Genomic DNA, 49,817 nt, shown 5'->3' with positions numbered 1-49,817 from the left:
CGCGCGATAGTCGACTGACAGTCGACTCTACCCGCCTGGGTCCTACCCGGCCCATGTCCGGCCTGTTTCCGCGCTCGGTGCCGGCAGTCAGTTGCATGCTCCGGGTTGGTAGAGTCGACTGTTAGTCGACTGCTCTTCCAGCCGTCTGCAAAACCCCGCGCTGCGCGCGATAGTCGACTGACAGTCGACTCTACCCGACCTGGGTCCTACCCGGCTCATGTCCGGCCTGTTTCCGCGCTCGGTGCCGGCAGCCAGCGTGCCGCCTTCAGGGCAATGCGAACCCCGCCTGGCGCAGCAGCCCGCACAGCGCGATCAGCGGCAGGCCGATCAGCGCGGTCGGGTCGCGGTTGTCGATCGCTTCGAACAGGCTGATGCCCAGGCCCTCGCACTTGAAGCTGCCGGCGCAGTCCAGCGGCTGTTCGGCGGCCACGTAGCGGGCGATCTCCTCCTGGCCCAGCGTGCGGAAACGGACTTCGGTCAGATCCACGGCGCTGAGTGATTCTCCGTCTCGCGTGAGACTGATTGCGGTATGGAAGCGTACCGTCTGCCCGGACATCGCCGCCAGCTGCGTGCGGGCCGCCTCGACGGTGCCCGGCTTGCCCAGCGGCCGCCCGTTCAGGTCCGCCACCTGGTCCGAGCCGATCACCCAGGCGCCGGGGTAGCGGGCGGCGACCTCGGCCGCCTTGGCCGTGGCCAGGCGCGTCGCCAGGACCAGGGGTGTCTCACCGTTCAACGGGGTTTCATCCACCTCCGGGCGCGCGCAGTCGAAGGGCAGGCCCAGCCGCTGCAGCAGCTCGCGGCGGTAGCGGGAGGTGGAGGCCAGGACCAGTGACATGCGACAATTCCGGGGCAGGGCGCGGCAGTCTGGCCCGTGTGCAGCGCCAGCAGCAAGTCCTGTATGGCGGGCATTTGACAGCAGCCCCCCCGATCCTTAGTATTCAGCGGCTTATGTCCGCGAACGTGCCCGAATCGCTGGATGCTTGGCGGATGGTCGTAGCGCGCAGGCGCTTCGACGGCCAGGTCTCCCTGGCTGAATTGACCCGCCTGCAGGGGCTGGTCGCAGATACCGACGGTGAGTGTTCCTACTCGCTTGAATTCGGTCGCGACGAAGTCCTGCGGGTATCCTATGTGGAACTGACCATCGACACCGCGTTGCCGCTGACCTGTCAGCGCAGCATGCAGCGATTCCTGTTGCCGGTGAAGGTGACCCAGAGGCTTGGCCTGATCCGCGACGAGGACGAGGAATCGTCCCTGCCGGAGGAGTACGAGGCGTTGCTGGTGCCGGAAGACGGCCAGCTGCGTCCGCTGGACCTGGTCGAAGACGAGTTGGTGCTGGCGGTGCCGGTGGTACCGCTGTCGCCCGACGGTGAAGCAGTCGACAAGGACTGGGCACCGAGCGAAGAAGAAACGAAGAAGGCCAACCCGTTCGCGGCGTTGGCGGCATTGAAGAAACAATAGCAGCCGGATTGTCGTCGGCGGCTGCGGCGAAAGCGAAAGTGTGCTGGGCGCTGGCGTCCTGCGCGACGATACGACGAAGCAAAACGAACCGAGTTTGGAGCAATCCCATGGCTGTGCAGAAATCCCGTGTTACCCCGTCCCGCCGCGGCCAGCGCCGTTCGCATGACGCCCTGAGCGCCAAGCAGCTGTCGACCGACCCGACCACCGGCGAAGTGCATCTGCGTCACCACATCACTGCCGACGGTTTCTACCGCGGCAAGAAGGTCATCCAGACCAAGACCTCGGCCGTCGAAGAAGATTGATGTGCCGGGAAGGCCGCTGCCCGAGGGCAGCGGCCTTTGCCTTCTTTCCCGGGCGTGCCGGTGATCGGCGGCCCGCGCAACAGGAAACATGATGAGCAAGCGGATCTATTCGAGGATCGCGGGCACCGGTAGCTATTTGCCGGAAAAAGTCCTGACCAACGCCGACCTGGAAAAGATGGTCGAAACCTCGGATGAGTGGATCCAGTCGCGCACCGGAATTCGTGAACGGCACATCGCGGCCGAAGGCGAAACCACCAGCGACCTCGGCTACCAGGCCGCGTTGCGCGCACTTGAAGCGGCCGGCATCGACGCTTCGCAGCTCGACATGATCGTGGTTGGTACGACCACGCCTGACCTCATTTTCCCCTCCACCGCGTGCCTGATCCAGGCCAAGCTCGGTGTTGCGGGGTGCCCTGCCTTTGACGTCAACGCCGCCTGTTCGGGCTTCGTGTTCGCGTTGGGCGTGGCCGACAAATTCATCCGTTCCGGTGACTGCAGGCACGTGCTGGTGATCGGCACCGAAACGCTGACCCGCATGGTCGACTGGAACGATCGCACCACCTGCGTGCTGTTCGGCGATGGCGCCGGCGCCGTTGTGCTCAAGGCCGACGAAGAGACCGGCATCCTCAGCACCCATCTGCATGCCGATGGTAGCAAGAAGGAACTGCTGTGGAACCCGGTGGGCGTCTCGACCGGCTTCAAGGACGGCGCCAACGGTGGCGGCACCATCAACATGAAGGGCAACGACGTGTTCAAGTACGCCGTCAAGGCGCTGGACTCGGTCGTGGACGAAACCCTGGCCGCCAATGGCCTGGACAAGTCCGACCTGGATTGGCTGATTCCGCACCAGGCCAACCTGCGCATCATCGAAGCCACCGCCAAGCGCTTGGACATGTCGATGGACCAGGTGGTGGTGACTGTCGACAAGCATGGCAACACCTCGTCCGGTTCGGTGCCGCTGGCGCTGGACGCCGCGGTGCGTTCGGGCCGCGTAGAGCGTGGCCAGCTGCTGCTGCTGGAAGCCTTCGGCGGCGGCTTCACGTGGGGTTCGGCCCTGCTGCGTTATTGATAGCGCAAGTTACGACAATGTGAAGCTTGTCGTTACGGCCCCTCTGGGGCCGTAACGCGTTTATAGGAGTACCCGTCATGGTTGAGCCCATCGTCATCGAAGGGCAGCGCGCCTGGCTGAAGCAGTACGGCAAGGGAAGCCGCGCACTGGCCCTGGGCCTGCTCAATTTCGTTGCCCGCCGTTTCCATCTGGACGCCCTGCGCCCACCGCCGCACCGTGGTGGTGATGCCGCGCGCGAAACCGAAGCCCGTCGCCTGGGAGAATTGCAGGCGCAGGGCGTGAACGTGCCCGACGTGCTGGGCAGCGGCCACGCCGCGCTGGTGATCGGCGACAACGGCAGCTCGTTCAATACCTGCCTGCGCCAGGCCGACGAGGCCGGCCGCGACCGGCTGGTGATGGCCGCCATGCAGGCCATCGCCGAAGCGCATGCGCGCGGCGCCTATTTCGGCCAGCCGCTGCCGCGCAACCTCACCTGGGACGGGCAGAAGGTGGGCTTCATCGATTTCGAGGAAGATCCGCTGGAAGTGATGGATCTGTCCGAAGCACAGGCCCGTGACTGGCTGATGTTCGGCTACGGCGTGGCCAAGTACTATGCCGACCGCCCCGAGCAGCTGCAGGCGATGATGGCCGAGGCGATGGGCGATGCCCAGGCGCCGGTGCGCGAGCATGTGCATGCGGTCAGCGGCCGCCTGCGCAGCCTGGCCCGGGTGTGCATGAAACTGGGCCGTTCAGCGCGCGCGCTGGCCCATTCGATCTTCATCGCCCATGGCGCCAGCACGGCGGGCGTGCTGATGCTGGTGGGCCTGTGCGTGGATTTCCTCGCCGACGGCGACCTGGACGTGCTGCAGCTGTTCTGCTGATGGCTGGTTCGCGCTGCGGTAGAGTCGACTGTTGGTCGACTTCCGCGCGCAGCGCGGGTTTTCAGGGGCTGATCGAGGGGCAGTCGACTAACAGTCGACTCTACCTGGGCGGGGACACCGCACCGGATGCCGGGTTGTCCCGCGGCCGCGCTCCATACGCCTGCATACGCGCACGTACAGACGACACAGCGGATTCGCCCTTATCATGGCCCGCTTCGATTGCAACAAGCGGATGACCGCGTGACCGTATCCACCCTCGCTTTTGTCTTCCCCGGCCAGGGCTCGCAGTCTGTGGGCATGGTGGCCGAGCTGGCCGAACTGCACCCGCAGGTGCGTGAAGCCTTCACCGAGGCATCCGATGGTGCCGGCGTCGACCTGTGGGCGCTGTCCCAGGGTGGCCCGGAGGAAATGCTCAACCGTACCGAATACACCCAGCCGGCCCTGCTGGCCGCAAGCATCGGCGTGTGGCGCGCCTGGAACGCCGTCGGCGGTCCGCGCCCGTCGGTGCTGGCCGGTCACAGCCTGGGCGAGTACACCGCCCTGGTTGCCGCTGGCGCGCTGAGCCTGCATGACGGTGCGCACCTGGTGCGCCTGCGCGGCCAGCTGATGCAGGAAGCCGCACCGGCCGGTGTCGGCGCCATGGCCGCCGTGCTCGGCGCCGAAGACCAGCTGGTGCTGGACGTCTGCGCCGAAGCCGCAGGCAGCCAGGTGGTGGTGCCGGCCAACTTCAATTCGCCGGGCCAGATCGTGATCGGTGGCGACGCCGACGCGGTCGACCGCGCACTGGCGCTGCTGGCCGAGAAGGGCGTGCGCAAGGCGGTCAAGCTGGCCGTGAGCGTGCCCTCGCACACCCCGCTGATGCGCGAAGCCGCCAACCGCCTGGCCGAAGTGATGGCCGGCCTGTCCTGGCAGGCGCCGCAGCTGCCGGTGGTGCAGAACGTCGATGCCAAGGTGCACGAGGGTGTGGACGCGATCCGGACCGCGCTGGTGCAGCAGCTGTACCAGCCGGTGCAGTGGACCGGTTGCGTGCAGGCTCTGGCCGGCCGTGGCATCACCCAGATCGCCGAGTGCGGCCCGGGCAAGGTGCTGACCGGCCTGGTCAAGCGCATCGACAAGGCCATCGACGGCCGTTCGCTGGCCACCCCGGGCGACTTCGAAGTCGCCCGCGAGGCATGGTCGGCCTGACTCCCCCTGTTCCTGCCGACCGTACCGGTGGCCGCTGCACGCGGCACGGGTGCGGCGGCCGCCCCAGCCTGAGGAAAACATCATGAGCAAGCCCCTGCAGGGTGAAATCGCACTGGTCACCGGTGCCAGCCGTGGCATTGGTGCCGCCATCGCCGATCTGCTGGCCGCCCAGGGCGCCACCGTCATCGGCACCGCCACCACCGAATCCGGTGCCGCAGCCATCGGCGAGCGCCTGGCCGCCCACGGCGGCCACGGCCGTGCACTGAACGTGACCGACGCTGCCGCGCTGGACAGCGTGCTGGACGGCATCGCCAAGGAGTTCGGCCCGATCTCGATCCTGGTCAACAATGCCGGCATCACCCGCGACAACCTGCTGATGCGCATGAAGGACGAGGACTGGGCGTCGATCATCGACACCAACCTGACCAGCGTGTTCCGCACCAGCAAGGCGGTCATGCGCGGCATGATGAAGGCGCGCAAGGGCCGCATCATCAACATCGCATCGGTGGTGGGCGTGACCGGCAATGCCGGCCAGGCCAACTACGCGGCCGCCAAGGCCGGCATCATCGGCTTCAGCAAGTCGCTGGCCAAGGAAATCGGTTCGCGCGGTGTCACCGTCAATGTGGTCGCTCCCGGCTTCATCGACACCGACATGACCAAGGCGTTGCCTGAAGAAGCGCGTACCGCGCTGATCAACGACATCGCCCTCGAACGCCTGGGTTCGCCGGAGGACATCGCCCATGCGGTGGCCTTCCTGGCCAGCCCGGCTGCCGGTTACATCACCGGCGAAACCCTCCATGTGAACGGTGGCATGTACATGCCGTAAGCAAGGGGCGCAGGGATTGCGCCGCAAGTGGTTGATCTGCTGAGGTTTTTGCTGCGATGCAAGGCCGCGCCGGTTTCCACTACACTATCCCACGGCCATCGCCTTTGATGGCGACCACTTTTGAACCACAACTCCATCTGGAGCGAGATCCCATGAGCACCATCGAAGAACGCGTCAAGAAAATCGTCGTCGAACAGCTTGGCGTCAAGGAAGAAGAAGTCACCAACAGCGCATCGTTCGTCGATGACCTGGGCGCTGACTCGCTGGACACCGTCGAGCTGGTGATGGCCCTGGAAGAAGAATTCGAGTGCGAGATCCCGGACGAAGAAGCCGAGAAGATCAGCACCGTGCAGGCCGCCATCGACTACGTCAAGGCCCACGTCAAGGCCTGATGTCAGACGGCAGTGCGCGCGCGGGTCATCCTCGCCGCGCACCGCACCCCATGGGGCCGCTGTTGCGGCCCCGTGTGTTTGAGCATCACATCGAAGCAAACCGAGTTGCCCGTAGAAACCATCCGGGTCAGGAGAAACAGCAATGAAGCGTCGCGTCGTCGTAACCGGCCTGGGTATCGTCTCGCCGTTGGGCAATGATCTGGCCAGCAGCTGGGAAGGCATCACCCACGGTCGTTCGGGCATCGGTCCGCTGACCAACGTTGCTGATGCCTACGTGGATCGGTTCACCACCAAGATTGCAGGTGAGGTCAAGGGATTTGACATCACCGCCGACAACGAACTGTTCGGCAAGTATCGGGTCAGCGGCAAGGATGCCAAGAAGATGGACCCGTTCATCCATTACGGCCTCGGTGCCTCGTTCATGGCCCTGCACGATTCGGGCCTGGAGATCACCGACGCCAATGCCGATCGCATGGGCGCCATCGTCGGCGCCGGCATCGGCGGCCTGCTCGGCATCGAAGAGCAGACCATCGAGTTCCACGAGGGCAAGAAGATCTCGCCCTTCTACGTGCCCAAGACCATCATCAACATGCTGCCGGGCCAGCTGAGCATCATCACCGGCCTGAAGGGCCCGTCGTTCTCGGCGGTGTCGGCGTGCGCGACCTCGAACCATTCGATCGGTACCGCGATGCGCATGATCCAGTACGGCGATGCCGACGTGATGGTGGTCGGTGGTGCCGAGCGTGGCTCGTCGCCGACCGCGCTGGGCGGCTTCTGCGCGATGAAGGCCATGAGCACCCGCAACGACGCCCCGGAACAGGCCTCGCGCCCCTGGGACAAGGACCGTGACGGCTTCGTGCTGGGCGACGGCGCCGGCATCCTGATCCTGGAAGAGTACGAGCACGCCAAGGCACGTGGCGCGAAGATCTACTGCGAACTGGCCGGCTTCGGCGCCAGCTCCGACGCGTACCACATGACCGCACCGAGCGAGAACGGCGAAGGCGCCGCGCGCTGCATGGTCATGGCCATGAAGGACGCCGGCGTGACCCCGGAACAGGTGGGTTACCTCAACGCGCACGGCACCTCCACGCCGCTGGGCGACCTGGGCGAGACCATGGCGATGAAGACCGCCTTCGGCGACCACGCCTACAAGATGATGGTCAGCTCCACCAAGTCGATGACCGGCCACCTGCTGGGTGCCGCCGGCGGCGTGGAAGCGATCTTCTCGGTGATGGCGCTGCAGGACAACGTCATTCCGCCGACCATCAACCTGCAGCAGCCGGGCGAAGGTTGCGACCTGGACTACGTGCCCAACGAAGCACGCCAGGCCAAGGTGGATGTGGTGATGTCCAATGGCTTCGGCTTCGGCGGCACCAACGGCACGCTGATCTTCAAGCGCGTCTGACCGGTGTTGCGACGTCGCGCCATGCTCGACGTCGCATTGGTAGAGTCGACTGTTAGTCGACTGCCTTTCGATCCGCCGCGGTGATCGTTGATGGGAAAGCAGTCGACTGACAGTCGACTCTACCCATCGGCAATCCGACAAACGGATCAACGCCGTGCACCACGGAGCCGCCGCAAGGCGGCTTCCGTGCATCTGAACCCCGAACTGGCTGCCATGACCCACGCACCGCTGATCCACCCGCTGCCGCATCCCATCGATCTGCTGGCCCTGCAGCAGCACGACCCGGCGCGCTTCCCGCTGCTGATGGAATCCACCGCCTCGGGCACCGCCCAGGGCCGCTGGAGCCTGCTGCTGGCCGCGCAGGGCGAGGGCCTGCGGCTGGACGCCGACGGCCAGGTGCGTGACCTGCACGACGCCGTGCAGCCCGGCACGTTCCTGCAGGCGCTGGATCGCGCGTGGCAGGCCGAACGCCTGCCACATGACGGCAGCCACAGCCTGCCGTTCCGCGGCGGCTGGGCGCTGATGCTGGATTACGAAGTGGCCAGCCAGATCGAACCGGTGCTGCCGGCGCGTGCACGCGAGGATGGCCGTCCGACCGCGCTGGCGCTGCGTTGCCCCGCAGCGGTGCTGCACGACCATCACAACGATGCCAGCTTCGTGATCGCCGAAGCCGGCGAGCAGGCACTGCTGGATGCGCTGGTGGCACTGGCCTCGGCGGCGTTGCCCGACGCCGGGCAGGGCTGGCAGCCGCCGCAGTCGGTGGGCGAGGATGCGCCGCAGCGCTTCACCGACGGCGTGCGCCGGGTGATCGAGTACCTGCGTGCCGGCGACGTGTTCCAGGTGAACCTGTCGCGGCGCTGGAGCGCGCAGTTCGCTGCGCCGGTCAGCCCGCAGGCACTGTATGCACAGCTGCGTCGTGCCAACCCGGCGCCGTTTGCCGGCCTGTTCAGCGCGCACGGTCGCCACGTGGTCAGTTCCTCGCCGGAGCGGCTGGTGTCGGTGCATGCCGGCCATGCGCAGACCCGGCCGATCGCCGGTACGCGGCCGCGCTTCGAGGGCGACGATGACGCCGCGCGCATCCAGGAACTGGTCGGCCACCCCAAGGAGCGTGCCGAGCACGTGATGCTGATCGACCTGGAGCGCAACGACCTGGGCCGCATCTGCCTGCCCGGCACCGTGGTGGTGGATGAACTGATGACCGTGGAGAGCTACGCCCATGTGCACCACATCGTCAGCAATGTCAGCGGCCACCTGCGACCGGAGGTCACGCCGGGCGAGGTGATCGCCGCCACCTTCCCGGGCGGCACCATCACCGGCTGCCCGAAGGTGCGCTGCATGCAGATCATCAGCGAGCTGGAGCAGGTGCCGCGCGGTGCCTATACCGGCGCCTTCGGCTGGCTGAACCGCGATGGCGACCTGGACCTGAACATCCTGATCCGCACCGCTGAAGTGGACGGCCACGAGGTGAGCTTCCGCACCGGCGCCGGCATCGTGGTGGACTCGGACCCGGACAAGGAACTGGACGAGACCCGCGCCAAGGCCCGCGGCCTGCTGCGCGCGCTCGGCCAGCAGGGTTGATTGACCGCCCCCGCCGGGCATGGCCCGGCGCTACCGATTCCGGTTTTGGTGGGTGCCGACCTTGGTCGGCACGGATGCGGGTGTCTGCCACCCCGGTCATGACCCCACATCACCGGCACGGTATCCTGCACGACGGAATCGAGTTCAGAGGTAGTCCATGGCGGGAGCCAAGCGCGGGTGTCTGTTCGTGGTAACGCTGGTGGTGGTGCTGGCCGCCGTCGTGGCCGGCGTGGGCGCGTGGTTCTTCTATCAGCAGACCCGCTTCGCCGATGCCCCGATCACCCCCACCGCCGAAAGCGTGGTCATCGCCAGTGGCGATGGCATGAACAGCGTGCTGCGCAAGCTGCGCGACGCGGGCGTGGATGAAGGCCAGGACACTCAGTGGCAGCTGCTGGCGCGCCAGCTCGATGCCGCAGGCAAGCTGAAGGTGGGCGAGTACGCGCTCAGTGGCGACCTGACCCCGCGCGAGCTGCTGCTGCGCATGCGCGCCGGCAAGGTGCTGCAGCACCGCGTCACCATCGTGGAGGGTTGGAACATCCGCCAGCTGCGTGCCGCGCTCAAGCGCGCCGAACCGCTGCTGCATACCACCGACAATCTTGATGACGCCGCGCTGATGCAGCGCCTCGGCTTCGGTGGCCAGCATCCGGAAGGCCGCTTCCTGCCGGAGACCTACGTCTACCAGCGCGGCGACAGCGACCTGGACGTGCTCAAGCGTGCACATGGCGCGATGGAAAAAGCGCTGGACGAGGCCTGGGAAAGCCGTGCGCCGGACCTGCCGATCAACACGCCCTACGAACTGCTGACGATGGCCTCGATCATCGAGAAGGAAACCGCGCTGGCCAGCGAGCGCCCGCAGATTGCAGGCGTGTTCATGCGCCGCCTGAAGATCGGCATGCGCCTGCAGACCGACCCGACCGTGATCTACGGCATCGGTGCCGCGTATGACGGCAACATCCGCCGCCGCGACCTGACCACCGATACGCCCTACAACACCTATACACGTGCGGGCCTGACCCCGACCCCGATCGCCATGCCCAGCCGCGATGCGCTGATGGCGGCCGCGCAGCCGGCGCCGGGCGACGCGCTGTATTTCGTCGCCGTGGGCGATGGCAGTGGCGCACACGTGTTCTCGCCCAGCCTGGACCAGCACAACGCCGCAGTCGCCCGCTACCTGCAGCAGCTGCGCCAGCAACGTACCAAGGAGACCCCGGCGCAATGAGTCCCGCGCTGCTTCGCCACCCGCGTTTCGTCAGCCTGGAAGGCGGCGAGGGCGCGGGCAAGACCACCGCCATCAACGCCATCCGCGAGTGCCTGCGCAGCCACGGTCATGAAGTGGTGCTGACCCGCGAGCCGGGCGGCACGCCGCTTGCCGAGCGCATCCGCGGCCTGGTGCTGAAGCCCGATGCCGAGATCGCCGCCGAACCGCTCAGTGCCGAAGCCGAACTGCTGCTGGTGTTCGCCGCGCGCGCACAGCATGTGCGCCAGGTGATCCAGCCGGCACTGCAGCGCGGTGCCTATGTGCTGAGTGATCGCTTCACCGATTCCAGCTACGCCTACCAGGGCGGTGGCCGCGGGCTCGATCCGCAGTGGATTGCCGATCTGGAGCGCCGCGCGGTCGGCCTGTTGCCGGGCCTGACCCTGCTGCTGGATGTGGACGTGGCGGTGGGCCGCGCGCGCGCCAACGGCCGTGACCTCTGGCCGGACCGCATCGAAAGCGAGCAGGACGATTTCTTCCAGCGCGTGCGCGAAGTGTTCCGCAGCCGTGCGCAGCAGGACCCGCAGCGCTTTGCGTTGATTGATGCGGGCCAGGAGCAGGCGCGCGTGGCCGCTGATGTGGTCGCATGTGTCGAGCGCTGGCTGCAGGACGGGGAGGGCGCATGAGTACGTTCTCGCCATGGCAGCAGCGCGCGTTCGACCAGACCGTGGCCGCGCTCGATGCCGGTCGCCTCGGCCATGGCCTGCTGATCTGCGGGCCGGCCGGGCTGGGCAAGCGTGAGGTGGCGCTGGCATTGGCCGACCACGTGCTGGCCCGCGGTGATGCCGCGCATGCCACGCGCACGCGCCAGCTGATCGCTGCGGGTACCCATCCGGACCTGCAGCTGGTCAGCTTCATTCCGAACAAGAGCGGCGACAAGCTGCGCACCGAGATCGTCATCGAGCAGGTGCGCGAGATCACCGACAAGCTGGCGCTGACCCCGCAGTACGGCGTGGCACAGGTGGTGATCGTCGACCCGGCCGATGCGATCAACCGTTCGGCCGCCAACGCGCTGCTGAAAACCCTGGAAGAGCCGCAGCCGGGCCGTTACCTGTGGCTGATCAGCAGCGACCCGGCGCGCCTGCCGCAGACCATCCGCAGCCGCTGTCAGCGCCTGGAGTTCAAGCTGCCGCCGCAGCACGAGGCGCTGGCCTGGCTGCAGCAGCAGGGCCATAGCGAGGCGTCGGCGCGCGAAGCGCTGGAGGCTGCACGCGGGCATCCCGGCCAGGCCGACAACTGGCTGCGCGAGGATGGCCTGAGCCTGCGCCGTGAAGTAGGTCGCGAGCTGGAGCAGCTGGCGGCCGGCAAGACCGGTGCAGTGGAACTGGCGCAGAAGTGGTGCGGCGATGACAACGCAGCGCTGCGCCTGCGCTTTGCCGCCGACCTGGCGCTGGCCCAGGCCAGCACCGATGCCTTGACCACGCCGGAGCGATTGCACAAGCTTGCAGCCTGGTTCGATGCGGCCAACCGCACCCGCGACCTGCTGCGCACCACGGTGCGTGCAGACCTTGCGGTGGTTCAGTTGCTGCTGGCCTGGAACAAGGTGAACGAGCGGCCTGCCGCAAGGGGAAATCGATGAGTGCCAGCAACGCCCGCCAGGGCATCCTGTCCCTGGCTGTGAAGGACAAGGCCGCGCTGTACAGCGCGTACATGCCGTTCGTGAAGAACGGCGGCATCTTCGTGCCCACGCCCAAGCGCTACTTCCTGGGCGACGAAGTGTTCCTGCTGCTGACCCTGCCCGATTCCAGCGAGCGCCTGCCGGTGGCCGGCAAGGTGATCTGGGTGACCCCGGCCGGCGCGCAGGGCAACCGCACCGCCGGCATCGGCGTGCAGCTGGCCGATGGCGCCGAAGGCGAGGGCGTACGCCACAAGATCGAGACCCTGCTGGCCGGCCTGACCAGCTCGGACAAGCCGACCCATACGATGTGATTCCGGTAGCGCCGGGCCATGCCCGGCGACGACCTCGAAACACCCGTGAACACGAATGTGAAAAACTGTTGACGGCCTCTGAAAAGCCCCTATAATGAGCGGCTCAGCAACACACCGGGCGGTTAGCTCAGCGGTAGAGCATTGCCTTCACACGGCAAGGGTCACAGGTTCGATCCCTGTACCGCCCACCATGTTGCAGAACGAAAGAAGCCTCCAGAAATGGGGGCTTTTTTGTTGCCTGACCATCAGCGCGACTCTCCGGCTCCCGCAACCGCGCGAAGCGCTCGGGGACGCACTTCGCCGATGCGGGCAGAGGATTCCATCCATGTGCTGTTGCGTGGTTCCCGGCCGGCGTACTCTCGAGGCACTGCCGTGCCCCATTCCCCGGAGTGCCACCATGCCGCTCGCCCGCATCGATCTTCGCAAAGGTAAATCCGCCGACTACCTGCAACGTGTCGGCGAAACCATCTACCAGGCCATGCGCGCGGTGGGCGTGCCGGAGAACGACCGCTTCCAGATCTTCCAGCAGCACGACGCCGGCACGCTCGTTTACGACCCCGGCTACCTGGGCGTGGACCGCACCGACGATTTCATCTGCATCCAGATCACCTGGAACGAAGGGCGCACGCTGGAGCAGAAGAAGGCGCTGTATGCGGGCATCGCCGAGGGATTGCACGCGGCGGTGGGCATCCGCCGCGAGGATGTGTTCATCAACCTGGTGGAAGTGAAGAAGGAGAACTGGTCGTTTGGCAACGGGGTTGCGCAGTACGTGACTTGATGCGGGAAGCGCATCCACGCATGGCGTGGATCTACCGAGCCTGGTCGAGGCCGCCGATGTAGATTCACGCCCGCGTGGATCTACACCTCGCTGCCGACCTGCTCGCCTTCGGTGGCGGCGGCACTGCGGGCCGCCTTCACTGCGTCGGCGCTGTTGGGTTGTTCGCATTCGATGCTGGTCACGTAGCCGTCGTGGCTGATGTTGTGCTCGGCACGCTTGACCAGCCACTGCCCGTCCACGCCATCGCGGAAGCCCTGCATCACCACCGTGGCTTCGGCCATCAGCGTCTCACGGCCGGGCAACGTGTAGCTCAGCGTACGCGTCTGCCGGGCCTGTTCCTGGTGCTTGGCACGCGCTGCAGCTTCGGCGGCTTCGCGGTCGGCGTAGGCCATGCGCAGGCGCACGATCGGTTCACCGCTGCCCAGCTTCACTTCCTGGCGCGTGGCACCGCGTACATCGCGATAGTAGGCGATGGTGGTGCCGGTCTTCTCGCGCGAGACGATGCTCACCTTGTAGCCACTGCCATCGGCCGGGGTAAGGGTGACGTCGGGAATGCGCTCACCGCTGGCACTGGTGGATTCACCTCGTTTGACGAACATCAGGCGGCCGCCGCCCGGCTTGGCGATGGCGTCATGCTGCTTGGCCAGGCGCAGCAGCAGGTTCATGTCCGACTCCTGCGACTGCACCGTCAACGGCAGCGCGATCGATGCAAGCGACCCGCTCACGGCAGCCTCCATTCCGTGTTCGCCGGCCATGCGTTGCACCATGCCGCCGATGGTCGTGCCCTTCTTCCAGGTGCGCGTCTTCTGCGTCTGCAGATCGTTCTTGCCGCCCTTGCTGGCCTCGAACGGCGCCGCGCGGGCACGCAGGGTCATGCTGCCCGGGTAGCCGGAAATCTCCACCTCGTCGCAGATGTACAGGCCCATGCGCCGCACGTCACCGTCGTAGCCGATGAAGGCTTCCAGCTCCGCGCCTGCCGGCGGCAGCTGGATCGGATCGGAAGGATCATGGTCGGCCAGCTGCAGTTCCAGCATGTCCGAGTTGTTGTCGGTCTCGTCGGTGATCCGCAGCGACTTGAAGCGCGACCTGATGGTGTCGGTGATGTCCTGGTTGTTGGCCACCACGCGGAATGCCGGTGTGATGTTCAGTCCCACAGGGCCACTCCCTTGCGCTCGTTTGCCGGGCGCTGCACATCCGGCAGGGTGATCGCCATGCCCGCGGGCAGTACCGCGCCGCGTGCGGCAAGGCCCGGGTTGGCGTCGAATACCGCGCGCAGGATGGCCGGCGATTGTTCGCCATAGTGCGTGTACGCGATGCGGTCGACGACGTCGCCGTCGCGGGTGTTATACGTTCGTGCCATCGCTGTGCTTCCGCAGGGAGAGGGTGAATTCGTGCCGTTGGATTCCGGCATCGGCAGTGAAACCGGAGGCGGTGGCGTCGATCTTGTCGATGACCCACAGCCCCAGGTTCCCGCCCTTGCCGGTCAGCAACCGCTGTGGCTTGCCCTGCGCGGCCAGCTTGCGCAGCTGCGAGAGCTCATTGCCGGCACCGCGGAACGCATAGTGGATGACGCCAGGCAGCGTCATGCTGGCCTTGCCGGGCCCGGTGTACTGCAGCGCAGCCATTTGGCCGATGCGTTCCTGCGCTGCCCAGCCATACTCGTTGCTCTGCTGGATGTCCTGGAACACGGCAGTGTTGAGGCTGAACTTGAAGCCGCCCAGCATCAGCAGCACCGGAGCGTTGCCGGAATCGTTGGCTTTGAACTGCGACAGCAGCTTGTCCACTGTGCCGGTTACGAACTCGCGCTTCATGCTCAATTCCTGTCTGCAAGGCCACCACGGGCGGCAACGGCGTTGCGACGCTGCAGTTCGTCGGCGGTGCGACGTGCTACGGATTCGCTGGATTCACCTGGTTGCTGGTGGATGGTGATGTTGTTGGTCTGTTGTTGCTGCACGGTGGTGGGTGCACGTGTGGTGGGCGAGGGCATGGCCGGTGCAGCGCGTCCCTGCGCACCGCTCAGCTCAGCCATGCGCCGGTTCAAGCCATCGTTGCTGTCGGTGCCGACGGCATATGCGACCCGTGCCATGTCACCAATGCCACCACCACCGCGCGCCTTCATGCTGCTGTAGATGTTGGCGGCGCCCACTGCGGTCTGCAGCCCGTCCTCGGCAACGCCCAGTGCCTTGTCCTTGGCCGCGCCCACGCCGCCACCGAGCTTGTCCATGAACCAGCCAACGCCTTCAATGACCGGCTTGAGCTTCTCCAGGACGCGGTCGAACGCAGCCGTTGCCTTCTCGCTGATCGACTCCCAGATGCTGCCGAGCGTCTCGCTGATGAAACCGGCGACGGTGCCGAGCATCTCGCCCAGCCACACCACTGCGCCCACCACGCCGCCGATGACCTGGATGACCAGCCGGAAGTTGGTCAGCAGCGCCTCGCCTACCAGTGAGCCGATCTGGCCGACGCGTGACAGTTCGTTGCCGGTGTACTGCGCCGGTTCCAGCATCTTCGACAGCCAATCCCAGGCCTGCCCGATCAGCCCGCTCATGACTTCCCAGGCGGGGCGCAGCGGTTCGACCGCGCGCATCAGTTCCCCCATCGCCGCGGTGCCTGCACCGCTGAGACCTTCCCAGACGCCGCCCAGGAACGCCTTGATCGGCTCCCAGTACTTGCGCACCAGCAGGGCGCCGGCGGTGATGGCGGCGACCGCAAGAGCGATGGGGCCACCACCGATGGCACCGACGGCGGTAGCGACGATGCGGAAGCCCGACGCCAGACGCATGGCCATCGGCCCGAAGCGTCCCATCTGCGCCAGCAGGCTGCCGCCCCGGAACAGCTCGAAGGCCTTCTGCGCAGCCAGGATCGGGCCCTGCAGGAAGGTCCAGGCGTAGCGGGCGCCGAGCACCGCGGTGCGCATGCCCAGCATGCCGACCACGATCTGCGTGGTGTTGGCGATCAGCTTCGGGTTTTCCTGCACGAACGAGGTGACCCCGTTCAGCAGTTCGGTGAGCTTGACCGCGGCCTCGCCCACCGCCGGCAGCAGCGCGGCACCGAAGGCCTTGGACAGGTTGTCCACGGCGATCTTGGCGCCCTCGATCTTCTGCGGGTCGGTCTGCATCGCATCGGCATAGGCTGCATCGGTGGTGCCCGCCGATCCATTCAGCGCCTTGTCGCGGACACGCACGTAGGTGTCCCAGTTCTCGATCATCGGCTGGACGAAGTTCTTCGCCTGGGCATCGCCGAACAGTGCGCCGATCTTTTTCTGGTCGCCCGCGGTGGCCTGGATGATTCCCTGCATGGCAGCGTCGAAGGGATTGCCGCCGTCGGTCTGCGCGTCACCGATGATCTTGCGCAGATCCAGATTGAGGCTCTTCTTTGCCTTGTTCTGCAGCTCCGGCGACAGGACGGACGACATGAAGGTCTTCATGTTGCTGGCGGCCTTGTCGGCGCCGCCGGCCGAGTCCAGCGTGGCCTGCAGGGCGGCGCCGAGGGTCGCGGCCGCCGAGGTGCCCCGCAGCTTCATCGCTTCGAACGACGAGCCCAGGGCAGGCAGCACTTCAGCCATGTCCTTCAGGCCCAGGCCGCCCTGCCGGCTGTTGACGACCAGCACATCCAGCGCGTTCTGCATGCGCGACGGATCGATATCGAACGACTGCTGCAGGGCGGCTGCGGCCTGGGCCACATCGTCGATGCTGGCGCCGGTGACGGTGGTGGTCCGCCCGACCGCGCCCAGGCTGGCCTGGGCCGATTGCGCATCCATGCCGGCGTCGATCATCAGCCTGATCGAGCGCTGCAGTGCGTCGGCGCCCTGGTTGGTCGCACGCGACTGTTCCAGGATGGCCTGACCCAAGGCGCTCACCTGGGCCCGGCTGAGGTTGGCCGCCACGCCGATCTGCTGGTTCTGGCGGGCAAAGCCGGAGGCGTTCTCCACCGGCTTGGCCAGCGCGGTAACGGCCGTGCCAAGCGCACCACGTGCCTCGCCGAATGCCGAGCCGAGCTTCTCGCGCTTCTCCAGATTGGCGGTGCGCTTTGCCTCGATGCTCTCCAGTGCCTCCTGAGAGGCACGCAATGCGTCGACCTGGGCACGCATGCGAGCGTATTCCTTGCTCGTCGTGTTCAGACGGGCAAGCCTGCGGTCCAGCAGTGTCATCTCGGTGCCGATGCGCTTGATGCCATCATTGGCGAAGGACAATGCGTCCTTCAGCGATTTGGACACCGAGCCGCCGATCGTGATCGTTGTCGTTTGAACGTTATTGGCCATGTACCGGCAACCCCTGAATCCACCAGATGAACTTCGACACCCGCAGCGTCATGATCTCGCGCAGGCCCCAGCCGGTATGTCCGGCCAGGGCAAGCACTCCCTGCCTGATCTGCGGCAGGGTCAGGTGGTAAAAAGCGCCACGCCTGCCTGCAGCCGGGCGTAGTCGCGCAGCGGCATCTTGCGCACGTCGTCCGGCGAGATCTCGCACAGGTTGGCGATCATCCGCACCTCACGCTGGGCGTCGCTGCCCTTGTCGTCCTGGTAGCGCTCCATGTCTTCCACGGTCGGTTCACGCATGCGCAGCACGGCGGTCTCCATGCCGTTGACCTGGCGCGGGCGGGTGAGGGTGATCTCGGCAAAGCCATCGCGCTCGATGACGGTGTCGGTGGGGGTCTTGGTCTTGCTGGACATGGTTCTGTTCCTGGGAGTTCAAAGCGTGCAGGGAATGCGGGGGCGCGATGCGCCCCCGGGTACGTCGGTGTGGCGTGGGCTCAGATGCCCAGCGCGCCGCGGATGCCGGCCAGGACGTCGACGCCACCCTGGCGGGCGATCATGTTGACCACGTCGATCTCCTGCACGACCTGGGCGCCATGGGTCAGCTTGTAGTAGCTCAGCGCCAGGCTGACCTTGATCGTGCCTTTCTCGCCGACCTTGGTTTCACCACGGTCCAGCAGCTTCACCTTGCCGCGCATGTTGTGCACGACCTGGGTCACTTCGCCGTCGTCGCCTTCCAGCGCTTCGCGGGCGGTGAAGCCATACTCCTTGCTCTCGATGACGTGGAACTTGGTCATGATCTCCGCGTCGTCCGAGGCGAACTCGACCTCGGCGGTGAGCTTTTCATGGCCGAGCACGATCTCGGTCGGGGCCAGCATGCCTCCGGCCTGGAAGTCCTCGGTCTTCAGCGACAGCTTGGGGGCGGTGAAGGACATCACGCTGCCGGCATAACCCTTGCCGTCGACGTAGAAGTTGAAGTTTTTGCGGATCTTGCGCGCCATGCTTAGAAGATCTCCGAGACGTAGTTGTTGTTCATGTGCATGCGGAAGGTCAGCTGCTCACCCGGGTAGGTCGGGGTGAAGTCGAAGTCCCAGTAGAAGCGGCCCTGGGCCACGCTGTCCGCTGCGTTCAGTTCAGGGTCGATCCAGCAGTTGCCACCGAGGATCGCGCCCTGGGTCTTCAGCCCGCGCAGGAAGGCATTGACACCCTCGCGCACGTCATCGACGTAGGTCTTGCTGATGCCGCGGTCGACGGCCCACAGGTGGGCGGCTTCCAGGCTGTCGGCGATGATGTCGGCGGTGCGCACCACGCACAGGAACTGCCACTTCGGATCAATGCTGGTGGTGCGGTTGCCCCACAGGCGGAAGCCCCCTTCGCGGATGACCGTGGCCACGTTGGCCTGGTTCAGCAGGTTGGCGCGGCTGGTGGCATCGGACAGGCCGAAGTCGATTGCACGCGCGGTACCGACCACGCCGTTGAGTTCCAGGTTCGACGGCGACGCCCACCAGCCGCGCTCGTTGTCGCTGCGGGCGATGGCGCCGGCCACGGCACCGGAGGCATAGCGGGTGACGATGGCATCACCGGACTGCACCAGCAGCGCCGGGTCGACCACGTAGACACGCTTGGAGCCGGTCAGGGCGGCGGTGGACTTGGCAGCGTCGTCGTTGCTGTTCGGGCCATCCTTGATGATCACTGCGCGCAGCTTGTCGGCAATGCCGAGCAGTTCCGCGACGACCGGGTTGGCCAGCACGGCCTCCGGCTTGGCCGGGTCGGCCGGGTGCACATGGGTGAAGCCGGGTGCGACCAGGATGCGCGGCTTGACGCCGACGATGGACTTGGCGGCCAGCAGTGCATGCACGCCTTCGTAGGCGCCGGTCTGGGCGTTCACGCCGCCCAGCACGTTGGCCAGGGTTGCGCTTTCATTGGCGCCCTTCTCGACGCGGATGACGACGACCACGGCACTGGACTGGTCGAAGATCGCGTCGAGCGCACCGGGCAGGGTGCCGGCATCGGTGCCGGTGGTGGCCGACAGCTTGGCGGCCTGCGATGGCGAGGTCACCAGGACGGGCGTGTTGATGGGAAACGCGTCGGTGTCGGCCAGCGGCGCGGTGCCGACGATGCCGATCACGCTGCTGGAGGCGATGGCAATCGATCGGGCACCGGTATCGATGTTGACGACCTGTACGCCATGGAGAAATTCGGTCATTCGGGGTTCTTCCTCGGTGTGGGTGTGTGCCGGCTTGTGCAGGCGACGGGGTAATGTTCGGAGAATGTGGTTGTCGGGTTAATTGCAGCGGTGGCCTGGTGATCGATCAGACCCAGCCGGAGGCGCTGACGCTTGCGCTGAAGGTGGAAACCTGGGCGATACCTCCGGCACGGCGCAGCGCGACGGAAATGCTGACGCTGTCCGATTCGTAGCTGGCGGACCTGGCGGGGACGCTGATCGACACGCCTGCCGACGGTGCCGTCGATGCCGGTACGAACGAGGGAGCACTGGTGCTGAAAGAGGCTTTAGCGGGCGAGGAGCCGGTGATCTGCACTTCGTACTCGGAAACGCTTGCACCTGCCGGAAGCCACTGGCCCGACGCTGCTACTGAGCTGCCTCCATTGCCGCCACCGGCGACGCCTGTGCGGATGGCATAGGTGCCGTCGGCATACATCAGGATCGAGACGGTTGCCGACACGGAGCCGGTGGAGTTGGTCTTGGCGCCATTGCTTGCCGAGTAGCCCTTGCCATGGAACGGCAGCCTGTAGGTGGCGCTGCCGCGGGCCGCCCACAGGTTGGACACGTCCATGCCGTTGATGCGATGGCCTACGTCGGCACGTTTGCTGCCGTACTGGATGTGCGCGTAGCGGCGGGTCAGGTCGGTGCCGCCGATACGGCGGCCCGAATCCTGTGCCAGTGGACCTTCGACGTACGGATCGAACAGGTCGTCAAAGTCGACACCGGAAGAGCGATATCCGCTGGGCATGTCAGCGCTCCGCTTTCAGTGCGCGCACTTCGGCGGCCAGCTCCTGGATGGCCTTGGCCATCACCGGCAGCAACTGGTCGAGCTTGACCGATGCCACGCGCTCGCCCTGGAACTCGACACCTTCCAGGTCGACCGCTTCCGGTACCAGTTCGGCCAGCTGCTCGGCGACGAAGAACAGGCGGCGGCGACCGTCGTCGTTGTATTCGGGCTTGTAGTGGCCGGCGGCCAGTTCCATCTTTTCTACAACAGCCAAGCCGTAGGGAAGTTCGCCATCGATGTTCTTCAGCTTTCGCGAAGAGCCGAAGTCGTAACCTCCGCTGGTTGTCAGTGCGCCAGCACTGGTCAAGGACAGACGGTCGACGCCCTGGGCGGTGGAAGACCAGATCCGGAACACGTTGTCCGTGTTGTAGATGTGGAACTCTCTGCTCGCGTTTCCACGGTCCTTGATGACAAAGGCTGCGCTTGCGCCAGTGGAATTGACGCCACCGACGAAGGTGTTCTCCCGGTACTGGACGTTGCTGAAGTTCGCGCGCTGCGTCGGCGACCCTCCATTGAAGTCGTAGGAGTAAAGCGAAAGTGTGGCGTCGCTCTCCATCGCGGTGGCCCATCGGGTCACGTTGTTGCCCCAGCCGAACCGCTGATGTACGACCTGGGTGCTGCCCTGGCCCACGTACATGTTCAGCGTGCCGCTCATGATGTCGCCGGCTTTGCTTACCTTGCTTGCTGGATCGAAATTACCGCTGGTCCAGACGGTGCCGCCTGAGTTGATCGTCGCGGTGTATCCACCCGCAGCATTTGCGAAAGTGAAGTTCGTCCCGTTCTTGAAGATGTATGAATTGGTGTCCCCGAGCACGAGCACGCCGTCGTTGGCAACTCCATTCCATCCATAGGAACGAAGCGAGTTTCCATTCACGCCGACGTGTCCGGTGAACGTCCCTCCGGTCTTGTCCATTTTCGCTTCGGGCGCGAAGTTGCCGGCATGCCACATCGCCGAGCCGTTCCAGCGTGGCACGTCATTGTGTGCGATGGTCAGTTCGCCTGCGGCGGTCCGGCCGGCATTCCACGACCTCCAGATCGACTTGCCTTCCCAGGCCCCGATGTACGCGGTTTCCGTGCCGTACTTGCCGAAGCCAAGGAGCGGATATGTGCCCCCAATGAACTGCTGGTCGCGGAAGTCATTGCGCGACAGGTTGGCTTTGTCGTTGATCGCGTCCTGCAGCCCGGTCACATCAGCAATCACATGCTTGTGGCCCACGGTGGCGAAGTCACCGGCCAGGGCGAACTCGGAGGCGTGCTTGCCGTCCAGGGTGTCGGCGTCCAGGCCATTGCCATGCCCGGTGTCCTTCAGCGCAGCACTCTTCAGTTCCAGCGCAGTGCGCGCCGCGGTGGTGTTCGCCGCGGACAGCAGCGTCTTCGCCAGCGCGCTCGGGGCGCTGGCGCCGAAGCGCTTGTCGGTGTAGGCGCGCACGCCACGCGGGGTGACCGCGCGCTGGGTGTCGGTCGCATCTTCGGCTTCGGTGCTGGTGGCCAGCTCGACCACACCGACCACCTCGGTGGTGGCCGGTGGATAGAGGAAGCCGGCGTCGCCGAACTGGATCTGCGTCGTGTCGATCCCGCTGAAGCGGGTATCGGTGGCCAGCAGCAGCATCGATGCGGCCGACTTCTCCATGATCGGATCGGCCTGGCCGTAGCTGGCGAACAGGGTGCCGTCAGCCAGGTACAGGCCGAAGCCGCGCAGCGTGTAGGAGGTGGCGCTGTCGTCGCGGATGGTGACGTGCACGGTGTCATCGCCCACGGCCTGGCCGCCGAAGGTGACCACGCGCTTGATCTCGCCGGGCAGCGCGGTGAGCCCCGCCGACGGTACGAAGGCGGTCGAGGTCAGGCCGATCTGGGTGATCAGGACGGCGTTGGTGCCGGTGTTCGGCGGATTGACCAGCTTGGCGAAGCCGGCATCGGTGATTTTCAAGCGCATGCGGGGGTTACTCTCCGATCAGTTGAAGGCGGCGGAAGGCCGTGGCGTGGGCGGCTGCAAGTGCGCCGACGGCGGCGTCGGCCTGCATGCCCTGGGTAAAGGTGAAATGCGAGCGCACCGGCTTGGTCCGGGTGATTTCGCCGATGACGTCCTCGACGAACATCGCCGTGGCGGACTGGCCATCCTGGTTGGCGATGGTCATCACGGCTTCGAAGGTGTGCGGCGCGCCCTTGGGCTGCAGCTGCCACCACTCGCGGATCAGCACCGAACCGCCGAAGGCGGCCACCACGTCGCGTACGCTGCCGGCGGTGCCCTTGCGTCGCTGGATGGCGATGGCCGTACGCACCCGGGCGCGCTTCACGGCTTCAGGCCAGTAGGCCTTCCATTCGTCCACCGACAGCGCCCAGGCCAGCCAGGGCAGCAGTGCGGTCGGACAGCGGTCGGCATCCCACAGCGCGGTGATGTCCACCGGCAACGGACGTGCAACGATGGCGCGGGCAAGCGCGCGCTCGGCGTGGGTGGCGTTGGCGGGAAGCAGGTTCGCCGCCGAGGGCACCACCACCTGGGCGTCACCATCGATGACCTCGCCGGGCGCCGGTGCAGCGGCCAGGGTGACCCTGCTGCCCTCGATGACGCTGCCCTGCAGCAGCTGCCGCCCCTGCGCATCGGTGCGGAATACCGACTGCAGGCTCGCCAGCGCGCCGCCGGGGTGGCGGAAGGTGCGGTTGCGGCCATCGATCGCGCCGCGCAGGCGCGCGTTGATCAGGCGCGTGCTCGGCTCATTCATCGGTGCCGCCGTGGGTCAGGGTCACGCCGGTGCAGTGCGTGGCCTGGGTTCGGTCCACCACCACATCTGCAGCTGGATGGACGATCTCCACGCGCTGCACGCCCTCGGCATGCAATGCGGCGAACAACCCCGAACGGGTGACATCGCGGCCGAGACGATGTGACTCGCTGATGTAGCGGTCCAGGCGGGTGCGCGCTTCGGCAAGCACGACCTGCGAATCCGGGCCGGCAAAGGTGAACAGCGTGGCGTCGACCGTGTAGTTGACGATCATGGCCGGCTTCACCAGCACGTGGTCGGTCAGCGGTCGCACGTCATCCGCGCTCAGCTTCGCCTCGACGATGTCGAGCAGGCCCTGGGTAGCGGTTCCATCCGCTTCGCGCGACAGCACCGAGACCACCACTTCGCCGGGGGCGGGACTGGTCGCACTGGCGTCGAGCACGCGCGGGTCCGCGCTCAGCGCATGGAACACATAGGCACCTTCCGGCCCTGCCACGCTGAATCCTTCCGGGCCCAGCTGGATGCGGCGGCGGAAGTCCTCATCGCTTTCATATCGAGGAGGAATGCCCTCCTGCGGTTTGCCCGGGTCGAGCGCCTGGCGGACGACGCCGAAGATCGCGGCGAGGTGGTCCAGGTCGCTGCCACCGGCATAAGCCAGCATCACGCCACGCGCGGCGTCGTTGACGCGCTGGCGATCGAGCAGGCGCAGGTAGGTGCAGACCTCCAGGATCTTGAAGGCCGGGTCCGACGGCAGCAACGCGTCGAAGGTGGGATCCAGGGCCTGCAGTGCGGTCAGCGATTCATCGAACATGGCTTCGAAATCGAGCACTTCGATGACCGCCGGTGCAGGCAGCTGGGACAGATTGACACTGGTGAACGAGCCGGATGCCACGGTTAGCGAACCTCGATTCCTTCGATGGTGATGGCCTCGCCGTCCGGCAGGTGGATCCCGGTCACTGCCAGGATCATCACGCCGGGGGCGGGGAGGGAGACGTCGACGTTCTCGACGTGGAGACGCGGTTCCCATCGCGCCAGCGCGTCGACGGTGGCGGCGATCAGGTCCATGCGCAGCGAGCGGTTGGTCGGCGCATCGATCAGTTCAAACACGCGTGAACCGTATTCGCGGCGCAGTACGCGGGAGCCAAGGGGCGTGGTGAGAATGTCACGCACGGACTGGTGGAGATGGGCGAGCCCATCCAGTGATTTGCCGGTGTTGGCGTCGATTCCTCGCATGGCCTCTATCGTCGTGGAGTGCGGGTTTTCAGGGCATTGCAGGCGTGGCCGCTCAGGGCTGCGCGGGCGTGGTGGGGGCGGTTGGGCCCTGTGCGGTGTGCTTGTGTGCCTTCAGGCCGATGGCGCCAGCCTTGACCTCGCCGGGTGTGCTGATGTCCTTGCCGGCGCTGATCGCGCCGGTCACCTGCAGATCGCCGGTGGCCTTCAGCGACGGCGTGTCGAGCAGCACCGATTCGCTGGCGATCACCTGTGCATTCGCGCAGGTGACGATGACCTTGCCGCTGCCGACATGGACGTTGAGCGTGGTGGTTTCCTGGTCGTACTCGACGGTGCTGCCGTCGGCGAACTCGGTGCGTTGCCGCAGGCGCGAGTCGGCCGGCGGCGGAAAGCGGTCCTGGTACAGGCTGCCGAGTACAAGCGCCTGGCCGGGGTCGCCATAGGGGCACGCCAGCACGACCTGCTCGCCTGGTTCGGGCGCGCACCAGCTGCGCATGCCCGGCCCCGCGCGGCGCTCCAGCCAGGGAATCCAGTCGGTAAGCATGCCGTCGGCATCGACGCGAACGCGCCCGTTCGCTTCGTCCAGCTCGCGTACCACACCGATCATCAGCAGGTTGCCGATCAACCGCGCGTGTTCGGCGCTCATCGTGCGCGCTCCGGCAACGGCTGGTAGCGGGGCTCATGGGCGCTGCCGATCTCCGGCGCGAAGCTGTAGGACGCCTGCGGCACCACGCCACCGGCGTCGTCCCACGGGTTGTCGCCCAGTGCGACCGGCAGCGACCATTCGACGATCCAGCTGCGCAGGCCCGGCCGTGCTGCCGTTGGGTCTTCGGGCAATGCCGCGATCACATCGATCGCACCGCTGGCAACGCCGGGAAAGCGGCCGAGCTGGTGCAGCCAGGTCGCCAGGGCGAGGGCCGCGTTGCGCAGCTGCAGCGCTGCGGTTGCATCGGTTGCCGGCAGCGCAATGCGTGCTTCGAAGCGCAGTGTGGCCTGCAGAAGGCCACTGCCATCATTGTTGTCCCTGCTGCGGTCACAGCGGGTCATCGCCAGCAGGCAGGCCGGCAGGGGCATCCCCTCAGCGCTGGCGTCGCGATGGAACTCGATGCTTGCAAACCCCGGAAAGCGTGCACGGATTGCGGCTTCGATCGCGGCAATCAGCGGATCGAGCATAGGAGGGAAGGGATCGTTCGCCATGTCAGCTCATGCAGGGAAGGGAAGAAGGGCGTGGCCTGTGCGGCGCGCGCGGTCTGCAGCCAGTGTTGCCATCACCGCAGTGGGGCGGCATTGCAGGCGTGGCCTTATCCGGAAAGCTCAGTGCGCGGGAGTGGTGCTGCTGCTGCAGTCGGCAGGTGCTGCCGGCGCGGCGCCATTGATGGTGATGCCGCGCTGGTTGCCGAGGCTGCACAGCAGCGCACTCAGCTGGTCGGCCAGCGCGTGGTACTGCTGTGCGACGGCAACGTGATTGCGCAGCAGCGCGTCATCGCTGGCCGCGTGCAGGTCCGGCAGGCGGGGCGGGGGAAGCAGCTGGGCAGGTGCGATGCTGAGATCAGCGCGGCAGGGCGTGGCCGGCGTTGGCCTCGCGCCAGATGCGCACGAACTCAGCGTCAGCGTCGCCGCGATCACGGCCAGGAGTCTTGGCATGGGTCTCGATGTCCCGTTGCAGGGTGTTGAACTGTTCGGTGCGCCGGGACTGCCGGGCCAGGCGCTGTGATTCGGCCTGCGCGCCTGCGGCGTTGTTGGCGAGGGCCTGCTGGTGCGCGCGCTGGGCTGCATCGGTGCGGGCCGCCTGCTGCGCTGCCAGGGTGGTGGCAGCGGCAAGGTCCGCGCTGCGGTCGCGCAAGGTCCATCCCAGCCAGGCGCAGCTCGCGTGGCTGCCGGCAAGGACCAGCAGTCCGATGCCCAGCCTCAGTGCCCCGGGCGTCACTGCAGGGCTCCGCCGGCGGCACGGTAGGCCGCGCGCAGCGTTTCCAGTGCCTGCTCCTTCTGCCCGTAGCCGGCGCCTGGCAGCGACGCCCAGATGCGCCGTGCCGCCGTGACGGCGGCATCGAAGCGTCCCAGCCGGATCAACTCGTAGGCACCGCATTGTTTCAACAGGGCGACCGCCGCACGGTCCTGCGAGACCGGGCCGAAGTCGGGCAGGCCCAGGCGTGCGCGCAGGTCGTCCCAGGTGCTGCGCAGGAACTGGTAGCGGCCGGCGGCGCTGGATTTGATGCCATAGCGCGGCAGCGACACCAGCACGCGGGGATGGTCGCGGTAGTCGGTGAACAACTGGCCGCCGACGATGACGTCGTAGCCGTGGTCACGTGAGCGCTGGCCCGGAATGTCGGTGCCTTCGGACACGGCCAGCATGTCCAGGAACGCAGCGACGTTGGTGCCACCGAGGGCGCTGGCGGCGGCGACGGTCATGCGGCCGCTCCTGGTTGCTTGCGAACCAGGGCCAGCAGGGCGTCTATCTGTACGCTCTGCTGGGCGATCTGTGCACGCAGGGCGCTGACCTCACCGCGCAGCTGCCCGATCTCCTGGGCCATTGCCTCGCGTTCGTGCATCAGTCCGTCGGCGCGTGTACGTTCGGCCGCGAGTTGTTCCTGCAGGGTGCGCAGGGTGTTGCTGGTGGCTTCATCGGCGGTGCGGTCGACCTTGGCCGACGACAGCCACTGGCGCAGCCACAACGACACCGCGATCAGCACGCCCGAGGTCCCGCCCAGGTACTTGGCCCAATCCGGCACGCCCGCCAGCAGGTCGCTCTCGTTCATGCGCGTGCGTACCCCTTGAGCAGGGCCGGATGGACCGCCGGTGGCAGCGCGCTGCGCGCACCGCGCAGGGCGCGCTTGATGGTGGTCTGTGAGACGCCGAACTCACGCGCGACATGGTCGCGCGGCATGCCGCTGGCGACCGCGCGGGCGATCTGCTCACGGCGTTCGTGCGCGCCGGCAGCGAAGCAGGACGCCAGGAACAACAGTTCGCCGCCGAAGTGCGCGACCAGCCGCCGGGCGGCGTCGTGGCCAAGGATGTCGATCAGCCGATGCTGGTCGGGCAGGGTGGAGGGGACGTAGACGATGACGCGGTGACGGCCGGTGGTGCTGGAGGTGGTCGGCGGCCACGCACGCACCAGCGTGAGGGCTGCGGATTCGCCGATGACCTCGGCCAGGGTCTGGATACTGTCGGGCAGGGCGTTCATGGAGGATGTCTTCAGTGGCATTGATCTCCACTGTTGCCATCCCGCCTGTCCAGTCAACACCTTTCATCTACTTTTATATCGGTGTGCTGAAGACGTTCAGTCGTGCGCGAGGACGGGTGAGGAGCACGCCCCGCCTGCTTGCAGTGCGCCGTATCCGCTTGCACTGGCCGCTGATGTTTTCCTGTACATCCGTACTCGTTGTCCTCACCTGGCAGGAACGGAGGCAGATCAAGGGGATGGGGCAGGTACAGGGTGAGGACGGCCCCCGCCGCATGGCCTCATGCGCCGTGTACTGGCCGGAAAAAAAAAGCCCCGGACGATGCCGGGGCTTCAGGACTGCAGGAGGCGCTGGATCAAAGATCGAATACCAGGTTGCCGCCGGTCTTGCGGGGGATGTACCCGGCGTCGCGCAGCCAGCGTGCCGCGTTGACCTGGTCCATGCGCTTGACCGGGAAGCGGTTGGCGAACATCAGGAAGCGCGCCACGGTGATCGACTCGCCCTTGCCCTTCAGGGCGGCGAGGGTTTCGACGAACCATGGCGCGGGCGGCTGCTGGTTGCCCGGGCGGGCCACGGTGCGCGCCTGCCGGCTGCTGCCAGCATCGGCCTGGGCAGTGGCCAGCGTGCACAGCGAGATGAAGATCGCATCCAGGCTCACGTTGTCCTTGCTGCCCTTGGGCTGGGACTTGAACAACTCGATGGCCTTCAGGCGCGTCGACGTGAACTGTTCGACCTCCATGGCGTTTCCTCTTTGCGGAATGGGTTGGGGATGCAGGGTGACGACAGGTGTCGTCGGTGATGGGGGATGACCTTACATCATTTTCGCCGATGATGGGTCGTGGCCTACGGTGGGTTCAGCGGACGGGGCCGCACAGCCGACCCCGGTTCCGGCTCAGATCAGGCCGCGCGACAGCAGCTGGTCCAGTGATCTGCGGACCAGATCGGCCGGGGTGCCGTCGTTGTCGACTTCGATGTCGACCAGTTCATGCGGCAGCTGTTGCTCGCTGGCATGAAGGCCATTGCTGCAATGGCCCGGGCGGTTGACGCGGATCACGACACCACCGCGGCGGTGGATCGCGCGCGCCTCATTGGCGAAGCGGACGTCGGGTACCAGCCCGCCCTCGGGCAGGCGTGCGAACAGCGAGCGTACCCACAGTTCGGGATGGACGCGGTCACGCCCCCATTCGGTACCGGCGGTCTGCATCAGGTGGCGCGGGGTGAGTTCGGCCAGCCAATCGATGGCGTCCTCCTTGCGGCGGTCCAGTTCATGCAGGGAGAGCCCGAGGAGGGAGGCGACAAACTGGCGCAGTGGGGCCGCGAAGCTGTCGCGTGGCAGCGCCAACGCCGATGCCAGCCCATTGGCGAGTGTGTCCTTGCCCGAGCGCTTGCTGCCGGCGATGCCGATGTAGAGCGGTACGCGCGCGCGCGGCGCCGGCCGCAGGGCGACGCTGCCCAGTGCAGGGCCGGCACGGAACGCGGCCAGTGTGTCGGCAATCATGCGATGACCGCTGTCGGGGGAGGCGGGAATCATGCGGAATCTACTCCTGGAGAAATGCGGCAGGTGCCGGAGGATCAGGAATCGCGACCGGCGAGGCTGCGGGCGCGGAGGATGCGCTGGGTAATGCGCCCCCCCCGGGCCGCCGCGGCGATCGGGTCAAAGCACAGCATGGCGGTGCGGGTACGCCGGCCGGCAGCAAGGTGGTCGCGGATGGTCCGCTCGGACAGTACCGGTACCCGCTGGTGGATCTGCTGCACGGTCAGCTGCTCACCTTCGAAGGCATGCAGTCGGGGATGTGGCATGGCGGAAGCGCTCCTGGAAGGTGGCGGGCCGATACAGCCATCTTGCCTCTGTAGATGATCTCAGTCAACACCTTTCATCTACTGTCGTCTCGACGTGGCCGACCGGGCGGGCTGGCGGTCCACAGCCGTAATGCCGCTGCTGCCAGGCGCTCACGCTCGACCGCGCCGCGTGCGGCCAGGACACCCTCGAGATACTGCTGGCGATGCCGGCGCGGACTGACCGCCGTCCAGCGCCCGTCGTTGCCCATGCGCCGGTAGCCGTCCAGTTGCAGCAGGCGACGTGCTTCGCAGTGCAGGCGCCAGTCGACGCTGCTGCTGTCAACGTCGCGACCATCATGGATGCGTGGCATCTAGAACGGGCCTGCCGGATGCTCGGCGAGACTGCGTCTGCGCTCTGGCATCAGCCAGACCTTGGCCCGCTCCTTGCCCACCACGCGGGTGCGTACGCCATGGCGTTTGACCACGTAGGCGGCGGCCTCGTTCACCTCGCGACGGTTGGGCTTGTCGATGCCAACCGCGATGACGATCTCGGTGGCGCGGTAATGCGCGCTCCAGTGTTCGGCAGGGAGCGACCAGTCGAAATGGCGATCGATCAGTTCGGCGATCGGCGAGATGGGTTCGTGTTCGCTGTTGGTTGCATTCAGCGCATCCAGTTCCTCGGCACTCAAGTGCCAGGTCTCGCCGCTGCAGTACAACGCATGGGCCTCTGCCCAGACCTGCTGCATGTCGATCCGCGCCGGTTCGCCCAATGCTACGGCGTGCACGGTCCACCAGCGGGTGTTGCCGGTGGCATCGCGCAGGAAGCGTTCGTCGTTGACACTGGCAAACAGGATGGTGCGCCGTGCATAGCGGGATTCGGTGCGCGCGTAGGGGCGGCGGATCTCGTCATGGCTGCGCGAGATGAATGATTTCAGCGCCGCGATATCGGTACGGCGGAAGGTGGCATCGACTTCGCCCAGTTCGACGATCCACTTGGAGATGACCTGCTTGACGCTGTCCTTGTTGGCCGGATCGAGCACCACCCCGTCAGCGATCAGTTGCAGCTCCGCCGGCGCCAGTTGCCGTGCCCAGCGCGTCTTGCCCAGGTTCTGTTTCGAGACGAACGTCAGTACGCCGCGCGCGACCACGCCATCGGGCTCAAAGGCGGCCGCCACGCCGGAGATCAGCCAGCGCCTCATCAGGACCTCCTTCAGCACGCGGCCGTCGGCCATGCGCGTGGGCTGGGCTTCCTGCACGGTGTCGAAGAACGCCTGCAGGCGGGACTGGCCATCCCACGGCCGTGAGGTGATCCAGCTTGCGACCGGGTTGTAGGGATTGGCTTCGGCCACCTGGCACAGGTTGGTCTCGAAGCTGGCGGTGGCCATGCCGGCGCGGTGCATGCAATCCATCACTTCGCCAGCCGCGACTTCCTTGGCGTTGTCCACGGTCGTGTGCAGCCCAGGGACCAGAATCTCAAGATCCTTGCGGATGACGTTGTAGCGCACGGTCACACCGGTACGGCGGCACAGCTCGGCCAGGTTGCGGGCCGTTGGCAACGGCCGCCCGCGCGCGCTGGTGTCGGGAAACGGGGTGAAGGCATCGAATGCGGACAGGTTGCCAGGCACCTGGTAACGCGCGCTGGCCGATGACGGCGCATCGTCCGGCGCCACGTCGTCGCCTGCTGCGGGCGGTGCGGGAGGCAACAGCTGGGTACGCACGGCGTCCAGCCCTTCACGCAGGTGCAGGTCGTTGAAGTCGGTAGGACGGTCATCGTCGCCATGCAGCGCGGCGAACTCGGGCCAGGCCACGCGGGCATCGATGTCCGCGGCAGCCTGCGTGGCCAGGGTGACGCCCGGATTGTCCAGCGGCTGCCGCGTCCATTGATCGTTGTCGGCACACAGCACGAACGATGCGTCGGGCATGGCGCCGCGCCAGGCCCGGGCGACCGCGCCAAGGTTGCCTGCATCCCAGGCCACCACCACGCACCAGCCCGTGGCCTGGTGGATGGATGCGGCGGTGGCATAGCCCTCTGCAATGGCGATCGGTTGGCCAGGGGCCGGCTTGCCGATGACATGGAAGCAGCCCTGCTTGCGGCCACCGGAAAGGAAGTCCTTGTCGCGGCCAAGTGCTGGATCCACGCGGGGAAAGATCGCCTGCAACGAGACGATACGGCCCGCGCTGTTCATCACCGGCACCAGCAGGACATTGTCGATATGGCGGAAGACCAGGCCATCGCTGTTGCGCACCGGCCACGGCGCCACGCGCAGGCCATGTGCGTGGATGCCCTTGCGTACCAGATAGGGGTGCTGGACGTCGGCGGGAATGGCACGGTTCCACAGCACGTTGGCGGCCTTGGCGGCGGCGTCCTCGCGCTGGCGCTGATGCCGTTCGCGCTCGCTGCGGGCCGCTTCCTGGCGTTGCCGGATGGCGCGCTGCTCGGCCGCACTCAACGCGGTCGGCGATTTCGCGCACCAGGCATGGCGGGTGCCGGTCCGCCAGCTGCCGAACTCGCCGGCCGGCACATGGTCTCCAAACAACACGGCCCACCCGTTGCGCGTGCCACGACGGTCGCCTTCCACATGGAAGCGCACCAGGGTGCCATCGGCATTGAGCGCGTCGCGGCCGCGCGCGTCCGGCACGATGCCGTGCGCGTGCATGGCCTGCAGGAACGCGGGAACGATGTCCTGCGTGGGATGCGGTGTGTGCATTCGACGGGGCCCCTGGGAACGTGGATCGGTCCACTGTGGTCGATGGCGGCCACCGTGCTGTGCAGTGTCTGGCGTGTGCAGGTCACGCAATGGCCGACCGACGCAGTGTGGTCAGGATGTGATGGGAGGTGGTGGCACGGTCATGGTGTCGGAATGGGCCTCCATTTGCAACACCTTCCAGCACCTTGCATCCCTGATCGCGATCGGGCCGTCAAGCACTCGTTGGATCTGCGATGGCGTTCGCAGATCGATGTGATCACACCGATGCGTCGCAGTTGGCGAGAACCGGTTTTCGGATGATGCGATCGCCGTCAGCGACGGCCCTTCGTTTCTCTCCACCGCGCCTTCGGGCGCCCGTGCACAAGGAGCCTGCATGCCTGAAATCCACTGCAACCACGAACGCCGATCCGCCGCGGAATCCGCGTCGTTGACGGTCGTTGCGACGTTCTCAATCGGTGCGACCACCCCTCGATAAAATACAACCCGCATGACGGACACCATCGACGAAGCGCAGGAAATGGAAGCGCGCCACCTGCAACGCGCCCTTGCCCAGCACGCAACGCGGGCCAGCAACGTTGCCCCTCTCACTCCCATGGGGGAATGCCACAACCCGGACTGCAGCGAAGACTTCGACAACGATCCGGCAAGGCTGTTCTGTGGGCCTGCCTGTGCCGAGCGTTTCGAAGCCATCCATCAACACCGCAACGCATAGGAACAGGGGACATGTCTCTGAACAGCAACGACGCTGGCTTCACCGAACGCATCGCCGGTTTATCGGCCGAGCTCGCCGTGCTGGTGAGCCTGGTGGAGAACCACATCCATCTGCAGCTGGCTGATCTGGCCGACTCGGGTGATGTGGATGCACAGGAGCGATTCGCGGTAGCCGATCCGGAGCGCTGGTTGGAGAACGCCCGCAACAGCCTGCAGGCGGGTGTCATGTTCCTGGAGCGCGCGGTGCAGCAGCCGGCGCGGTTCTAGTCATCCGGTGCGGGGACGGAAGGGGCCGGCCAGGCTGCCTTCCGTCCCCCTCGGGCAGTGGACGATTCCCTGCGCTGGAGGCTGCGTCATAACGTCGCACCGGCAGCAGGGAAACCCTGAACGTGGTCCAAGGTTGGTCGCAGGCCCGTAGAATGGCCGGGTGCGTCGTTCTGTCCTCCACCGCCGGTTCCAGGCCCTGGCATGGCTAGCCATGCTGCTGGTGCTGCTTGCCCCGCTGGTGAGCCGCTGGCTGGCGCATGGTCACGTTGCAGCGGCTGTGCCGATGGCGGCGATGGACCATTCCCAGCATGCGCAGCATGCGATGGAAGGCCATCACGACCACCACGCGATGGCGGTGCAGCAGGGGGAGGTCGCGAAGAAGCCGCCCGCCGATCCACATGCCGAGCATGAGATGGGCGTGGACTGCGACTACTGCCTGATCGCCGCGCGGCTGATCACCCTGCTGGTGGCGGCATTGCTGCTGCTGGCACCGATGGTATCGATATGCCATGCGTTGCGGGGTGTAGTGCAGGCGTTGCCGCAGCGGGTCAGCGGCACATTGGGAGCGCGCGGGCCACCGGCCTTCATGGCTGCCTGAGCCACACGCGCGGTGCATTGACCGTCCTTCCATGAGGTTGCCGGCTACGGTCGGCGCCCGCACGCGCGCGTCTGTCCCTTTCTGATTGCTGCCCCGCCACTGCGGGGTGGCCTTGCATGCCGTGAACAAATGAAAACGAACCCCAACTCCGCGCGCCTGCGCCGGGCGACGCAGCCTGTCATGTGCGCGTTGCTCCTGCACACCGCCCCAGTACTTGCCACCGATGCGGCACCACCGACCACGCTGGATACCGTACGCGTGATCGATACCCGCAGCGGCGAGCTGTCATCCACCGCCAGCGCAGGCTCTGCGTTGGGCCTGAGCGTGCTGCAGACGCCGGCCAGCCTGACGGTGATTTCGCGCGAGCAGCTGGAACAGCGCGGCGACACCAACCTCAACGATGCGATCAGCCGCGCCGGTGCGATCAGTGCGATGCCGCACCCGGGCAACGGCCTGAGTGCGCTGTCCAGCCGTGGCTTCACCGACGGTGCTTCAGTGATGCGCCTGTACGACGGGCTGCGCCAGTACGGCGGCGTGGGCATCACGTTCCCGTTCGATACCTGGTCCATCGAGCGCATCGAAGTACTGCGCGGTCCGGCCTCGGTCATCCATGGCGATGGTGCCATCGGCGGGGTCATCAACATCGTGCCGAAGAAGCCGACGCGCGGTGCCATCGAGAACGAGATCAGCGTGACCGTGGGCAGCGAGGACACCGCGCGACTGGGCTTCGGCAGTGGCGGCGCGCTGACCCCCGAGCTGGCCTACCGCGTGGACGTGAGCGGCAACTACAGCGGTGGCTGGGTCGATCGCGGGCGCAGCAGTGATGCCACCTTCTCCGGCGCACTGCTGTGGCAGCCGCGTACGGACCTGAAGCTGACCCTGACCCATGCGCAGGGCCACCAGAAGCCGATGCGCTACTTCGGTACGCCGCTGGTGGATGGCCGACAGTTGGACGCACTGCGCCACCGCAACTACAACGTGGAAGACAGCGACATCCGCTATCGCGACCGCTGGACGCAACTCGATGCGCTGTGGACACCGAACGCTAACGTGGAATGGCGCACGCGCGTCTACCAGATCGACAGCCAGCGCGACTGGCGCAATGCCGAGGCCTATGTCTACAACCCACGAACCGGGTTGATCGACCGTTCGGGCAATACCCAGATCACCCACAACCAGGACCAGACCGGGCTGACCTCGACGCTGCGCGTGCGGGGCAGTGTGGGTGGCCTGCAGAACAATTTTGCCGTGGGCCTGGACGCCAACCGTGCGCACTTCAAGCACACCAACAATACCTACGCCGGCAGCTCCGGCCCGGTCGATCCGTTCCATCCGGTGCCGGGGCAGTTCGCCAGCGATGCGCCGAACCTGCCGCGCTATCGCAATGGTGCCGAGCAGTACGCGCTGTTCGTGGAAGACCACCTGACGTTGAGCGAGCGTTGGTCGTTGCTGGGTGGGCTGCGCCATGACCGCGCGCGCATCGACCGCACCGATCTGATCAGCGGCCAGAGAGCATTCTCGAAGACCTACAGCAGCACCGGCTGGCGTGCAGGCACCGTATTCGCGCTGCAGCCGACGCTGAGCCTCTACGCGCAGTACTCACAGGCGGCGGACCCGGTCAGCGGCCTGCTGATGATCAGCCCGTCCAACGGTGCCTTCGACCTGGCCAAGGGACGGCAGGTCGAGGTGGGCCTGAAGCAGGCGTTCGACGGTGGCGAGTGGACCCTGGCGGCCTATCGCATCCGCAAGACCGGCTTGCTCAGCCGCGACCCGCTGGTGCCGGATCGCCGGGTACAGGTGGGCGCGCAGACCTCGCGCGGCATCGAGGCATCGTTGAACTGGAGCTTCGCGCCGCGGTGGGCGCTCGATGCCAATGCCACGGTGCTGAAGGCAACGTTCGATGACTTCCTGGAAACCACCGGTTCGCCGCCGGTGCTGGTCTCGCGCGATGGCAATGTGCCGCCGAACGTGGCCGAGCGCCTGGCCAATGTGTGGGTGAGCTGGCAGTTCCTGCCCGACTGGAGCGCGGCCGCAGGCGTGCGTTACGTCGGCAAGCGCTACGCCGACAATGCCGACACCCTGGAACTGCCCGGCTACAGCACCACCGACCTGGCGCTGACCTGGCAGGCGTCACCGCGCACGCGGTTGTCGGCGCGCCTGTTCAATGTGTTCGACAAGGCGTACTACGCCACGGCGTACTACACCAGTACCCAATGGCTGCTGGGTGCGGACCGGCGCGTCGAATTCACCGTCGACCATCGCTTCTGAGGGCGCGCATCATGTCGCTGCGATCCACTGCCAGGCGCTGGACCTATCTGGTGCACCGCTGGCTGGGCATCGGCGGATGCCTGTTGATGCTGCTGTGGTTCGTCAGCGGCATGGTGATGCTGTTCATCGGCTACCCGAAGTTGACGCCCGGCGAGCGGCTGGCAGCGTTGCCGGTGTTGGGTGACGCAGGGGATTGGCGAGGACTGTCGGCGCTGCCAGATGCTGTACAGGCCGAACCGGAAGCCGTGGCCCTGACCACGGTGGGTGGTGAAGCGGCGTATGTAGTGCGCAGCGGCAGCAACGTCGGTGCGTGGTCGGTACGGACCGGCCAGGCGCTGCTGCCGGTTTCCGCCCAGCGCGCCGAAGCGTCGGCCGCGCAGTTCGCCGGTGGGCAGGCCTTCGTTGGGGCGATGCGCGTGGGTGAGGACCGCTGGACCCATTCGCGCGCGCTGGATGCGCATCGGCCACTGTACCGGGTCGAGGTGGGCGGCGCGCAGCCGGGGGATGTGTATGTGTCCTCGCACACCGGCGAAGTGGTGCTGGACGCGCCGCGCGTGCAGCAGCGCTGGAATTACGTGGGTGCGTGGCTGCACTGGCTGTACTTCCTGCGCATGCAGTCGGTAGATCCGGTGTGGACGTGGGTGGTGATCGTGCTCTCAGCGTTGTGCACGGTGGCGGCAATCAGCGGCATCGTGGTGGGTGTGTGGCGCTGGCGCTTCCGTGGGCACTACCGCACTGGCGCGAAGACGCCGTATGTCGAGCCGTGGATGCGTTGGCACCACCTGATCGGGCTGGTGGCAGCGGCATTCGTGTTCACCTGGATCTTCAGCGGCCTGATGTCGATGAATCCATTGGGCGTCTTCAGCAGCACGCGCGAGGCGATCGACAGCGAGCGCTATCATGGCGGCGCGGCAGCCGTGGATGGGATGCTGGGTGAACCTGCAGCACTGCTGGCGGCCGCGGGTGCCCGGCACTTCAGGCCGGTGGAGATCCAGTGGCGGCGCATCGGCGGCGAGCTGTTCGCAGTGTTGCTGGACGGACGGGGCGATACCCGCATCGTGTCCAGTGAAGATGGAGAGCTGCAGGTCTTGCGGCAACTGCCTGTGGACTGGTTGCAGCAGAGGGCGCGCGCCATGTCCGATGCGCCGATGCAGGCGTTCGCGGTCCAGCATGCAGCAGATGCGTACTTCTACCCGCGTGCACCGGAAGCCATGAATGGTGCAGCCGTACGCCGCTTCCCGGTGGCGGTGGCGGACTTCGGTGATGCCGAGGCGACGCGTGTCTATCTCGACCTGGCCACCGGCGATCCGCTGCTGACGATGGGACATCGCGAGCGTGTCGGGCGCTGGCTGTTCTACTTCCTGCACAGCTGGGACCTGCCGGCGATGCTGCGCTTTGACAGCACCCGGTTGGCTGTTCTGCTGCTGTTGAGCGTTGCGGGTACGGCGTTGTGCGCGACGGCCGTGGTGATTGGCTACCGCCGGTTGCGGATGAAGGTGCGGCCAAGGCGGCGCTGATGCCGCAAACTACACCCGCAGCCAACGGGTGGACACCGCCACCAGCAGCAAGGCCATGGCCACGCCGATGAACGCAGCGATCAGGCCGAAGTGGTTGGCGGCGAAACCGATCAGTGCCGGGCCGGCGAGGATGCCGGCAAAACCCAGCGTGGAGACGGCCGTGATCGCCAGCGCGCCGGGCATGCGGTTCTGATGGCCGGCCAGCGAGAACAGCGCCGGTGCGATGTTGGCGCAGCCGAGGCCGACCAGCACGTATCCTGCCAACGACATCTGCCACGGCGTGACCAGAGTCAGCACCAGCATGCCGCTGGCAGCGAGCAGAGCACCCAACACGATCGCGCGCTGGCGTCCCATGCGTGAGACCAGTGCATCGCCGAACAGACGGGCGACGGTCATGGTCAGGGTGAAGGTCACATAGCCGATGCCTGCCAGGCTGGCATCGACGCGACGTACATCTGTGAGGAACACCGCGCTCCAGTCCAGCATCGCGCCTTCACCCAGGAAGGCGACGAAGGCCAGTACGCCAATGAACAGCACGATGCCATGCGGCATGGCCAGCATCGGGGTGTCATGGGGCATGCGCTCGCTGTGCCAGTACGACGCTGACAGCAACATCACCAGCAGCATGGCGGCAACGCCGATCAGTACCGATGCCAGCGGTGGCAGCCGCGCGGACATCAGCACGGTCATGGTGGCCGCGCCGAGGAAGCCGCCGATGCTGAAGAAGGCGTGGAAGCCGGACATCATCACGCGACGCGCCTCGCGCTCGACGATCACCGCCTGTACGTTCATCGTGCAGTCCATCGCACCCACGGCGGCACCAAACACGAACAACACCAGGCCCAGCGCCCACGCCGAGCTGGCCAATGCCAGGCCGGGAACGGCCAGGCAGATCAGCAGGCTGCTGGCTACCATCACCCGGCGGCAGCCCAGGCGCGCGGCCAGCACGCCGGACAAGGGCATTGCCAGCAGCGAACCCGCTCCGAGGCAGAGCAGCACCAGGCCCAATGTGGCGTCGTTGATGTCGGTGTGTGCCTTGGCGAACGGCACCAGCGTGGCCCACAGCGCGGTGGCGAAGCCGGGAATGAAGAATGCAGCGCGGGTCGCGTGCTGTTCGGCACGCGCGCGGTTGGCGAGGGACATTGGAGATGAGCTCAGGGCGGAGTGGGGTGTACCGCGATGCCGGCGGCGTGGAAACGCGCGGCCAGCGCGGGCGGTGCCGATGTGGTGAGCACCAGATCGTCGATCTCGTCCAGGCTGGCGATCTGCCAGTGGCCGCGGGCACCGAGCTTCTCCGTGGTGGCGGCGACGATGATGCGGCTGCTGCAGGCCACCATCGCGCGTTTGAGCGTGGCTTCCTCGGCATCCATCGCCCACACGCCGGTGTCGCCGTCCACCGCGCACGGGCCGGGCAGGTACACGTCGGCACGCAGGCGCTGCACCTGGGCCAATGCCTCGGCGCCGACTGCACCGCCACCGCCGGCCAGGCGGCCGCCGATCAGCTGCACGGAGGTGCCTTCATGCAGGCTGGCGGCGGTGGCGATCTGCGGGGCATTGGTGATCACCGTCAGCCCGAGGGCGGCGGGCAGCTGCTGGGCAATGGCCAGATTGGTCGAGCCTGCATCAAGCAGCACCACCTGGCCGGGCTGCAGCAGTGCGCAGACGCGGGCGGCCAGTTCGGCCTTGTCGCCGCGGTCGCGGGTCAGGCGCTCGCGCAGTGGGCGTTCCTTCGGTGGCGGCAATACGGCGCCGCCGTAGACGCGCTGGCACAGGCCCTGGGCGGCGAGTTCGCGCAGGTCGCGGCGGATCGAATCTTCGGAAACGGCATAGCGGGGCGCCAGTTCGGCGGCCACCACGCGGCCCTGCTGGCGCAGTTCCTCGAGGATCTGCCGGGTGCGCTGGGCGGGGAGGGGGCTGGGATCGGAGCTCATGATGCAAGTCTGCACGTTCATGCATAAACGTGCAACAACGTGCATTTCGTGCAAATGGGCGCGAGGCGGCGACGGGCCTGCCGGCGATCTGAGGCCGCGGGCCTTTGGATCGCCTGCGAAGCCCGGCATCATGGCGGGGCCCTGGCATGGAATCCCCGATGTCCCCCACCGTTCACCGAAGGCTGCGCATCGGCGCGGACCAGTACACCGGCCAGAAAGTGGTCGACCAGCAGTTCCACGAATGCGATTTTTCCGGCGCCGACCTGACCGGTACCGAGTTCATCAACTGCAGCTTCTATGACGCCGACACCCGCGCGGGCTGCCGCTTCAATGGCGCCACGCTGAAGGAGGCCAGCTTCCGCAGCTGCGACATCAGCATGTGCCACTTCAGCTTCATCAAGGCGCTGGGCCTGGAGATCAGCGAGTGCCGCGCGCAGGGCGCTGATTTCAGCAACGCCAGCTTCATGAACCAGATCACCACGCGCAGCTGGTTCTGCGGTGCCTTCATCAAGAAGTCGAACCTGCGCTACGCCAATTTTTCGCGGGTGACGCTGGAAAAGTGCGAGCTGTGGGAGAACCGCTGGGACGGTGCGAATGTGAGTGGCGCCAGCTTCGCTGGCTCGGACCTGTCCGGTGGCCAGTTCGAAGGCATCGACTGGAACAGCGCCAACTTCACCGACTGTGACCTGACCCGTTCCGAGCTGGGCGAGCTGGACCTGCGCAGCACCAATCTGCGCGGGGCCACGCTGGATGTGCAGCAGGTGGCGCTGTTGATGCAGCGCATCGGCATCACGGTGGTGCCGTAGGCATCAACCGGCGTAGGCGACCCAGCCCTTGAAGCTGAAGCCTGCGTAGAACAGCTCCACGCCGTCGAAACCTGCCTCCTGCAGCAGTGCGACCTCCTGCTCGGGGGCCAGCAGCGGCAGCCGCTCGGCAATCGCCTCGATCGCGCGTTGTGTGTCGGCGCGGGCAACGCCGGAGGCTTCGGCAAACGCGGCATAGCGTTGCAGCCAGCGCAGCTTGCCGGCCGCGTCCTGCGGCACGCTGTGGTGGGCCACCACCAGTGGCGCACCCGGATGCAGGCGCCTGTGCAGCTCGCGCAGTGTGTGCAGGCGCTGCGTGGTATCAAGGAAGTGCAGGGTCAACAGGCAGCTGGCACCGTCGAAGCGCACGTCCGGAGCGTCGTCGATGTAGCCTTCCAGCAGCTCCACGCGCGACATCAGCGGGCCCAGTGTCTGCTCGGCCAGGGCGAGCATCGGCGCGGCCGGATCTACCCCCAGCAGCTGCCAGCCCGGTTGTGCTTCGGCAAAGGCCTTCAGTTCCAGTCCGCCGCCGGCACCCAGCACCAGCACGCGGCCGTGTGCGTGAACCCGTTCGGCCAGCAGCAGGCGGCTCATCTGCTGCAGGGCGACAAAGCCCGGCACCTGGCGCAGTGGACCTTCGGCGTAGCGGGCCACCGCCTGCGGATCGGAGAACGAAGACATGCGCGGATTCCTGTTGCGGGGGAAATACCACTGTAGCGCGGCGTGCAAGTGGCATTGCATGCTGGTGCTGCTTTGCCTAAGGTGCGCGCCTGCCTGGAGCTGAAGGTCACTGCAAATGGATCACTGCCCACCACCGATGCCGTCGGCCGAGGCCTTTGAGCTGGCGCTGTCGTTGCTTGGCCAGGACGGCATATCGCTGGAGCAGGCCGAGCAGGCAATGCTCGAGGCGGGCGTGGAGTACGGGCCGATGCGCCGGCTGCTGGTCTGGTTGCCCGAGGCGTTCGGCCTGGCCCTGGTCGGGCACATGGAGGGCGTGGCGCTCCCCAGGACCTTCACCGCGCGTGATGCTGATGCGCAGGAGCACACGTTTGCATTCGACTGCGAACCTCTATTCGCACCGGCCGTTCGCCGCGCGCTGCAGGTCTACCACGAAGGGCCGCGCGCGCAGTTCAAGGCGGTGGCCCAGCGCAGTTCCACCATGGACGCAGTCAACACTGCATTGTTCGCCGAGGTTGATCTGCGCGGCGCAACGCTGTCCGGTCCGCAGTTGCTGGATATTCCTGCAGAAACCTACCTGCGTGGCACGGATACCACGCAGGTGGGCTAGTCCTTACGCAGCAGCCGCTTCCAGCACATCCTCCAGCCGCACTTCGCCGAGGAAGCCACCGCTGCTGGCGACCGCCCGCTGTGCTTCGATGGCATGCGCGAACTGCACGCCCGCATCGTCCTGCAGGCGTTCGAACAGCTGCTGCAGCTTCGGGAACGCGCGGCGATCGACGACCTGGTGGTAGTCATTCCAGCGAGCGATGCCGGCGAAGTAGGCATCGGCGAAGCTGCGCTGCTCGCCCAGCAGCCACGGACCGTTGCCGATCATCTGCTCAAGCGACTGATGCACGTGGCGTACCTTGTCGGTGCCGTAGCGGCGCAGCGCCTCTCCGTCGGCACCTTCGGCGTGTTCCAGCGCGTGCCAGAGCGGGGCATAGGCACCGAAGAGGCTGGTATTGAGGTAGGCCAGCCGCTGGTTGAGGCGGTCGAAGCCGGGCGTGCCCTGTGCGAAGCCCCAGCCCTGGGCGATGCCGCGCGCGGCCAGGTGGTTGAGGATGGCCAGGCTCTCGCTGATCAGCTCACCGTCGGCGGTGCGCAGGGTGGGCGTTTCTCCCAGCGGATTGAGGCGGCGATAGTCTTCGCCCTGCACCTGGCCGGGCATGTCGATGCGGCACAGCTGGTAAGGCTGGCGCAGCCATTCGAGGGCAACGATGGAGCCGAACGAGCAGCCTGAAGGTACGCCGTAGAAGAGGATCGGGGTCATGGCAGGTTTCCGGTTGAAGCCGCAGAGCGGCGGGTAGGGAAAGGGTGCCTGCATGGACATTGCGGCAGAAGCCAGTCGAATGGCATCCTGAAGTCCACATTTGTGGACGTTGCGCATGCTCAACCTCAACGACCTGGCCCTGTTCGTGACCGCGGTGGAGCAGGGAGGCTTCGCCGCCGGCGGCCGTCATCTGGGCCTGCCGCGCTCCACCCTGAGCAAGCGCGTGGCACTGCTTGAGGATCAGCTGCAGGTTCGCCTGCTGCAGCGCAGTTCGCGCCGTTTTGCCTTGACCGAGATCGGCCAGGAATTCTTTGAACGTGCCCGCGCGGCGCTGTCGGAAGTGGAAGCGGCCGAAACCATCGTCCGTGGCCGCCAGGCCGAGCCCAGCGGCACCGTGCGCATCAGCGCGTCGATTCCGGTGGTGCAGGGCCCGCTTGCCGCCTGCCTGCCTGCGCTGGCACGGCGCTATCCGCGCCTGCGCATCGAAGTGGAGGCCAGCGATCGCTTCATCGACCTGGCACAGGAGGGCATCGACATCGCCGTCCGCAGCCACTTCGGTCCGCTGCCTGATTCCGGCTTGGTGCAACGCTCGCTGGGCAGCGAGCGCATCGTGCTGGTAGCGTCGCCTGCCTATCTGGCCTCGGCGCCGGCATTGGATACCCCCGAGCAACTACGCATGCACGCCGGCCTGCTGACTGCACGCCACGCAACACGCTGGACGCTGCATGATGCTGGCGCCCGCACTGTGCTGGCGGAGCCGCAGGTGGCGATGGTCGGCAACGAATCGCAGCTGCTGATCGCGGCGGCTGAAGCAGGACTTGGGATTACCGTGCTGCCCTGCAGCCTGTGTGCGCCGGCCATCGCTGCTGGCCGCCTGCAGCAGGTCCTGCCGGCGTGGCATGCCGGTGAGGTCACCACCACTGTGCTGCTGCCGCATCGTCGTGGGCAGCTGCCGGGCGTTCGGGTGGTGGTGGACGCGCTGGTGGCGCATTACGCGCTTACTGCAGCGCCCGTGCCAGCACCTGCCAGATCCGTGGGTCCTGGCACTGCGAGACGTTGAAGCGCACATAGTCGGCCGCGCGCTGCGATTGGCTGAAGGCGTTGCCCGGGGCCAGCACGATGCCTTCGCGCAGGCATTGCCGTGCCAGCGCAGCGGCGTCGCGGCCATCGGGTAGCTGGCACCAGAGGAACAGGCCGGCTTCCGGTTGCAGCCACGGGGTGATGCCCAGCGAGTACAGTTTCCGCAGTGTGTGCCGGCGCGCGTCGGCCAGGCGCGAGCGTACCGATTGCATGTGGCGGCGATAGCCACTGTCGGTCAGCGCGATGTGCATCAACTGCATCGCCAGATGGCCGCCGCCGAAGCTGGTGGCCAGCTTCAGATCGGTCAGCGCTTCGATCCAGTCGTGGCGCGCGGCGATGTAACCGCAACGCGACGCCGCCGACAGCGTCTTGGAGAAGCTGCCGACATGGATCACCCGCGAAAGCCCGTCCAGCGCAGCAAGGCGCGGTGCCGGCTGCAGTTCGAAGTCGGCGAAGATGTCGTCTTCGATGATGATCAGTTCGCTGCGTTCGGCCAGGCCCAGCAGGCGGTGCGCGGTGCTGGCCGCTAGCACCGCGCCGGTCGGGTTGTGCAGGCCGGAATTGGTGATGTACAGCCGCGGCGAATGTGCCTGCAACGCCTGCGCGAATGCTTCAAGATCCGGGCCGGTGTGCGTGTAGGGCACACCCACCGCCTGCACCTGGTGCGCCTTCAGCAGGGCGTGGTAGTTGAAATAGCTCGGGTCGTCGACCAGCACACAGTCGCCGGGCTTGAGCAGGAAACGGCAGATCAGGTCGACCGCGTGCGTACCGGATTCGGTCAGCAGGATCTGCTCCATCGGTGCGTCGATTCCCAGTGCAGCTGCACGTCGCTGCAGCAGATGGCGCAGCGGTGGAAGGCCGAGCGGGCCGGCGTAGTCGACCAGGTGGGGAGCATCGCCGCGCGCCAGCCGACGCAGGCCTCGGCGCATGCCGTCGTGGTACAGCCAGTCGCTGGGCATCCAGCCGCAGCCCGGTTTGAGGTGCGCGGGCGGTGTTTCCAGCGATTGCCGCGACACCCACAGCGGGTCCACCGCGCGGTCCAGGCGTGGTTCCATCTCGGCCAGGGCAAGCGGTGCGGCCGGTCCACTGACATAGAAGCCGGAACCGGCACGCGCGCTGATCAGCCCTTCAGCGGCAAGGCGCTCGTAGGCCTCGACCACGGTGGAGACCGACACGCCCATCGCCGCCGCCTGCGCGCGTACCGAGGGCAGGCGCGAACCGGCGCCATCCACCCGCGTGCCGATGCGGGTGCGGACGGCCTGGATGACTGATTCGATACGGGTAAGCGGGCGCGTCATGGTGAAAGTGTGCTGGAAGTGTGGGCAGTACAGTTATTTGAAACTGTACTGGATTGTAGCTGGGGAGCGCGGGCCGCAGGTGCTTCCATGGAGGTCCCGCCGGGCACCGCCCGGCACCCCAGGAGTACAGGCGTGGAACGGTCGGCGAGTGGTTGGATCAATGGCTTCATCGGTGTGGTGATCTTTGCGGGCTCGTTGCCGGCCACCCGCCTGGCCGTGCTGCAGCTGGACGCCGGGTTCGTCACCGCCGCACGCGCCACCATCGCCGCCATACTCGGCCTCGGCCTGTTGCTGCTGTTGCGCCAACCCTTTCCGCGACGCAGCGACCTGCCCGGGTTGGCGGTGGTCAGCCTTGGCGTGGTGGTCGGCTTCCCGCTGCTGACCGCGCTTGCCCTGCGCCACGCCTCATCAGCGCACACCATCGTGTTCCTCGGCCTGTTGCCGCTGAGTACTGCGGTGTTCGGCGTACTGCGCGGTGGCGATCGGCCGCGCCCGGCGTTCTGGCTGTTCTCGCTGCTGGGCAGTGCCTGCGTGGTCGGCTATGCCGCGCGCAACGGCATTGAGGCCTCGCTGCAGGCCGACCTGCTGATGCTGGCGGCGATCGTGGTGTGTGGACTGGGCTACGCGGAAGGCGGTCGGCTCGCCCGCCATCTCGGCGGCTGGCAGGTGATCAGCTGGGCGCTGCTGCTGGCACTGCCGGTGATGCTGCCGCTGACGGTGCTGATGCGCCCGCCCTCGTTCGTCGAAGTGGGGGCATCCGCGTGGTGGGCGCTGGGCTACGTGGCGGTGTTCAGCATGCTGCTCGGGTTCCTGTTCTGGTATCGCGGGCTGGCCCAGGGCGGTATCGCCGCGGTTGGCCAGCTGCAGCTGCTGCAACCGTTCTTCGGCCTGGCGCTGGCTGCGCTGCTGCTGCATGAAGCGGTCAGCCTCAGCATGGTGCTGGTGACCGTAGTCGCGGTGATCTGCGTCGCCGGCGCGCGCCGTTTCAGCCGCTGAAAAAAGGGGACGGAGGGGATTAAGTCGCAACTGACCTCGCTGTGCCTGAAACGACTTAATCCCCTCCGTCCCCTTTTTCGACGATAGCGTGCGCGTATCGTGGTGTGCGGCCAATGGTATTGGCCCTGTCAGCGGCGCGTGGCTGAAGCTGTACGCATGAAGCCGATTTCCCATGTTTCCTTCGAAGGTCAGGTGGGCCTGGTGACCGGTGCTGCTGGTGGACTGGGCCTGGCCTACAGCCGTCTGCTGGCCGAACGTGGTGCGCACGTGGTGATGCATGACGTCGGTGCCGGCACCGATGGCCGAGGCGCCGATCCGCAGCGCATCCTTCGCAGCGTGGAAGTGCTGCAGGGGCAGGGTCTGCCGGTGCAGGCCGCAAGCGGTCCCATCGACCATCGCGTGGGTTGCCACGCGCTGGTGCAGGATCTGTTGCAGCAGCATGGGCGCATCGACTTCCTGATCCACAACGCTGGCTGGGTCGGGTACCAGCTGCTGGAAGCGATCGAGGACGAGGCACTGGAGCAGATGCTGTGCCTGGCGGCGAAGACGCCGCTGTGGCTGGCGCAGGCGGCGTGGCCGGCGATGCGCGAAGCCGGTGGTGGACGCATCGTCATCACTACGTCGGATCGCGCGCTGTATCCGCAGTACGTACAGCGCGGGTTGTCTGCCTACGCGATGGGAAAGCTGGCGGCGCTCGGTCTGGTCAATGTGCTGGCGCTGGAAGGTGCCGAGCATGGCATCGTGGTCAATGCGGTTTCACCCGTGGCCAAGACGCGCATGTGGGGCGTCGAAGGCGAGCCGGACGAACTGCATCCGGACGCGGTCGCGCACGGTGTGGCCTACCTCGCATCGCAGCGTTGCCTGCAGGGTGGGTGGGTGCTGCGCGCAAGCAATGGCCAGTTCCACGCGTTGCGCGTGCAGGACGCCGAACATGTGGCCTATCCGCGGGATCTGCGTGCGGTCAGTGCAGACAGCATCGAGTCGGTGGCATTGCAGTGGCCGGCCATCGCCCGCGCCAGCGTGGACGTGCGCAGCTGAGGGCGTACCCTAGGCAGGTTTCCACTGCCTGCTCCCAGATGATCGATCTGCGCCTGCTTCGCCAGTTCGTGACCGTGGCCGAAGAACTGCATTTCCACCGCGCCGCGGCCCGCCTGCACATGTCGCAGCCACCGTTGACGGCCGCAATACGCCGGCTGGAAGACGCGCTTGGAAGTGAACTGATCGTGCGTGGCAATCGCACGCTGGGTCTGACCGTGGCCGGGCAGACGTTGCTGGTGGAGGCGCGTGCAACGCTGCAGCAGGCTGAGCAGGCACTGCTGCGCACGCGTGAGGCGGCGAGCGGACAGTCTGGCCGCCTGCACGTTGGCTATGTGGGCAGCGCGCTGTATGGCCGCCTGCCAGGCCTGATCCGCCGCTTCCGCCAGCAGTACCCGCAGGTGCAGCTGCATCTGCAGGAAGCGACGTCGCACCAGCAGCAGCTGTGGCTGCGCGAGAAGCGCATCGACGTCGGCGTGCTGATTCCCCCCATCCCCTCCACCGAACTGCGGTTGCACGACTTCGATCACGATCGCCTTGCGATTGCGCTGCCACGTGCGCACGCATTGGCCCATGCGCCGGAGGTCAGTGTGGCGATGCTGGCTGACGAACCGTTCGTGTCGTGGCCGGCGGGCGAGGGCATCGGCTTCCATGCGCAGGTGCTGGGCCTGTGCACGGCAGCGGGATTCACCCCGCAGGTGGTACAGGAAGCGCAGGGCATGCACGCGGTGTTGTCACTGGTGGCGGTAGACGCCGGCGTGGCGATCGTGCCTGCCAGCATGGCCAGCTTTCGTCCGCAGGAGATCGTCTACCGCGTGCTGGATGGCGATGCAGCGCGTTTCGCCCTCCAGTTCTGCACGCGCCCGGAACAGGCGTTGCCAGTGGTGCGCAATTTCCTGATGGCTGCGACCACTGGCTGATCCTGCGGATTGGCTATGCGTGGCCGTTGCGGAACAGATGCGTAGCGGCATAGTCGATGAACACCCGCAGCCGTGCGCTGGGGTGGCGCCCACCGGGCCATAGCAGCGAGAACTGCCCCTTGTGCGTGGGCAGCGCTGGCAGCACCTGTTGCAGGCGGCCGTCGGCCAGTGCGTCGGCCGCCAGGAAGTCGGGCATCCAGGCCAGGCCCATGCAGCCGATGGCGGCGGCCAGCAGCGCTTCCATGTTGTTGCAGGTCATCGCCGTCGGAAGGCGCGCGCCGGCATCGCCTTCCACCCCCGGCAGCTGCCAGGGGTGCAGCTTCCCGGTAGTCGGGTAGCGGAAGCGCAGAGCCGCATGCATGCGCAGATCGCTCACGTCGCCGGGAATGCCGTGCGCCTGCAGATAGCCAGGCGCTGCGCAGAGCATGAAACGAAAGCCACCCAGGCGCCGTGCGGTCAGGCTGGAATCGGCCAGTTCGCCGCTGCGTATCACCGCGTCCAGGCCTTCGCTGACTACATCAACGATGCGGTCGTTGAAGTCCAGTTCCAGCTGCACCTGCGGGTAGCGCTGCTGGAAGCCGGGCAGTACCGGCAGCAGGAAGCGGTAGCCGATGGTGGGCAGGCCGATGCGCAGCAGCCCGCTGGGGGCATGCTGTCGCTGCGCCAGGTCCGCCTGTGCTTCGGAAAGCTCATCCAGTGCGCGGCGGCAGCGTTGCAGCAGCAGTTCGCCTTCGTCGGTGAGGTGCACGCGGCGGGTGGTGCGATGGAACAGGCGGGTGCCGAGTTCCTGTTCAAGGCGGGCGATACGCTTGCCGACCGCCGAGGCGGACAGGCCGAGCACACGGGCGGCACCGACGATGCTGCCGGCCTCGGCGGTACGGACGAAGGCAAGCAGGGCGGAGATGGAGTCCATGCAGTCATGATTGCGGAACGATGCGCCGCAATCAACGTCCATCGAGCCTGTTTTTCGGGAATAACGGCCTGTCCATCATCAATGCCCCTGATGGATGGAGGCCCGCATGGCCCCGGTTTCGATACGCCCTGTACCTGTCCGCACGCAGCAGCACTGGACGCTGCTTGCGGTCTGCCTGGCCGCGCTGGCGCTGCCGTTGTCCTTCTCGGCCGGTGCCGTCGCGGTGCCGGTGCTGGCTCGTTCTGCGGGGGCCTCACCCACCGCGCTGGCCTGGGTGACCAATGCCTTCATGCTGACCTTCGGCAGCCTGCTGCTTGCTGCCGGTGGCCTGGCCGACCGCTATGGCCGTCGGCGGATGTTCCTGCTGGGCACGGTCGGTTTCACCGCCGCTACGACCGCTGTATGCCTGGCCCCGACGCTGCTGTGGCTGGATCTGGCGCGCGGCCTGCAGGGCGTTGCCGCCGCAGCAGCGCTGGCCTCGGGCACGGCGGCGCTGGCGCAGGGCTGGCAGGGGCCGGCGCGTGGCCGCGTCTTCGCCCTGCTGGGCACGACGTTCGGTGCGGGGCTGGCGCTTGGACCGTTGCTGGCGGGCCTGCTGCTGCAGGCACTGGGATGGCGCAGTGTGTTCGCAGTCGGTGGTGTACTGACGTTGGCGGCCTTCGCACTGGGCGCGCGCGTGTTGCCTGAGAGCCATGGAGAGCGCGGTCGGCTGGATGTCGGCGGCATGCTGGGTTTCAGCCTGATGCTGGCGGCGTTGACGCTGGCCCTGCTGTGGCTGGGCGAATTCGGCTTACACGCCGTGCGCGTGCATCTGGCATTGCTCGCCACGCTGTTGCTCGGCGCAGCGTTCATCTGCATCGAACGGATGCACCCATTCCCGTTGCTGGACCTTTCGCTGTTCTCGCAACCGGCGTTCCTGGGCGTCCAGCTGCTACCGGTGGCGACCTGCCTCGGCTACGTGGTGCTGCTGGTGGTGCTGCCGCTTCAACTCCTGGGTGTGCACGGACAGAGTGCCACGTGGGTTGGCCTGCAGATGCTGGCCCTGTCTGCGCCGATGCTGGTGCTGCCGCTGCTGGCCGCGCGCTGGGCGGAACGGATCGGCAGCGCACGGCTGTGCACGCTTGGCCTGCTGGTGTGTGCATGCGGCCTGTATCTGCTGTCGCGGCATGCCGCCCATCCATCGCCTTCGCAGTGGATGCCATGGCTGGTGCTGATCGGCGCGGGGACGGCGTTGCCGTGGGGGCTGATGGATGGGTTGTCGGTGAGCGTGGTGCCGGTGCAGCGCGCCGGCATGGCTGCAGGCATCTTCGGCACCGTGCGGGTGGCCGGCGAAGGCATTGCACTGGCGGCCGTGACAGCAGTGCTGTCGCTGCTTGTCAGCGGGCATCTACAGGGAACGTCGCCTGCATTGTTGGCACGTGCCGGCGCCTATCTGGCAACCGGGGCGCATGCCCAGGCAGCGGCACTGCTGCCGTCGATGAGCAGTGGGCAGCTGCAGCACGCCAGTGCCGAGGCGCTGGCGGTGCTGCTGCGTCTGCTGGCACTGCTGACCGCCGCATGCGCGGTGCTGTTGC

At 66.7% G+C, this 49,817-nt stretch carries 56 protein-coding genes and 1 tRNA gene (1 of these 57 running past the window's edge); 27 read left to right on the top strand and 30 right to left on the bottom strand.

What is annotated here, in order from left to right; all coding sequences use genetic code 11:
* Window positions 1–265: 265 nt before the first annotated feature.
* Window positions 266–835: a Maf family protein gene (locus AC5P88_RS05670; protein WP_495224537.1), complete on the bottom strand. Its 570-nt coding sequence runs from the start codon at window positions 833–835 to the stop codon at window positions 266–268.
* Between the two features lie 113 nt (window positions 836–948).
* On the opposite strand from AC5P88_RS05670, the gene AC5P88_RS05665 reads away from it, so the two are divergent.
* The 15 genes from AC5P88_RS05665 (at window position 949) to AC5P88_RS05595 (ending at window position 13,037) form a co-directional block, all read left to right on the top strand.
* Complete coding sequence (locus tag AC5P88_RS05665) at window positions 949–1,458, top strand: YceD family protein (RefSeq protein WP_012479287.1); 510 nt, start codon at window positions 949–951, stop codon at window positions 1,456–1,458.
* Window positions 1,459–1,565: 107 nt separating this feature from the next.
* Complete coding sequence (gene rpmF, locus AC5P88_RS05660) at window positions 1,566–1,760, top strand: 50S ribosomal protein L32 (RefSeq protein ID WP_005408308.1); 195 nt, start codon at window positions 1,566–1,568, stop codon at window positions 1,758–1,760.
* A 91-nt stretch (window positions 1,761–1,851) separates the two neighbouring features.
* Complete coding sequence (locus tag AC5P88_RS05655; RefSeq protein WP_005408309.1) at window positions 1,852–2,829, top strand: beta-ketoacyl-ACP synthase III; 978 nt, start codon at window positions 1,852–1,854, stop codon at window positions 2,827–2,829.
* 77 nt (window positions 2,830–2,906) lie between these two features.
* Window positions 2,907–3,689 carry a BUD32 family EKC/KEOPS complex subunit gene (locus AC5P88_RS05650; RefSeq protein ID WP_106551372.1) on the top strand — a complete coding sequence of 261 codons (783 nt, stop codon included), beginning with the start codon at window positions 2,907–2,909 and terminating at the stop codon, window positions 3,687–3,689.
* A 240-nt stretch (window positions 3,690–3,929) separates the two neighbouring features.
* Entirely contained in the window at window positions 3,930–4,874 is a 945-nt protein-coding gene (gene fabD, locus AC5P88_RS05645) for an ACP S-malonyltransferase (protein ID WP_106551373.1), read from the top strand.
* 82 nt (window positions 4,875–4,956) lie between these two features.
* On the top strand, window positions 4,957–5,700 hold the full coding sequence (gene fabG / locus AC5P88_RS05640; protein WP_005408312.1) for a 3-oxoacyl-ACP reductase FabG: 744 nt from the start codon (window positions 4,957–4,959) through the stop codon (window positions 5,698–5,700).
* A 152-nt stretch (window positions 5,701–5,852) separates the two neighbouring features.
* Complete coding sequence (gene acpP / locus AC5P88_RS05635; protein ID WP_005408313.1) at window positions 5,853–6,092, top strand: acyl carrier protein; 240 nt, start codon at window positions 5,853–5,855, stop codon at window positions 6,090–6,092.
* A gap of 142 nt (window positions 6,093–6,234) precedes the next feature.
* Window positions 6,235–7,497, top strand: coding sequence for a beta-ketoacyl-ACP synthase II (fabF, locus tag AC5P88_RS05630; RefSeq protein WP_106551374.1), 1,263 nt, complete (start codon window positions 6,235–6,237; stop codon window positions 7,495–7,497).
* Between the two features lie 213 nt (window positions 7,498–7,710).
* Window positions 7,711–9,075, top strand: a complete 1,365-nt coding sequence (locus tag AC5P88_RS05625) for an aminodeoxychorismate synthase component I (protein WP_495224542.1) — start codon at window positions 7,711–7,713, stop codon at window positions 9,073–9,075.
* Between the two features lie 157 nt (window positions 9,076–9,232).
* The gene (mltG, locus tag AC5P88_RS05620) at window positions 9,233–10,294 is read left to right on the top strand and encodes an endolytic transglycosylase MltG (protein WP_106549826.1); all 1,062 of its coding nucleotides are present in this window, start codon (window positions 9,233–9,235) and stop codon (window positions 10,292–10,294) included.
* Window positions 10,291–10,956 (top strand): dTMP kinase, encoded by a 666-nt coding sequence (gene tmk / locus AC5P88_RS05615; RefSeq protein ID WP_164146719.1) that lies wholly within the window; start codon window positions 10,291–10,293, stop codon window positions 10,954–10,956. The genes mltG and tmk overlap by 4 nt, the downstream gene beginning before the upstream one ends.
* On the top strand, window positions 10,953–11,909 hold the full coding sequence (locus AC5P88_RS05610) for a DNA polymerase III subunit delta' (RefSeq protein ID WP_495224536.1): 957 nt from the start codon (window positions 10,953–10,955) through the stop codon (window positions 11,907–11,909). Before tmk ends, AC5P88_RS05610 begins: the two co-directional genes overlap by 4 nt.
* Entirely contained in the window at window positions 11,906–12,259 is a 354-nt protein-coding gene (locus AC5P88_RS05605) for a PilZ domain-containing protein (protein ID WP_004146965.1), read from the top strand. The genes AC5P88_RS05610 and AC5P88_RS05605 overlap by 4 nt, the downstream gene beginning before the upstream one ends.
* Window positions 12,260–12,375: 116 nt before the next feature.
* Window positions 12,376–12,450: transfer RNA gene (locus AC5P88_RS05600), tRNA-Val, on the top strand.
* A gap of 206 nt (window positions 12,451–12,656) precedes the next feature.
* A complete protein-coding gene (locus AC5P88_RS05595; protein ID WP_495224535.1) occupies window positions 12,657–13,037 on the top strand; it encodes a tautomerase family protein in 381 nt (126 codons plus the stop codon).
* Between the two features lie 80 nt (window positions 13,038–13,117).
* On the opposite strand, the gene AC5P88_RS05590 is transcribed toward AC5P88_RS05595, so the two are convergent.
* The 23 genes from AC5P88_RS05590 to AC5P88_RS05480 form a co-directional block, all read right to left on the bottom strand.
* Window positions 13,118–14,191: a phage late control D family protein gene (locus AC5P88_RS05590; protein ID WP_262101856.1), complete on the bottom strand. Its 1,074-nt coding sequence runs from the start codon at window positions 14,189–14,191 to the stop codon at window positions 13,118–13,120.
* Window positions 14,182–14,397: a tail protein X gene (locus AC5P88_RS05585; RefSeq protein ID WP_049430174.1), complete on the bottom strand. Its 216-nt coding sequence runs from the start codon at window positions 14,395–14,397 to the stop codon at window positions 14,182–14,184. The genes AC5P88_RS05590 and AC5P88_RS05585 overlap by 10 nt, the downstream gene beginning before the upstream one ends.
* Window positions 14,381–14,848 carry a phage tail protein gene (locus AC5P88_RS05580; protein ID WP_049430173.1) on the bottom strand — a complete coding sequence of 156 codons (468 nt, stop codon included), beginning with the start codon at window positions 14,846–14,848 and terminating at the stop codon, window positions 14,381–14,383. The genes AC5P88_RS05585 and AC5P88_RS05580 overlap by 17 nt, the downstream gene beginning before the upstream one ends.
* Before the next feature lie 2 nt (window positions 14,849–14,850).
* Window positions 14,851–17,298 carry a phage tail tape measure protein gene (locus AC5P88_RS05575; RefSeq protein ID WP_495224534.1) on the bottom strand — a complete coding sequence of 816 codons (2,448 nt, stop codon included), beginning with the start codon at window positions 17,296–17,298 and terminating at the stop codon, window positions 14,851–14,853.
* Between the two features lie 120 nt (window positions 17,299–17,418).
* A complete protein-coding gene (locus AC5P88_RS05570; RefSeq protein WP_005412456.1) occupies window positions 17,419–17,709 on the bottom strand; it encodes a phage tail assembly protein in 291 nt (96 codons plus the stop codon).
* 80 nt (window positions 17,710–17,789) lie between these two features.
* Window positions 17,790–18,293 carry a phage major tail tube protein gene (locus AC5P88_RS05565; protein WP_099553864.1) on the bottom strand — a complete coding sequence of 168 codons (504 nt, stop codon included), beginning with the start codon at window positions 18,291–18,293 and terminating at the stop codon, window positions 17,790–17,792.
* Window positions 18,294–18,295: 2 nt separating this feature from the next.
* Window positions 18,296–19,498, bottom strand: coding sequence for a phage tail sheath C-terminal domain-containing protein (locus tag AC5P88_RS05560; RefSeq protein WP_495224533.1), 1,203 nt, complete (start codon window positions 19,496–19,498; stop codon window positions 18,296–18,298).
* A 106-nt stretch (window positions 19,499–19,604) separates the two neighbouring features.
* The gene (locus tag AC5P88_RS05555; protein ID WP_495224532.1) at window positions 19,605–20,264 is read right to left on the bottom strand and encodes a hypothetical protein; all 660 of its coding nucleotides are present in this window, start codon (window positions 20,262–20,264) and stop codon (window positions 19,605–19,607) included.
* A 1-nt stretch (window position 20,265) separates the two neighbouring features.
* Entirely contained in the window at window positions 20,266–22,236 is a 1,971-nt protein-coding gene (locus AC5P88_RS05550; RefSeq protein WP_495224531.1) for a tail fiber domain-containing protein, read from the bottom strand.
* A gap of 7 nt (window positions 22,237–22,243) precedes the next feature.
* Window positions 22,244–22,792: a phage tail protein I gene (locus AC5P88_RS05545; protein ID WP_227860081.1), complete on the bottom strand. Its 549-nt coding sequence runs from the start codon at window positions 22,790–22,792 to the stop codon at window positions 22,244–22,246.
* A 223-nt stretch (window positions 22,793–23,015) separates the two neighbouring features.
* Entirely contained in the window at window positions 23,016–23,912 is an 897-nt protein-coding gene (locus tag AC5P88_RS05540; RefSeq protein WP_495224529.1) for a baseplate assembly protein, read from the bottom strand.
* Between the two features lie 2 nt (window positions 23,913–23,914).
* The gene (locus AC5P88_RS05535; protein WP_005408332.1) at window positions 23,915–24,253 is read right to left on the bottom strand and encodes a GPW/gp25 family protein; all 339 of its coding nucleotides are present in this window, start codon (window positions 24,251–24,253) and stop codon (window positions 23,915–23,917) included.
* Window positions 24,254–24,305: 52 nt separating this feature from the next.
* On the bottom strand, window positions 24,306–24,896 hold the full coding sequence (locus AC5P88_RS05530) for a phage baseplate assembly protein V (RefSeq protein WP_111111536.1): 591 nt from the start codon (window positions 24,894–24,896) through the stop codon (window positions 24,306–24,308).
* Window positions 24,893–25,423: a hypothetical protein gene (locus tag AC5P88_RS05525; RefSeq protein WP_495224528.1), complete on the bottom strand. Its 531-nt coding sequence runs from the start codon at window positions 25,421–25,423 to the stop codon at window positions 24,893–24,895. Before AC5P88_RS05525 ends, AC5P88_RS05530 begins: the two co-directional genes overlap by 4 nt.
* Window positions 25,424–25,799: 376 nt before the next feature.
* Complete coding sequence (locus AC5P88_RS05520) at window positions 25,800–26,177, bottom strand: hypothetical protein (protein WP_495224527.1); 378 nt, start codon at window positions 26,175–26,177, stop codon at window positions 25,800–25,802.
* Window positions 26,174–26,659, bottom strand: a complete 486-nt coding sequence (locus tag AC5P88_RS05515) for a glycoside hydrolase family 24 protein (RefSeq protein ID WP_495224526.1) — start codon at window positions 26,657–26,659, stop codon at window positions 26,174–26,176. Before AC5P88_RS05515 ends, AC5P88_RS05520 begins: the two co-directional genes overlap by 4 nt.
* A complete protein-coding gene (locus AC5P88_RS05510) occupies window positions 26,656–27,006 on the bottom strand; it encodes a hypothetical protein (protein WP_043033662.1) in 351 nt (116 codons plus the stop codon). Before AC5P88_RS05510 ends, AC5P88_RS05515 begins: the two co-directional genes overlap by 4 nt.
* Window positions 27,003–27,431, bottom strand: a complete 429-nt coding sequence (locus AC5P88_RS05505) for a helix-turn-helix domain-containing protein (RefSeq protein WP_495224525.1) — start codon at window positions 27,429–27,431, stop codon at window positions 27,003–27,005. The genes AC5P88_RS05510 and AC5P88_RS05505 overlap by 4 nt, the downstream gene beginning before the upstream one ends.
* A gap of 353 nt (window positions 27,432–27,784) precedes the next feature.
* Window positions 27,785–28,168, bottom strand: a complete 384-nt coding sequence (locus tag AC5P88_RS05500; protein ID WP_088431403.1) for a hypothetical protein — start codon at window positions 28,166–28,168, stop codon at window positions 27,785–27,787.
* 153 nt (window positions 28,169–28,321) lie between these two features.
* Complete coding sequence (locus tag AC5P88_RS05495) at window positions 28,322–28,960, bottom strand: deoxynucleotide monophosphate kinase family protein (protein ID WP_495224524.1); 639 nt, start codon at window positions 28,958–28,960, stop codon at window positions 28,322–28,324.
* A gap of 41 nt (window positions 28,961–29,001) precedes the next feature.
* Window positions 29,002–29,229 carry a hypothetical protein gene (locus AC5P88_RS05490; protein ID WP_012510243.1) on the bottom strand — a complete coding sequence of 76 codons (228 nt, stop codon included), beginning with the start codon at window positions 29,227–29,229 and terminating at the stop codon, window positions 29,002–29,004.
* Window positions 29,230–29,303: 74 nt separating this feature from the next.
* Window positions 29,304–29,579 carry a DUF7696 family protein gene (locus tag AC5P88_RS05485; RefSeq protein WP_495224523.1) on the bottom strand — a complete coding sequence of 92 codons (276 nt, stop codon included), beginning with the start codon at window positions 29,577–29,579 and terminating at the stop codon, window positions 29,304–29,306.
* Complete coding sequence (locus tag AC5P88_RS05480; protein WP_495224522.1) at window positions 29,580–31,916, bottom strand: VapE domain-containing protein; 2,337 nt, start codon at window positions 31,914–31,916, stop codon at window positions 29,580–29,582.
* Window positions 31,917–32,403: 487 nt separating this feature from the next.
* Between AC5P88_RS05480 and AC5P88_RS05475 the strand changes: the two genes are divergently transcribed.
* The 5 genes from AC5P88_RS05475 to AC5P88_RS05455 all read left to right on the top strand — a co-directional run bounded on the left by AC5P88_RS05475 (window position 32,404) and on the right by AC5P88_RS05455 (window position 37,277).
* Window positions 32,404–32,628 carry a hypothetical protein gene (locus AC5P88_RS05475; RefSeq protein WP_005408344.1) on the top strand — a complete coding sequence of 75 codons (225 nt, stop codon included), beginning with the start codon at window positions 32,404–32,406 and terminating at the stop codon, window positions 32,626–32,628.
* An 11-nt stretch (window positions 32,629–32,639) separates the two neighbouring features.
* Window positions 32,640–32,894, top strand: a complete 255-nt coding sequence (locus AC5P88_RS05470) for a hypothetical protein (protein ID WP_005408345.1) — start codon at window positions 32,640–32,642, stop codon at window positions 32,892–32,894.
* Window positions 32,895–33,105: 211 nt separating this feature from the next.
* Window positions 33,106–33,492, top strand: coding sequence for a DUF2946 family protein (locus AC5P88_RS05465; protein WP_495224521.1), 387 nt, complete (start codon window positions 33,106–33,108; stop codon window positions 33,490–33,492).
* A gap of 129 nt (window positions 33,493–33,621) precedes the next feature.
* Window positions 33,622–35,760 (top strand): TonB-dependent receptor, encoded by a 2,139-nt coding sequence (locus tag AC5P88_RS05460; protein ID WP_495224520.1) that lies wholly within the window; start codon window positions 33,622–33,624, stop codon window positions 35,758–35,760.
* An 11-nt stretch (window positions 35,761–35,771) separates the two neighbouring features.
* Window positions 35,772–37,277: a PepSY domain-containing protein gene (locus tag AC5P88_RS05455; protein WP_495224519.1), complete on the top strand. Its 1,506-nt coding sequence runs from the start codon at window positions 35,772–35,774 to the stop codon at window positions 37,275–37,277.
* Window positions 37,278–37,286: 9 nt separating this feature from the next.
* On the opposite strand, the gene AC5P88_RS05450 is transcribed toward AC5P88_RS05455, so the two are convergent.
* Window positions 37,287–38,420: an MFS transporter gene (locus AC5P88_RS05450; protein ID WP_495224518.1), complete on the bottom strand. Its 1,134-nt coding sequence runs from the start codon at window positions 38,418–38,420 to the stop codon at window positions 37,287–37,289.
* Window positions 38,421–38,431: 11 nt separating this feature from the next.
* A complete protein-coding gene (locus AC5P88_RS05445) occupies window positions 38,432–39,208 on the bottom strand; it encodes a DeoR/GlpR family DNA-binding transcription regulator (RefSeq protein WP_495224517.1) in 777 nt (258 codons plus the stop codon).
* 158 nt (window positions 39,209–39,366) lie between these two features.
* On the opposite strand from AC5P88_RS05445, the gene smqnr reads away from it, so the two are divergent.
* The gene (gene smqnr / locus AC5P88_RS05440) at window positions 39,367–40,014 is read left to right on the top strand and encodes a SmQnr family pentapeptide repeat protein (RefSeq protein ID WP_495224516.1); all 648 of its coding nucleotides are present in this window, start codon (window positions 39,367–39,369) and stop codon (window positions 40,012–40,014) included.
* Window positions 40,015–40,017: 3 nt separating this feature from the next.
* On the opposite strand, the gene AC5P88_RS05435 is transcribed toward smqnr, so the two are convergent.
* Window positions 40,018–40,692 (bottom strand): class I SAM-dependent methyltransferase, encoded by a 675-nt coding sequence (locus tag AC5P88_RS05435; RefSeq protein WP_111111552.1) that lies wholly within the window; start codon window positions 40,690–40,692, stop codon window positions 40,018–40,020.
* 115 nt (window positions 40,693–40,807) lie between these two features.
* Between AC5P88_RS05435 and AC5P88_RS05430 the strand changes: the two genes are divergently transcribed.
* Window positions 40,808–41,299, top strand: coding sequence for a hypothetical protein (locus tag AC5P88_RS05430; protein WP_146146969.1), 492 nt, complete (start codon window positions 40,808–40,810; stop codon window positions 41,297–41,299).
* Between the two features lie 3 nt (window positions 41,300–41,302).
* Here the strand turns inward: AC5P88_RS05430 and AC5P88_RS05425 are convergent, their stop codons facing one another.
* Window positions 41,303–42,001, bottom strand: a complete 699-nt coding sequence (locus tag AC5P88_RS05425; protein WP_106549848.1) for a glutathione S-transferase family protein — start codon at window positions 41,999–42,001, stop codon at window positions 41,303–41,305.
* Window positions 42,002–42,116: 115 nt separating this feature from the next.
* Here AC5P88_RS05425 and AC5P88_RS05420 point away from each other — a divergent pair, with 115 nt between their 5' ends.
* Window positions 42,117–43,061 carry a LysR substrate-binding domain-containing protein gene (locus tag AC5P88_RS05420; RefSeq protein ID WP_495224514.1) on the top strand — a complete coding sequence of 315 codons (945 nt, stop codon included), beginning with the start codon at window positions 42,117–42,119 and terminating at the stop codon, window positions 43,059–43,061.
* On the opposite strand, the gene AC5P88_RS05415 is transcribed toward AC5P88_RS05420, so the two are convergent.
* Window positions 43,000–44,379: an aminotransferase-like domain-containing protein gene (locus tag AC5P88_RS05415; protein WP_495224513.1), complete on the bottom strand. Its 1,380-nt coding sequence runs from the start codon at window positions 44,377–44,379 to the stop codon at window positions 43,000–43,002. The two genes, AC5P88_RS05420 and AC5P88_RS05415, sit on opposite strands and share 62 nt — an antisense overlap.
* Before the next feature lie 132 nt (window positions 44,380–44,511).
* On the opposite strand from AC5P88_RS05415, the gene AC5P88_RS05410 reads away from it, so the two are divergent.
* The 3 genes from AC5P88_RS05410 to AC5P88_RS05400 all read left to right on the top strand — a co-directional run bounded on the left by AC5P88_RS05410 (window position 44,512) and on the right by AC5P88_RS05400 (window position 47,330).
* Window positions 44,512–45,375 (top strand): DMT family transporter, encoded by an 864-nt coding sequence (locus AC5P88_RS05410; protein WP_100447882.1) that lies wholly within the window; start codon window positions 44,512–44,514, stop codon window positions 45,373–45,375.
* 156 nt (window positions 45,376–45,531) lie between these two features.
* Window positions 45,532–46,413: an SDR family NAD(P)-dependent oxidoreductase gene (locus AC5P88_RS05405; RefSeq protein WP_495224512.1), complete on the top strand. Its 882-nt coding sequence runs from the start codon at window positions 45,532–45,534 to the stop codon at window positions 46,411–46,413.
* Window positions 46,414–46,451: 38 nt separating this feature from the next.
* Entirely contained in the window at window positions 46,452–47,330 is an 879-nt protein-coding gene (locus AC5P88_RS05400) for a LysR substrate-binding domain-containing protein (RefSeq protein ID WP_495224511.1), read from the top strand.
* A gap of 13 nt (window positions 47,331–47,343) precedes the next feature.
* On the opposite strand, the gene AC5P88_RS05395 is transcribed toward AC5P88_RS05400, so the two are convergent.
* Window positions 47,344–48,243, bottom strand: a complete 900-nt coding sequence (locus tag AC5P88_RS05395) for a LysR family transcriptional regulator (RefSeq protein WP_111111583.1) — start codon at window positions 48,241–48,243, stop codon at window positions 47,344–47,346.
* A gap of 106 nt (window positions 48,244–48,349) precedes the next feature.
* Between AC5P88_RS05395 and AC5P88_RS05390 the strand changes: the two genes are divergently transcribed.
* Window positions 48,350–49,817: the 5' portion of an MFS transporter gene (locus AC5P88_RS05390; protein ID WP_495224510.1), read on the top strand. 50 nt of this gene lie beyond the right edge of the window; the window shows 1,468 of its 1,518 coding nt (coding positions 1–1,468); the start codon lies at window positions 48,350–48,352; the stop codon falls past the right edge of the window.

The organism is Stenotrophomonas sp. YJH_SMC_8 (assembly GCF_059371315.1).
Note: the sequence above shows the minus strand (reverse complement) of the source record. Positions and strands in the feature narration are given on the sequence as shown.

Bases quoted from the DNA above. Each gene is read 5' to 3' on its own strand.
- AC5P88_RS05575 (WP_495224534.1), bottom strand. From the start codon at position 17,298: ATGGCCAATAACGTTCAAACGACAACGATCACGATCGGCGGCTCGGTG.
- AC5P88_RS05455 (WP_495224519.1), top strand. From the start codon at position 35,772: ATGTCGCTGCGATCCACTGCCAGGCGCTGGACCTATCTGGTGCACCGC.
- AC5P88_RS05560 (WP_495224533.1), bottom strand. From the start codon at position 19,498: ATGACCGAATTTCTCCATGGCGTACAGGTCGTCAACATCGATACCGGT.
- AC5P88_RS05665 (WP_012479287.1), top strand. From the start codon at position 949: ATGTCCGCGAACGTGCCCGAATCGCTGGATGCTTGGCGGATGGTCGTA.
- mltG (WP_106549826.1), top strand. From the start codon at position 9,233: ATGGCGGGAGCCAAGCGCGGGTGTCTGTTCGTGGTAACGCTGGTGGTG.
- AC5P88_RS05515 (WP_495224526.1), bottom strand. From the start codon at position 26,659: ATGACCGTCGCCGCCGCCAGCGCCCTCGGTGGCACCAACGTCGCTGCG.
- AC5P88_RS05450 (WP_495224518.1), bottom strand. From the start codon at position 38,420: ATGTCCCTCGCCAACCGCGCGCGTGCCGAACAGCACGCGACCCGCGCT.
- AC5P88_RS05435 (WP_111111552.1), bottom strand. From the start codon at position 40,692: ATGTCTTCGTTCTCCGATCCGCAGGCGGTGGCCCGCTACGCCGAAGGT.
- AC5P88_RS05490 (WP_012510243.1), bottom strand. From the start codon at position 29,229: ATGCCACATCCCCGACTGCATGCCTTCGAAGGTGAGCAGCTGACCGTG.
- AC5P88_RS05415 (WP_495224513.1), bottom strand. From the start codon at position 44,379: ATGACGCGCCCGCTTACCCGTATCGAATCAGTCATCCAGGCCGTCCGC.
- AC5P88_RS05605 (WP_004146965.1), top strand. From the start codon at position 11,906: ATGAGTGCCAGCAACGCCCGCCAGGGCATCCTGTCCCTGGCTGTGAAG.
- AC5P88_RS05570 (WP_005412456.1), bottom strand. From the start codon at position 17,709: ATGTCCAGCAAGACCAAGACCCCCACCGACACCGTCATCGAGCGCGAT.
- AC5P88_RS05550 (WP_495224531.1), bottom strand. From the start codon at position 22,236: ATGCGCTTGAAAATCACCGATGCCGGCTTCGCCAAGCTGGTCAATCCG.
- smqnr (WP_495224516.1), top strand. From the start codon at position 39,367: ATGTCCCCCACCGTTCACCGAAGGCTGCGCATCGGCGCGGACCAGTAC.
- AC5P88_RS05580 (WP_049430173.1), bottom strand. From the start codon at position 14,848: ATGAAGCGCGAGTTCGTAACCGGCACAGTGGACAAGCTGCTGTCGCAG.
- acpP (WP_005408313.1), top strand. From the start codon at position 5,853: ATGAGCACCATCGAAGAACGCGTCAAGAAAATCGTCGTCGAACAGCTT.
- AC5P88_RS05405 (WP_495224512.1), top strand. From the start codon at position 45,532: ATGAAGCCGATTTCCCATGTTTCCTTCGAAGGTCAGGTGGGCCTGGTG.
- AC5P88_RS05625 (WP_495224542.1), top strand. From the start codon at position 7,711: ATGACCCACGCACCGCTGATCCACCCGCTGCCGCATCCCATCGATCTG.
- fabF (WP_106551374.1), top strand. From the start codon at position 6,235: ATGAAGCGTCGCGTCGTCGTAACCGGCCTGGGTATCGTCTCGCCGTTG.
- AC5P88_RS05670 (WP_495224537.1), bottom strand. From the start codon at position 835: ATGTCACTGGTCCTGGCCTCCACCTCCCGCTACCGCCGCGAGCTGCTG.
- AC5P88_RS05485 (WP_495224523.1), bottom strand. From the start codon at position 29,579: ATGCCACGCATCCATGATGGTCGCGACGTTGACAGCAGCAGCGTCGAC.
- fabG (WP_005408312.1), top strand. From the start codon at position 4,957: ATGAGCAAGCCCCTGCAGGGTGAAATCGCACTGGTCACCGGTGCCAGC.
- AC5P88_RS05480 (WP_495224522.1), bottom strand. From the start codon at position 31,916: ATGCACACACCGCATCCCACGCAGGACATCGTTCCCGCGTTCCTGCAG.
- AC5P88_RS05585 (WP_049430174.1), bottom strand. From the start codon at position 14,397: ATGGCACGAACGTATAACACCCGCGACGGCGACGTCGTCGACCGCATC.
- AC5P88_RS05430 (WP_146146969.1), top strand. From the start codon at position 40,808: ATGGATCACTGCCCACCACCGATGCCGTCGGCCGAGGCCTTTGAGCTG.
- AC5P88_RS05400 (WP_495224511.1), top strand. From the start codon at position 46,452: ATGATCGATCTGCGCCTGCTTCGCCAGTTCGTGACCGTGGCCGAAGAA.
- AC5P88_RS05610 (WP_495224536.1), top strand. From the start codon at position 10,953: ATGAGTACGTTCTCGCCATGGCAGCAGCGCGCGTTCGACCAGACCGTG.
- AC5P88_RS05525 (WP_495224528.1), bottom strand. From the start codon at position 25,423: ATGCTCGATCCGCTGATTGCCGCGATCGAAGCCGCAATCCGTGCACGC.
- AC5P88_RS05655 (WP_005408309.1), top strand. From the start codon at position 1,852: ATGAGCAAGCGGATCTATTCGAGGATCGCGGGCACCGGTAGCTATTTG.
- AC5P88_RS05465 (WP_495224521.1), top strand. From the start codon at position 33,106: ATGCTGCTGGTGCTGCTTGCCCCGCTGGTGAGCCGCTGGCTGGCGCAT.
- AC5P88_RS05460 (WP_495224520.1), top strand. From the start codon at position 33,622: ATGAAAACGAACCCCAACTCCGCGCGCCTGCGCCGGGCGACGCAGCCT.
- tmk (WP_164146719.1), top strand. From the start codon at position 10,291: ATGAGTCCCGCGCTGCTTCGCCACCCGCGTTTCGTCAGCCTGGAAGGC.
- AC5P88_RS05425 (WP_106549848.1), bottom strand. From the start codon at position 42,001: ATGACCCCGATCCTCTTCTACGGCGTACCTTCAGGCTGCTCGTTCGGC.
- AC5P88_RS05650 (WP_106551372.1), top strand. From the start codon at position 2,907: ATGGTTGAGCCCATCGTCATCGAAGGGCAGCGCGCCTGGCTGAAGCAG.
- AC5P88_RS05530 (WP_111111536.1), bottom strand. From the start codon at position 24,896: ATGAGCGCCGAACACGCGCGGTTGATCGGCAACCTGCTGATGATCGGT.
- AC5P88_RS05505 (WP_495224525.1), bottom strand. From the start codon at position 27,431: ATGAACGCCCTGCCCGACAGTATCCAGACCCTGGCCGAGGTCATCGGC.
- AC5P88_RS05420 (WP_495224514.1), top strand. From the start codon at position 42,117: ATGCTCAACCTCAACGACCTGGCCCTGTTCGTGACCGCGGTGGAGCAG.
- AC5P88_RS05510 (WP_043033662.1), bottom strand. From the start codon at position 27,006: ATGAACGAGAGCGACCTGCTGGCGGGCGTGCCGGATTGGGCCAAGTAC.
- AC5P88_RS05500 (WP_088431403.1), bottom strand. From the start codon at position 28,168: ATGGAGGTCGAACAGTTCACGTCGACGCGCCTGAAGGCCATCGAGTTG.
- AC5P88_RS05475 (WP_005408344.1), top strand. From the start codon at position 32,404: ATGACGGACACCATCGACGAAGCGCAGGAAATGGAAGCGCGCCACCTG.
- AC5P88_RS05535 (WP_005408332.1), bottom strand. From the start codon at position 24,253: ATGCGAGGAATCGACGCCAACACCGGCAAATCACTGGATGGGCTCGCC.
- AC5P88_RS05445 (WP_495224517.1), bottom strand. From the start codon at position 39,208: ATGAGCTCCGATCCCAGCCCCCTCCCCGCCCAGCGCACCCGGCAGATC.
- AC5P88_RS05470 (WP_005408345.1), top strand. From the start codon at position 32,640: ATGTCTCTGAACAGCAACGACGCTGGCTTCACCGAACGCATCGCCGGT.
- AC5P88_RS05555 (WP_495224532.1), bottom strand. From the start codon at position 20,264: ATGCCCAGCGGATATCGCTCTTCCGGTGTCGACTTTGACGACCTGTTC.
- AC5P88_RS05565 (WP_099553864.1), bottom strand. From the start codon at position 18,293: ATGGCGCGCAAGATCCGCAAAAACTTCAACTTCTACGTCGACGGCAAG.
- AC5P88_RS05495 (WP_495224524.1), bottom strand. From the start codon at position 28,960: ATGATTCCCGCCTCCCCCGACAGCGGTCATCGCATGATTGCCGACACA.
- AC5P88_RS05395 (WP_111111583.1), bottom strand. From the start codon at position 48,243: ATGGACTCCATCTCCGCCCTGCTTGCCTTCGTCCGTACCGCCGAGGCC.
- rpmF (WP_005408308.1), top strand. From the start codon at position 1,566: ATGGCTGTGCAGAAATCCCGTGTTACCCCGTCCCGCCGCGGCCAGCGC.
- AC5P88_RS05595 (WP_495224535.1), top strand. From the start codon at position 12,657: ATGCCGCTCGCCCGCATCGATCTTCGCAAAGGTAAATCCGCCGACTAC.